Origin of the sequence: Actinokineospora auranticolor (assembly GCF_002934265.1) — a bacterium.
Classification (GTDB): Bacteria; Actinomycetota; Actinomycetes; order Mycobacteriales; family Pseudonocardiaceae; genus Actinokineospora; species Actinokineospora auranticolor.
Window position 1 is genome coordinate 115,060 of sequence record NZ_PTIX01000006.1, and the last position, 54,509, is coordinate 169,568.

General features: G+C 71.2%; 63 protein-coding genes (2 of these 63 only partly in view). 23 read left to right on the forward strand and 40 right to left on the reverse strand.

Annotated features, from left to right (window positions below):
- The 10 genes from CLV40_RS13215 to purD all read right to left on the reverse strand — a co-directional run.
- Positions 1-372 carry the start of a potassium channel family protein gene (locus CLV40_RS13215; protein ID WP_245931263.1) on the reverse strand. The gene continues 402 nt to the left of window position 1, outside the view, so 372 of the gene's 774 nt are visible here — the first part of the coding sequence; the start codon lies at positions 370-372; its stop codon lies off the left edge, out of view.
- A 42-nt stretch (positions 373-414) separates the two neighbouring features.
- Complete coding sequence (locus tag CLV40_RS37970) at positions 415-585, reverse strand: hypothetical protein (RefSeq protein WP_181043478.1); 171 nt, start codon at positions 583-585, stop codon at positions 415-417.
- A gap of 424 nt (positions 586-1,009) precedes the next feature.
- Positions 1,010-2,164: a pyridoxal phosphate-dependent aminotransferase gene (locus CLV40_RS13220; RefSeq protein ID WP_104479177.1), complete on the reverse strand. Its 1,155-nt coding sequence runs from the start codon at positions 2,162-2,164 to the stop codon at positions 1,010-1,012.
- Between the two features lie 59 nt (positions 2,165-2,223).
- Positions 2,224-3,387 (reverse strand): transglycosylase SLT domain-containing protein, encoded by a 1,164-nt coding sequence (locus CLV40_RS13225; RefSeq protein ID WP_104479178.1) that lies wholly within the window; start codon positions 3,385-3,387, stop codon positions 2,224-2,226.
- Between the two features lie 8 nt (positions 3,388-3,395).
- Positions 3,396-3,695: a hypothetical protein gene (locus tag CLV40_RS13230; RefSeq protein ID WP_104479179.1), complete on the reverse strand. Its 300-nt coding sequence runs from the start codon at positions 3,693-3,695 to the stop codon at positions 3,396-3,398.
- 68 nt (positions 3,696-3,763) lie between these two features.
- A complete protein-coding gene (locus tag CLV40_RS13235; RefSeq protein ID WP_245931264.1) occupies positions 3,764-4,525 on the reverse strand; it encodes an ESX secretion-associated protein EspG in 762 nt (253 codons plus the stop codon).
- Position 4,526: 1 nt separating this feature from the next.
- On the reverse strand, positions 4,527-5,807 hold the full coding sequence (locus CLV40_RS13240; protein ID WP_104479180.1) for a PPE domain-containing protein: 1,281 nt from the start codon (positions 5,805-5,807) through the stop codon (positions 4,527-4,529).
- A 10-nt stretch (positions 5,808-5,817) separates the two neighbouring features.
- Positions 5,818-6,447, reverse strand: coding sequence for a DUF3558 domain-containing protein (locus tag CLV40_RS13245; protein ID WP_146108022.1), 630 nt, complete (start codon positions 6,445-6,447; stop codon positions 5,818-5,820).
- Positions 6,440-6,856, reverse strand: a complete 417-nt coding sequence (locus tag CLV40_RS13250; protein ID WP_104479181.1) for a PE domain-containing protein — start codon at positions 6,854-6,856, stop codon at positions 6,440-6,442. The genes CLV40_RS13245 and CLV40_RS13250 overlap by 8 nt, the downstream gene beginning before the upstream one ends.
- Before the next feature lie 88 nt (positions 6,857-6,944).
- Positions 6,945-8,213, reverse strand: coding sequence for a phosphoribosylamine--glycine ligase (gene purD, locus CLV40_RS13255; RefSeq protein ID WP_104479182.1), 1,269 nt, complete (start codon positions 8,211-8,213; stop codon positions 6,945-6,947).
- 1,198 nt (positions 8,214-9,411) lie between these two features.
- On the opposite strand from purD, the gene CLV40_RS13260 reads away from it, so the two are divergent.
- A complete protein-coding gene (locus tag CLV40_RS13260; protein ID WP_104479183.1) occupies positions 9,412-10,536 on the forward strand; it encodes a glycerophosphodiester phosphodiesterase in 1,125 nt (374 codons plus the stop codon).
- Between the two features lie 69 nt (positions 10,537-10,605).
- Here CLV40_RS13260 and CLV40_RS13265 read toward each other — a convergent pair whose 3' ends face one another.
- The gene (locus tag CLV40_RS13265; protein ID WP_104479184.1) at positions 10,606-10,866 is read right to left on the reverse strand and encodes a UBP-type zinc finger domain-containing protein; all 261 of its coding nucleotides are present in this window, start codon (positions 10,864-10,866) and stop codon (positions 10,606-10,608) included.
- 65 nt (positions 10,867-10,931) lie between these two features.
- Between CLV40_RS13265 and CLV40_RS13270 the strand changes: the two genes are divergently transcribed.
- Entirely contained in the window at positions 10,932-12,476 is a 1,545-nt protein-coding gene (locus CLV40_RS13270; protein WP_104479185.1) for a Na+/H+ antiporter, read from the forward strand.
- 10 nt (positions 12,477-12,486) lie between these two features.
- Here CLV40_RS13270 and CLV40_RS40775 read toward each other — a convergent pair whose 3' ends face one another.
- Together CLV40_RS40775 and CLV40_RS13280 are read right to left on the reverse strand one after the other, a co-directional pair.
- Complete coding sequence (locus CLV40_RS40775) at positions 12,487-13,722, reverse strand: RNA polymerase sigma factor (RefSeq protein WP_104479186.1); 1,236 nt, start codon at positions 13,720-13,722, stop codon at positions 12,487-12,489.
- Positions 13,719-14,375, reverse strand: a complete 657-nt coding sequence (locus CLV40_RS13280; protein WP_181043479.1) for an RNA polymerase sigma factor — start codon at positions 14,373-14,375, stop codon at positions 13,719-13,721. Before CLV40_RS13280 ends, CLV40_RS40775 begins: the two co-directional genes overlap by 4 nt.
- Positions 14,376-14,575: 200 nt before the next feature.
- On the opposite strand from CLV40_RS13280, the gene CLV40_RS13285 reads away from it, so the two are divergent.
- Entirely contained in the window at positions 14,576-14,764 is a 189-nt protein-coding gene (locus tag CLV40_RS13285; RefSeq protein WP_104479188.1) for a hypothetical protein, read from the forward strand.
- 47 nt (positions 14,765-14,811) lie between these two features.
- On the opposite strand, the gene CLV40_RS13290 is transcribed toward CLV40_RS13285, so the two are convergent.
- From CLV40_RS13290 to CLV40_RS13310, 5 genes are all read right to left on the reverse strand, one after another.
- Entirely contained in the window at positions 14,812-15,951 is a 1,140-nt protein-coding gene (locus CLV40_RS13290; protein WP_104479189.1) for an LLM class flavin-dependent oxidoreductase, read from the reverse strand.
- On the reverse strand, positions 15,948-17,003 hold the full coding sequence (locus tag CLV40_RS13295) for an ABC transporter substrate-binding protein (protein ID WP_245931265.1): 1,056 nt from the start codon (positions 17,001-17,003) through the stop codon (positions 15,948-15,950). Before CLV40_RS13295 ends, CLV40_RS13290 begins: the two co-directional genes overlap by 4 nt.
- On the reverse strand, positions 16,990-17,688 hold the full coding sequence (locus CLV40_RS13300; RefSeq protein ID WP_104479191.1) for an ABC transporter ATP-binding protein: 699 nt from the start codon (positions 17,686-17,688) through the stop codon (positions 16,990-16,992). Before CLV40_RS13300 ends, CLV40_RS13295 begins: the two co-directional genes overlap by 14 nt.
- Entirely contained in the window at positions 17,676-18,491 is an 816-nt protein-coding gene (locus CLV40_RS13305; protein ID WP_374065131.1) for an ABC transporter permease, read from the reverse strand. The genes CLV40_RS13300 and CLV40_RS13305 overlap by 13 nt, the downstream gene beginning before the upstream one ends.
- A 408-nt stretch (positions 18,492-18,899) precedes the next feature.
- Positions 18,900-20,186: an adenylosuccinate synthase gene (locus CLV40_RS13310; RefSeq protein ID WP_104479192.1), complete on the reverse strand. Its 1,287-nt coding sequence runs from the start codon at positions 20,184-20,186 to the stop codon at positions 18,900-18,902.
- Between the two features lie 101 nt (positions 20,187-20,287).
- Here CLV40_RS13310 and CLV40_RS13315 point away from each other — a divergent pair, with 101 nt between their 5' ends.
- The 5 genes from CLV40_RS13315 (at position 20,288) to CLV40_RS13335 (ending at position 24,880) form a co-directional block, all read left to right on the forward strand.
- Positions 20,288-20,968, forward strand: coding sequence for a hypothetical protein (locus tag CLV40_RS13315; RefSeq protein ID WP_104479193.1), 681 nt, complete (start codon positions 20,288-20,290; stop codon positions 20,966-20,968).
- Between the two features lie 101 nt (positions 20,969-21,069).
- Positions 21,070-21,933, forward strand: a complete 864-nt coding sequence (locus CLV40_RS13320; RefSeq protein ID WP_146108024.1) for a hypothetical protein — start codon at positions 21,070-21,072, stop codon at positions 21,931-21,933.
- A 116-nt stretch (positions 21,934-22,049) separates the two neighbouring features.
- On the forward strand, positions 22,050-22,691 hold the full coding sequence (locus CLV40_RS13325) for an HNH endonuclease family protein (protein ID WP_104479195.1): 642 nt from the start codon (positions 22,050-22,052) through the stop codon (positions 22,689-22,691).
- A gap of 176 nt (positions 22,692-22,867) precedes the next feature.
- Positions 22,868-23,872: a hypothetical protein gene (locus tag CLV40_RS13330; protein WP_104479196.1), complete on the forward strand. Its 1,005-nt coding sequence runs from the start codon at positions 22,868-22,870 to the stop codon at positions 23,870-23,872.
- A gap of 15 nt (positions 23,873-23,887) precedes the next feature.
- Positions 23,888-24,880 carry a hypothetical protein gene (locus CLV40_RS13335; RefSeq protein ID WP_104479197.1) on the forward strand — a complete coding sequence of 331 codons (993 nt, stop codon included), beginning with the start codon at positions 23,888-23,890 and terminating at the stop codon, positions 24,878-24,880.
- On the opposite strand, the gene CLV40_RS13340 is transcribed toward CLV40_RS13335, so the two are convergent.
- Positions 24,877-25,287: a DUF3151 domain-containing protein gene (locus tag CLV40_RS13340; protein WP_104479198.1), complete on the reverse strand. Its 411-nt coding sequence runs from the start codon at positions 25,285-25,287 to the stop codon at positions 24,877-24,879. The two genes, CLV40_RS13335 and CLV40_RS13340, sit on opposite strands and share 4 nt — an antisense overlap.
- A 90-nt stretch (positions 25,288-25,377) precedes the next feature.
- Here CLV40_RS13340 and CLV40_RS13345 point away from each other — a divergent pair, with 90 nt between their 5' ends.
- On the forward strand, positions 25,378-26,544 hold the full coding sequence (locus tag CLV40_RS13345) for a hypothetical protein (RefSeq protein WP_104479199.1): 1,167 nt from the start codon (positions 25,378-25,380) through the stop codon (positions 26,542-26,544).
- A gap of 236 nt (positions 26,545-26,780) precedes the next feature.
- On the opposite strand, the gene fbaA is transcribed toward CLV40_RS13345, so the two are convergent.
- The gene (gene fbaA / locus CLV40_RS13350) at positions 26,781-27,815 is read right to left on the reverse strand and encodes a class II fructose-bisphosphate aldolase (protein ID WP_104479200.1); all 1,035 of its coding nucleotides are present in this window, start codon (positions 27,813-27,815) and stop codon (positions 26,781-26,783) included.
- Positions 27,816-27,920: 105 nt separating this feature from the next.
- Between fbaA and CLV40_RS13355 the strand changes: the two genes are divergently transcribed.
- Positions 27,921-28,205 (forward strand): DUF427 domain-containing protein, encoded by a 285-nt coding sequence (locus CLV40_RS13355; RefSeq protein WP_104479201.1) that lies wholly within the window; start codon positions 27,921-27,923, stop codon positions 28,203-28,205.
- Here CLV40_RS13355 and CLV40_RS13360 read toward each other — a convergent pair.
- Genes CLV40_RS13360 through CLV40_RS38910 form a run of 3 tightly spaced genes read right to left on the reverse strand, consistent with a single transcriptional unit; the run spans position 28,202 to position 30,102 of the window.
- Entirely contained in the window at positions 28,202-29,035 is an 834-nt protein-coding gene (locus tag CLV40_RS13360; RefSeq protein WP_104479202.1) for an LLM class F420-dependent oxidoreductase, read from the reverse strand. The two genes, CLV40_RS13355 and CLV40_RS13360, sit on opposite strands and share 4 nt — an antisense overlap.
- 24 nt (positions 29,036-29,059) lie before the next feature.
- Positions 29,060-29,248 (reverse strand): DUF397 domain-containing protein, encoded by a 189-nt coding sequence (locus CLV40_RS39490; RefSeq protein WP_245931266.1) that lies wholly within the window; start codon positions 29,246-29,248, stop codon positions 29,060-29,062.
- Positions 29,245-30,102, reverse strand: coding sequence for a helix-turn-helix domain-containing protein (locus CLV40_RS38910; protein ID WP_146108025.1), 858 nt, complete (start codon positions 30,100-30,102; stop codon positions 29,245-29,247). The genes CLV40_RS39490 and CLV40_RS38910 overlap by 4 nt, the downstream gene beginning before the upstream one ends.
- Positions 30,103-30,219: 117 nt before the next feature.
- Here CLV40_RS38910 and CLV40_RS13375 point away from each other — a divergent pair, with 117 nt between their 5' ends.
- The 5 genes from CLV40_RS13375 (at position 30,220) to CLV40_RS13395 (ending at position 33,842) form a co-directional block, all read left to right on the forward strand.
- Entirely contained in the window at positions 30,220-30,438 is a 219-nt protein-coding gene (locus CLV40_RS13375) for a hypothetical protein (RefSeq protein WP_104479205.1), read from the forward strand.
- Between the two features lie 66 nt (positions 30,439-30,504).
- Positions 30,505-30,993 carry a glycine-rich domain-containing protein gene (locus CLV40_RS37975; RefSeq protein WP_181043480.1) on the forward strand — a complete coding sequence of 163 codons (489 nt, stop codon included), beginning with the start codon at positions 30,505-30,507 and terminating at the stop codon, positions 30,991-30,993.
- A 416-nt stretch (positions 30,994-31,409) separates the two neighbouring features.
- A complete protein-coding gene (locus tag CLV40_RS39495) occupies positions 31,410-31,859 on the forward strand; it encodes a phosphotransferase (protein ID WP_245931267.1) in 450 nt (149 codons plus the stop codon).
- Between the two features lie 39 nt (positions 31,860-31,898).
- Positions 31,899-32,837 carry an aldo/keto reductase gene (locus CLV40_RS13390; protein WP_104479207.1) on the forward strand — a complete coding sequence of 313 codons (939 nt, stop codon included), beginning with the start codon at positions 31,899-31,901 and terminating at the stop codon, positions 32,835-32,837.
- 78 nt (positions 32,838-32,915) lie between these two features.
- Positions 32,916-33,842, forward strand: coding sequence for a short-chain dehydrogenase/reductase (locus CLV40_RS13395; protein ID WP_104479208.1), 927 nt, complete (start codon positions 32,916-32,918; stop codon positions 33,840-33,842).
- Here the strand turns inward: CLV40_RS13395 and CLV40_RS13400 are convergent.
- Entirely contained in the window at positions 33,839-34,117 is a 279-nt protein-coding gene (locus tag CLV40_RS13400; protein ID WP_104479209.1) for a YciI family protein, read from the reverse strand. The genes CLV40_RS13395 and CLV40_RS13400 overlap by 4 nt on opposite strands.
- Before the next feature lie 212 nt (positions 34,118-34,329).
- On the opposite strand from CLV40_RS13400, the gene CLV40_RS13405 reads away from it, so the two are divergent.
- The 4 genes from CLV40_RS13405 (at position 34,330) to CLV40_RS13420 (ending at position 37,147) form a co-directional block, all read left to right on the forward strand.
- A complete protein-coding gene (locus CLV40_RS13405) occupies positions 34,330-34,866 on the forward strand; it encodes a SigE family RNA polymerase sigma factor (protein WP_104479434.1) in 537 nt (178 codons plus the stop codon).
- Between the two features lie 102 nt (positions 34,867-34,968).
- Entirely contained in the window at positions 34,969-36,108 is a 1,140-nt protein-coding gene (nagA, locus tag CLV40_RS13410; RefSeq protein ID WP_104479210.1) for an N-acetylglucosamine-6-phosphate deacetylase, read from the forward strand.
- 9 nt (positions 36,109-36,117) lie between these two features.
- Entirely contained in the window at positions 36,118-36,414 is a 297-nt protein-coding gene (locus CLV40_RS13415; RefSeq protein ID WP_104479211.1) for a hypothetical protein, read from the forward strand.
- Positions 36,415-36,475: 61 nt separating this feature from the next.
- Positions 36,476-37,147, forward strand: coding sequence for a DedA family protein (locus CLV40_RS13420; RefSeq protein WP_104479212.1), 672 nt, complete (start codon positions 36,476-36,478; stop codon positions 37,145-37,147).
- 18 nt (positions 37,148-37,165) lie between these two features.
- On the opposite strand, the gene CLV40_RS13425 is transcribed toward CLV40_RS13420, so the two are convergent.
- Positions 37,166-37,879: a hypothetical protein gene (locus CLV40_RS13425; protein WP_245931268.1), complete on the reverse strand. Its 714-nt coding sequence runs from the start codon at positions 37,877-37,879 to the stop codon at positions 37,166-37,168.
- Positions 37,880-37,923: 44 nt separating this feature from the next.
- Entirely contained in the window at positions 37,924-39,324 is a 1,401-nt protein-coding gene (locus CLV40_RS13430; protein WP_245931269.1) for an FAD-binding oxidoreductase, read from the reverse strand.
- A 95-nt stretch (positions 39,325-39,419) separates the two neighbouring features.
- Here CLV40_RS13430 and CLV40_RS13435 point away from each other — a divergent pair, with 95 nt between their 5' ends.
- Together CLV40_RS13435 and CLV40_RS13440 are read left to right on the forward strand one after the other, a co-directional pair.
- Positions 39,420-40,373, forward strand: a complete 954-nt coding sequence (locus tag CLV40_RS13435; protein WP_104479214.1) for an alpha/beta hydrolase — start codon at positions 39,420-39,422, stop codon at positions 40,371-40,373.
- A 133-nt stretch (positions 40,374-40,506) separates the two neighbouring features.
- Positions 40,507-43,104: an MFS transporter gene (locus tag CLV40_RS13440; protein ID WP_104479215.1), complete on the forward strand. Its 2,598-nt coding sequence runs from the start codon at positions 40,507-40,509 to the stop codon at positions 43,102-43,104.
- On the opposite strand, the gene CLV40_RS13445 is transcribed toward CLV40_RS13440, so the two are convergent.
- Both CLV40_RS13445 and CLV40_RS13450 read right to left on the reverse strand, forming a co-directional pair.
- A complete protein-coding gene (locus CLV40_RS13445) occupies positions 43,086-44,306 on the reverse strand; it encodes a DUF6297 family protein (protein ID WP_104479216.1) in 1,221 nt (406 codons plus the stop codon). The two genes, CLV40_RS13440 and CLV40_RS13445, sit on opposite strands and share 19 nt — an antisense overlap.
- Positions 44,303-44,875 (reverse strand): ABC transporter ATP-binding protein, encoded by a 573-nt coding sequence (locus tag CLV40_RS13450; RefSeq protein ID WP_104479436.1) that lies wholly within the window; start codon positions 44,873-44,875, stop codon positions 44,303-44,305. Before CLV40_RS13450 ends, CLV40_RS13445 begins: the two co-directional genes overlap by 4 nt.
- Positions 44,876-45,098: 223 nt before the next feature.
- Here CLV40_RS13450 and CLV40_RS13455 point away from each other — a divergent pair, with 223 nt between their 5' ends.
- Positions 45,099-45,770, forward strand: coding sequence for a DedA family protein (locus CLV40_RS13455; RefSeq protein ID WP_104479217.1), 672 nt, complete (start codon positions 45,099-45,101; stop codon positions 45,768-45,770).
- A 4-nt stretch (positions 45,771-45,774) separates the two neighbouring features.
- Here CLV40_RS13455 and CLV40_RS13460 read toward each other — a convergent pair whose 3' ends face one another.
- Positions 45,775-46,182, reverse strand: a complete 408-nt coding sequence (locus CLV40_RS13460) for a VOC family protein (protein ID WP_104479218.1) — start codon at positions 46,180-46,182, stop codon at positions 45,775-45,777.
- Between the two features lie 82 nt (positions 46,183-46,264).
- Complete coding sequence (locus CLV40_RS13465; protein WP_281261661.1) at positions 46,265-46,882, reverse strand: nucleoside/nucleotide kinase family protein; 618 nt, start codon at positions 46,880-46,882, stop codon at positions 46,265-46,267.
- A 78-nt stretch (positions 46,883-46,960) separates the two neighbouring features.
- On the opposite strand from CLV40_RS13465, the gene CLV40_RS13470 reads away from it, so the two are divergent.
- A complete protein-coding gene (locus CLV40_RS13470; protein ID WP_104479219.1) occupies positions 46,961-47,953 on the forward strand; it encodes a LacI family DNA-binding transcriptional regulator in 993 nt (330 codons plus the stop codon).
- A 61-nt stretch (positions 47,954-48,014) separates the two neighbouring features.
- On the opposite strand, the gene CLV40_RS13475 is transcribed toward CLV40_RS13470, so the two are convergent.
- The 10 genes from CLV40_RS13475 to CLV40_RS13520 all read right to left on the reverse strand — a co-directional run.
- A complete protein-coding gene (locus tag CLV40_RS13475; protein ID WP_104479438.1) occupies positions 48,015-48,491 on the reverse strand; it encodes an SRPBCC family protein in 477 nt (158 codons plus the stop codon).
- A 69-nt stretch (positions 48,492-48,560) separates the two neighbouring features.
- On the reverse strand, positions 48,561-48,743 hold the full coding sequence (locus tag CLV40_RS13480) for a hypothetical protein (protein ID WP_104479220.1): 183 nt from the start codon (positions 48,741-48,743) through the stop codon (positions 48,561-48,563).
- A 121-nt stretch (positions 48,744-48,864) separates the two neighbouring features.
- A complete protein-coding gene (locus tag CLV40_RS13485) occupies positions 48,865-49,608 on the reverse strand; it encodes an SDR family oxidoreductase (protein ID WP_104479221.1) in 744 nt (247 codons plus the stop codon).
- Positions 49,605-50,666, reverse strand: coding sequence for a glycoside hydrolase family 76 protein (locus CLV40_RS13490; RefSeq protein WP_245931270.1), 1,062 nt, complete (start codon positions 50,664-50,666; stop codon positions 49,605-49,607). The genes CLV40_RS13485 and CLV40_RS13490 overlap by 4 nt, the downstream gene beginning before the upstream one ends.
- A gap of 18 nt (positions 50,667-50,684) precedes the next feature.
- Positions 50,685-51,326, reverse strand: coding sequence for a TrmH family RNA methyltransferase (locus CLV40_RS13495; RefSeq protein ID WP_181043481.1), 642 nt, complete (start codon positions 51,324-51,326; stop codon positions 50,685-50,687).
- Positions 51,327-51,343: 17 nt separating this feature from the next.
- Positions 51,344-51,724, reverse strand: a complete 381-nt coding sequence (locus tag CLV40_RS13500) for a DUF2784 domain-containing protein (RefSeq protein WP_104479224.1) — start codon at positions 51,722-51,724, stop codon at positions 51,344-51,346.
- Positions 51,725-51,863: 139 nt separating this feature from the next.
- Positions 51,864-52,457 (reverse strand): orotate phosphoribosyltransferase, encoded by a 594-nt coding sequence (gene pyrE, locus CLV40_RS13505; protein WP_104479225.1) that lies wholly within the window; start codon positions 52,455-52,457, stop codon positions 51,864-51,866.
- Positions 52,458-52,467: 10 nt separating this feature from the next.
- Positions 52,468-53,313: an LURP-one-related family protein gene (locus CLV40_RS13510; RefSeq protein WP_104479439.1), complete on the reverse strand. Its 846-nt coding sequence runs from the start codon at positions 53,311-53,313 to the stop codon at positions 52,468-52,470.
- Between the two features lie 10 nt (positions 53,314-53,323).
- On the reverse strand, positions 53,324-54,112 hold the full coding sequence (locus tag CLV40_RS13515) for an SDR family NAD(P)-dependent oxidoreductase (protein WP_104479226.1): 789 nt from the start codon (positions 54,110-54,112) through the stop codon (positions 53,324-53,326).
- A gap of 235 nt (positions 54,113-54,347) precedes the next feature.
- Positions 54,348-54,509 carry the 3' end of a type III secretion system chaperone family protein gene (locus CLV40_RS13520; protein WP_104479227.1) on the reverse strand. 549 nt of this gene lie beyond the right edge of the window, so only the last 162 of its 711 coding nucleotides appear in the window; its start codon lies off the right edge, out of view; it ends in the stop codon at positions 54,348-54,350.

The following is a 54,509-nucleotide window of genomic DNA, read 5'->3' on the forward strand; positions in this document are numbered from 1 at the left end:
GCTGCTGCCGACCCGGCGGTTGATGACCCGGAAGACGGTGATCAGCCGGAGGGCGCGCAGCTGGCGGACCATGGGCAGGGCGACCACGACGAGGTCGAACAGGTGCCTGCGGACGAACCGCCACTTGCGCCGGGCCAGGACCAGCCGGACGACGTAGTCCACGGCGAAGACGGCCCAGACCAGCCAGAGCCAGATCTCAAGCCAGATGTGCACGGTCGGCCAGCGGCCCGCGCTGAGCACCTGCCAGGCGTAGGCCGCGAGGAACCCCACGGCCAGCCAGGTCAGCGGCCACTCGGCGCGCGCCTCCCAGGCCGCCAGCCGCGGCTCCAGCGGGTCGTCTTGGCGCACCCCGGGGGCAAACTTGTCGGACACGCCGACATCCTCACCCCTGGGGTGCTACCTGACCAGCGCTGTTTACCTGATCTGCCGGTTGGACGCCCGGCCCTTGATCGCCCCGTAGGCCCCCACCGCGACCGTCGCCACGGCGGCGATGATCAGCAGGGTGCCCACGGCCTTGAAGATGAACCCGATCAGGCTGAACGCCACCCAGATGACGATGATCGCACCGATGATCTTGAGCACCATGTCCGCCGCCTCCCCGAAGAACGCTCGTGTCCAGTCAACGGGGGATCATGCCGCAATGTTCCCCGGACCCGGGTGCCACTTCGAGTGACTTCGGGGTGTTTGGGGGTCACTTTCCGCGATCACCCGAACGGCACCGCGGTCCGGTTCGGCCTTTCGGCGCGGTTTGGCCTTGCGGTTTGGCCTTGGGCGCGTCTCCGGCCCCGGAATCCATTCTACGGGCGGGGTCCGACGGTTTCGGGAGAAGCTGATAAGCCTGTGGATAACTCATCCGACCTGCCCTCAGGCCCAGGTCAGGCCCGCCTCGACGCCGGTTGTCCACAGGCTTGATCGTCTTCTCCCGAAACTGTCGGACCCCGCCACCAGAATTGGTTCCGGGCGGGCCGGAGGCGAGCCGGGTCGGCTTTTCGGGGGTCACCCGGGTTTGCTAGAGCCAGGTGCGGAGGCGGGTAAGGGCTTCCGAGATGTCCGCAGTGGACCCGGCGAAGGAGAAGCGGACGAACTTGCCGCCCTCTTCCGGGTCGAAGTCGATGCCGGGGACGATGGCCACGCCGGTTTCAGCCAGGAGGCGCTGGCAGAAGCTCAGCGAGTCGTGGGTCAGGTGGGAGACGTCGGCGTAGGCGTAGAAGGCGCCGTCGGCCGGGGCGACGCGGGTGATGCCGAGGTCGTTGAGGCCGGTCAGGAGCAGGTCGCGGTTCTGCGCGTAGCGGGCGACGTGGCCGTCGAGTTCGGCGTAGACCTCGTCGTCGATCGCGGCGACGCCCGCGTACTGGGAGATCGCGGGTGGGCAGATGGTGAAGTTGCCCGTCAGGCAGTCGATCGCGCGGTGCAGGCGCTGGGGGACCAGGAGCCAACCGAGGCGCCAGCCGGTCATCGCGAAGTACTTGGAGAACGAGTTCACCACCAGCGCTTCCCGGGAGAACTGCCAGGCCGACGCGGTCTCGGCGCCGTAGGAGATGCCGTGGTAGATCTCGTCGCTGATGAGCTGGACGCCGCGCTCGGCGCACCAGCCCGCGATCGCCGCCAGCTCCGCCGCCGGGAGCACGGTGCCCGTGGGGTTGGCCGGGCTGGCCACGATCAGACCGCTGATCGGCCCGACCTCCTCCAGCATCTCGACCGTCGGCTGGAAGCGGGTCGACTCGTCGCAGGGCAGTTCGACGACCTCGCAGCCGAGGGCCGTGAGGATGTTGCGGTACGCGGGGTAGCCGGGGCGGGCCAGGGCCACCCGGTCGCCCGCGTCGAAGGCGGACAGGAAGGCCAGCAGGAAGCCGCCGGAGGAACCCGTGGTGATGATGACGTCCTGGGGTGTGACGTCGAGGGAGTAGCGGGTCGCGTAGTGGCGGACCAGGGCCTCGCGCAGCTCCGGGATGCCGAGCTGCTCGGTGTAGCCGAGCGGCTGGGAGCCCAGGGCCTCGGCGGCCGCGAGGCGGACGGCCTGGGGCGCGCCGGTGGACGGCTGCCCCGCGGCCAGCGACACCAGGTCGCCGTGGGTGCGCTGCCGGGCGGCGGCCGCCGAGATGACGTCCATGACGTGGAACGGGGGGACCGCGGCGCGGGCGGCCACCGTGAGCAGATCGTGCATGGGCCCAAGGCTAGGCCGCAGCGCGAAGACTCGCGTTCACGGTCACAACGGGAGGGGTTTCAGTAGCCGACGTACCCGCCACCGCCGTGGGTGGCTTTGATGCCGGGCACGTTCGACAGCGAGCCGTAGCGGGAGATCGCGTAGTTCACGCCTGCGCAGATGTTGTCGACCGGGTTCCAGATGTTGTCGTGACCTGCGATCTTGTACGACTGGAAGGTCGGGTCGATGCACTGCATCAGGCCCTTGGACGGGGTGCCCTTGGCCGCGTTGGAGTCCCAGTTGTTGATCGCGTTGGGGTTGCCGCCGGACTCGTGCTGGATGATCTCCCAGATCAGCTGGGCGTCGGCCTCGGTGACGTTGATGCCGCGGGCCCGCAGCTCCGCGATGGCCTGCTTGATCCACTCCTGCACGTTGCCGGGCGGCGGTCCGGCGGGCGGGCCGCCGCTGGACCCGAGTCCGCCGGAGAAGCCACCACCACCTCCGCCCCCACCGCCGCCGCCGGAGTGTCCACCGCCGGAACCGCCGCTGTGGCCGTTGCCGGTCGGGGCGGCCGAGGTCTGGGGGCTCTGCCGGGCCTCCGCGGTGCTCGCCTGGGTGGTGGAGTCGGGCTGGGACGTCGGGGTCCAGTCGATGCGCTTGCCCGGGGCAGGCGCGAAGGCCTGGGTGTTGGGGTCGGGGATGGCGGAGAACTTGGGGTCGACGTGGCGGCCGCTCAGCGCGGAGGCCGCTGTGGACACCACCTGCTCCGCCGCGTTCACCTGCTCGGCGACGCGCCCTTGGTAGCCGGAGGCGATGCCGTCGACGTGCGAGCGCTTCTCCTCCTCCGGGGCGTCTTTGTTGGCGTTGAGCCAGGAGGTGGCGTTGTAGTGCAGGTCGCCGAAGATGCCTTCTAACGTGTCCCGGGCGTTTTGCAGTCCTGTGGCCGCTGTGCGCAAATCGCCCGCTGCGCCGTTGAGAACGTCGGTTAGCGCGGTCGACGCTTTGGTGTAATTGGCCATGTACGCGACAAACCCGTCAGCGGACTTGCCTTGCCAAGCATCATCGAGCTGCTTGACTGAATTGTCCACTTTGGAACCGGAGTCGGAGTTGGCAGTTGCCGCCGTAGTGAACTTCGTGCCCAAATCGCCGATAACGGCTGGCTGAGCCAGGTAGACCTTGTTCGCTGTCGCGGCCAGTTGCGCCGCGGTACCGCCGAGCGCGGCGGCGTCGTCCTTCGCGGTCACGGATCCCCCTACACCGTCAGCGACTGCTTGGCCGCCTCTTCGTTGTTCGCGACCGTCTGCCCGATGGCGTCCAAGGCGCGGTCGACGTTCCCCAGTAGCGCACCGGCGCGGTCGAGTTCGTCACCGGCCGTGGAAGCCAGCGCCCGCACGGCGTTGGCCAGCGCCGCCGAGGCGCTCAGCTCGCCGAAGACGGCGCCGTCGGCGTCCTTCGGCAGGTCGTCGCCCGCCGCGGCCACCGGGCCCGCCTGGCCGGACACCGCGGCCCGGCACTGTTCGATGGCCTGGAAGTTGTAATTCGCGCCGGACACGGATCAGCCCCCTCAGCAGTCGGTGCGCACGCGTTGGACGGGGTTGCCCGCCCCGTGGTTCCCGTGGCTCACGTCTCGTTGAGCAGTTCCCAGACGCAGCCCGCGATGCGCGCGTTGTCGGCGGGGGCGAGCGTGCTCCATCGGCGGCCGTCGTTGCTGGGGCGGGACAGGTAGACGTACCGGCCCTGGTTGGTGTCGTGGAAGGACACCACGCGCCCACCGCGCTGCCTGCGCTGGTCCCGGCCCACCCGTTCGACGCCGAACTGCCCGCGCACGCCCATGCCGCCGAGCATCGCGGCCACGGTCTGGGCCTCGTAGAGGGGCACGCCGTCCTGGTGCAGGGGGGTGATCAGGTTCTGCGGGTCGCTGCCCGCCTGCTTGGCGGCGGCGTCGAGCGCGTCGGTGGGGAGGCTGACCGAGCGGCCCGGACCGGCGGGGGCGTCCCCGGCTATCGAGACGGCGGCCTCGGCGAGCGCGGTCGCCCGGGCCGCGATGAGCCAGACTTGGCCGTTGTCGACCACGGCCAAGCCCGCTTGGTCTCCGGAGGCGACGGCGAGCGCCTTGACCTCGCGGTCGGTCCACACCCAGGCGTCGACGCTGACCTGGGCGTGCGCGAGCAGGCTGAGCCGGTCGGCCACCTCGGGGGCGGCGCGGCCGTTCTCCGCCAGCCCCCGCTGCTCCAACGCGGCGAAGGCCTCCGCGACCAGCTCGGCGCGCTCGGTGTGGGTCGTGCCGGGGCTGGGCACGTCGATCGCCACGTGCCGCAGCGGCAGCCGCTCGGACTCCCAGAGGACGTCGAACTCGAGCGCGGAGAGGACCAGGGTGGACAACTCAGTCGTCTTCGCCGAGCACGGACGGGATCACCAGGCGGTCGTCGCCGAAGACGTCGTCGGAGTCGACGCCGTACTTGCGCACGTGCTCGTCGTCGTCCTCGCCGCGGGAACCGCTGCCCGTCGCGGGCTGCATGAGCGACGAGGACGGCCTACCGGACCGCCCACCAAGACGCTCCGCATTGCGCGCAGCCCGCGCCTCCTCCTCCGGCAGAGCAGCGGCACTAAGCGCCCTCTTGGCGGCGTCGGCACCACCCGGGGAGCCCTTGCCGCCACGGACGACCTGGTCCTTCTCGGCGGTGGCACCGGCCGCGGCACCGGCACCGCCCGCACCCGCGATCCCTGCGGCGGTGGCGATCTCGCCCATGAGGGGGCCGGGGAAACCGGGCCGGAGGCCAGGGCCGAAGGGACCGGAAGAGGGCATGCCGTTGATGCCGGGGACGATCGGGCCGACACCCGAGACGCGGCCGGAGCCTGGTGAGAGCGGGTTGCCGGGGTTGCCCGGGTTGCCTCCCGGCGGGAAGCCCTCTCCGGGGGCGCCTGGATTGAAGCCGGGGGTGCCGGGGTTGAGGCCGGTGAACGGGCCCGCCTGGCCGCCGGGGCCGGTGGTGACGGGGGCGGAGCCGTTGAAGCCGCCCGGGGCGCCGCCGGGGGTGTAGGCGGCCTGGCTGGAGGTGACGCCCTGGGGGGAGGTCATGCCGGAGCCGCCCGCGACGCCTTGGGAGAGGTTCAGCTTGGGCGGGACGGGGAGGGATTGGACGCCGGTGACGAGGCTGCCGCTGTTGCGGGCGTAGTCGTTCATGGCGGCGACAGCGCGCTGGTGCGCTTCGCGGGTCCGCTCGACCTCGGCTGCGTGGTCCGTGGTGTGGCCCAGGAAGCCCATGCCCTGGTCCCAGACGGTCTTCTGGGTGGCCCCGCGCAACTCACTGCCCTGCGGCGCACTACCGCTGGTACCGGAGTAGATCTCACCTTGTGCGGTTGCGCTGTTGGACGAGTCGGTGACCGTGGGTGCGGCGTCGGCGGCATAGACACCTGCCTGCTTCGTCGCCTCCTGACCGCCCTCGGACGCCTCGCCTTCCCAGTAGACGCCGATGGCGGCGAGTTGCTGGCGCAGGGTTCGGTCGGTGTTGGCGAGTTCTTCGGCGATCCGTTGGAGGGCCGTAGCCGCGAGGTGCAGGCTTTCCGACCCCGGCCCTTCGCGCAACCTGTCCAACTGGTCGGCCAGCGCCGGGTAGCCGTAGCCCGCGAAGCGCAGGTTGCCCAGACCGTTGTCCCCTGCCATCTCCAGCCCCTTACTTCGCCAATGCAGTGATCGCCAGGTCCGCCACGTGCTCGTTCATCTGGCACATCTGGTCCAGGGTGAATCCGCCCCGCGTGTTGACCACCATGCTGAACCAGATGTGTTGGCCGGACGCGACGTCGACGGCGACCGAGCAGTCCACGGCCGTCGTCTGCTTCGCGCCCTTCAGGTAGAAGCGCGCGGCGGCGTAGCCCGCCACCGTCGCCTGCTCGGCATCGACATTGCGTTTACCGCTGAGCCAGGGCTCGATGCCCTCATTGGTTATCAGCCTGGCCAGGTATCGGTAGCCGCCCGCATCGCTCACCAGGTACGCGCATTCCTTGGCACCCTTGTAAACGCTGACATCGGAGGTGCGAGGTTCGGCCTTATTGATTTCGAGTTGGGCCATCTGAGCCGCGGTGAGCAGTTTGCACGGATCGACGGCGTCGATCTTGATCTCCTTCGGCCGGGGAGGCAACTCCACTCCACTCGGCCGCGACGCCTTGGACGTCGATTCCGGAGAGCCGGTCGGCGGAGTGTTCTCCACCGGTACGGCAACGCCCCCGGATGTGGAGGTGCACGCGGCACAAGCCATCGCGAGCACCACCGCCGACGCCACCGCGGCGCCCAGCTTGTTAGGCACGCGCGCCTCTCCCCAGGGCCGCGGTGATGCTTTCCTCGCTGTGGCCGTAGCTCTTGGCCGTGTTGGCCAACTGCTCGACCAGCGACTCCAACCCCGTGATGTACTCGCCGATCCGACCGCGGTAGGAGTCCAAGTCGAAAACGAGGCGGTTGTTCCATGCCTCCGCCACGCGGACGCTGACCTCGTCCTCCCCGGGAGGGGCTACCTGCAATCCGTCGCTCGCCGAGTCGACCGTTCTCCGGAGCGATTCCGCCTGGGTGTCGATGATCTTCGCGGCGGCGAGGACGTTGTCCTTGTTGACGACGAAGCGGCCGCCGCTGGGGGCGGTGGCGTGCAGGAGGGTCTCGCTGAGCCTGTTCATGGTGTCGACCAGGCCAAACATGCCGCCAGGCGACTGGTCAGCGGTCATGGCTCGCACCCCCGGGTACGCATCGTGACGGTGTGGTCTCGTTCGAGGCTACCAATGGGGTGGGGGCGCGAGCCCCGACTTCGGGGAACTACCGGGTGGCGGGCACGCCGATCTCACCGTTCAGGGCACGCAGGGCGATGTCCGTGCGGTGGTGGGAGCCGGGCAGGTGGATGGCGTCGACCTTGCGGTACGCCTCGACGCGGGCGGCGGCGAGGTCGTCGCCGGTGCCGACCACCGCGAGGACGCGACCACCCGCGGAGACCAGGGCGCCGTCGTCGCGGCGGCGGGTACCCGCGTGCAGGACGCCGTCGGCCTCGGCGCCGGTGATGACGTCGCCCGTGCGCGGCCTGCCGGGGTAGTTGTCGGCCGCGACGATGACGGTGACCGCCGCCCCCTCCGCCCACTCCAGCGGCGGGTGCGCGGCCAGCTCGCCCTTCGCCGCGGACAGCAGCAGCCGGGACAGGGGGCTGCGCAGCAGGGCCAGCACCGACTCGGTCTCCGGGTCGCCGAAGCGGCAGTTGAACTCGATGACCTCGGGGCCGTTGGACGTCAGCGCGAGGCCCGCGTAGAGCAGGCCGGAGAACGGGTTGCCGCGGCGCGCCATCTCGTCGACCACCGGGCGGATGATGTCCCGGACCACGTCGTCGACCAGGCCGTCGGGCGCCCAGTCCAGCGGGGCGTAGGCACCCATGCCGCCGGTGTTGGGGCCCGCGTCGCCGTCGCCGACGCGCTTGGAGTCCTGGGCGGGCAGCAGGGGCACGACCGCGCCCTCGGCGTCGACCACGCAGAACAGGGACACCTCGGGGCCGTCGAGGAAGCTCTCCAGCAGCACGGGGTGGCCGCCCTCGAGCAGCGTCATGGCGTGCGCGCGGGCCGTGGGCAGGTCGGGGGTGACCACGACGCCCTTGCCCGCGGCGAGCCCGTCGTCCTTGACCACCCAGGTCGGCCCGAACCGGGCCAGCGCCGCGTCCAACCGCGCCGGGTTGTCCACGATCTCGCTCTGCGCGGTCCGCACCCCGGCGGCGTTCATCACATCCTTGGCGTACGCCTTGGACCCCTCGATCCGCGCGGCGTCGGCGCCGGGGCCGAAGCAGGCGATCCCGGCCGCCCGCACGGCGTCCGCCACGCCCGCGACCAGGGGACCTTCGGGGCCGATGACGACGAGGTCGGCCTGCCACTTGGCGGCCAGCTCGGCCACGGCGGTGGGGTCGGCGGGCTCGACGCCGTAGGACTCGGCCAGCGCCGCCGTCCCCGCGTTGCCCGGCGCGCACGCCAACGCGACGACCTCGGGATCCTTCGACAAAGCCAGGACCAGGGCATGTTCGCGGGCGCCAGACCCGACAACCAGGACACGCACGGTGGACGAGCCTAGATGCTCGTCTCCGGCGGTCCGCACCCGGCTCGGCATGCGGTGCGGGTCGGCGGGCGGTGGATTTCACTCGGTTGAGGGACGAGAGTTATCCACAGGCAAGATCGACTGGGCCCATTTCCGCAGGTCAGCCCGGTAGAATTGGCGGCGGGGGAGGCCCCCGGGGTGGGTGGGCCATGCCGTTGGGGCGGTTGGGCGTGAGCAGGGTGTTTGCGGTGTTGGGTGCTGCGAGGTCGCTGGGTTCGAGGCGCGGTTCTTGTGGTGAGGCCGGTTCGGATCTTGGAGGACGACCGCCGGGGCTTGGGGGTTCACGCGGCGGGGAAATGCAGGAGAGGTGGCGGCCTCGCGGCTGCGGCGTGTCTCGCGCGGCGGAGTGAGTGGTGAGGCGGGTTCTGCGTTTAGGAGGGCGGCGGCGATTGCACCCGTGTGGGGTACAGAAGTTATCCACAGGCAAGATCGACTCTGCCTATTTTGCCTGGTCAAGCCGGTAGAATGGGCTTGGGGGACGCCCCCTGGGTGGGTGGGCCATGTGTTGAGGGGCGGCGGGCCGAACAGGTGGCTGGGCCGGGTGGGCGGAGTGGGGGCTCGGTCGTGGGTGGAAGGTGCTGGAACGAGCGCGGTGAGTGGGTGAGGCGCGCGCTGGGAACGTGCTGGCGCGTTGGGCGGGAGGAAGCGGCGTCTTGGGTGGGACCGAGGGAGGCGCTGAGGCCGGGCAACGAGTTGGGTGGCGCGTGAGGTGGCGTGGGCGGAACGGCGAGTCGGGTGGCGCATGAGCCGGTGTGGGCAGGCCAGGGAGATTGGTGGCGCATGAGCCGGTGTGGGCAGGCCAGCGAGTCGGGTGGCGCGTGCGGTGGCGTGGGCGGGACGGCGAGTCGGGTGGCGCGTGAGGTGGTGCGGGCAGGCCAGCGAGTCGAGTCGCGCATGAGCCGGTGTGGGCAGGCCAGCGAGTCGGGTGGCGCATGAGCCGGTGTGGGTGGGGCAGGGAGATTGGTGGCGCGTGAGGTGGTGCGGGCGGGGCAGGGAGTTGGGCGGCTGGATGGTGTGGTGTCGCTGGACGGGTGGGTTTGGGGCGAAGGTGGGGCTGGAGGGCGTTCATCCGTACGTTGGCGGGGTTTTGGGTGGGGGTGGGGTGGATTTTCCTGTTGGGGGTGAGGGTTGCGCGGTCACCTGGAGGTAGGAGGAATCCATGGCCGCTGTCCGGACCATCGGCGTTGCCGTGTCGGCGTTGGCGTTGTTGGGGGTTGCCACGATGACGAGCGCTAGCGCCTCGCCCGATCAGGGAGGTGAACGGCACGGGCAGCAAGCAGTTCCCCTGGTGCTCGGGCACCGGGGCGCCTCGGGCTACCGGCCGGAGCACACGCTGGCCAGCTACGAGTTGGCGGCCCGCATGGGGGCCGACTACATCGAGCCCGACCTGGTCTCCACCAAGGACGGCGTCCTGGTCGCCCGCCACGAGCCGGAGATCGGGGGCACGACCGACGTCGCCAAGCACACCGAGTTCGCCGACCGCAAGAAGACGAAGGTGCTTGACGGGGTCACGCTCACCGGGTGGTGGACGGAGGACTTCACCCTGGCCGAGCTGAAGACGCTGCGGGCGGTGGAGCGGATCCCGGAGCTGCGGCAGGAGAACACGATCTTCAACGGGCGGTACCAGGTGCCGACCTTCCAGGAGGTCATCGACCTGCGCAAGCGGCTGTCGCGGGAGTTGGGGCGGGAGATCGGGATCTACCCCGAGACCAAGCACCCCACTTACTTCCGGTCGATCGGGCTCGAGTTGGAGCCGAAGCTGGTTGCCACGTTGGAGCGCAACGGGCTGAACCGGCGGGACGCGAAGGTGTTCGTCCAGTCTTTCGAGGTTGGCAACTTGAGGTCCCTCAGCCGGAAGCTGCGGGTGCCGCTGATCCAGCTGACGTCCGCCTCGGGCGCGCCGTACGACTTCGTCGCGGCCGGTGACAAGCGCACCTACGCCGACCTGGTCACCCCGGCCGGGCTGCGCGAGGTGGCCGGGTACGCGTACGGCATCGGGCCGGACAAGAACCAGGTGATCCCCCGGGACGCGGCGGGCAACCTGGCGCAGCCGACCGCGCTGGTGGGCAACGCGCACGCGGCCGGGCTGAAGGTGCACCCGTACACCTTCCGAGCGGAGAACAACTTCCTGCCCGTGAACTTCCGGTCATCCGCGGTGCCGTCGGAGTACGGCGACCTGTTCGGTGAGCTGGCCGCCTTCTGGAAGGCGGGCGTGGACGGTGTGTTCACCGACAACACCGACATCGCCGTCGCCTCCCGCGCGGAGACCTTCCCGCGCCGGTGACCTCAGCATCGGGGCCCGCCACCGGTTCGGTGGCGGGCCCCATCGCTTTTGTCCTGAGTTGACGCAGTGTCAGACGATGCGGTCGTCGACGAAGCACCAGCGCCAGGTTTCACCCGGTTCGTACGATCGCATGACCGGGTGATCCGTCTCACGGTAGTGCCCGGACGCGTGCTTGCCCGGACTGGAGTCGCAGCACCCGACATGCCCGCAGGTGAGGCATAGTCGCAGGTGGACCCAGTGGCGGTTGCCCGCGGCCACGCACTCCGCGCATTCGTCGGCGGCGTCGTCGCGGACGTCGGCGGGCAGGGTCTCGGTGTGTTCGCAGGCCATCGCCCGCTCCTTTCCGGCTGGCGGTCGCGTGGGTAATCCTTGCGTACGACGACGAGGAGGTACGGGTGGATCTGCTCCTGCTGCTGGCGGGATCGCTCGCGGTGGCCGCGTTGGCGCGCAAGTTCGACTGGCCCGCGCCGCTGCTGCTGGTCGCCGTGGGGCTCGTGGTGTCCTTCATCCCGGGGATACCCGATTTCCACCTCGACCCCGAGTTCGTGCTCCTGCTCGTCCTACCCCCTCTGTTGTACTCCGCCGCGCTGGACAGCTCCTACCTGGACATCAAAGCCAGTATCCGTCCGATCGGCCTCTTGGCGATCGGGCTGGTGTTGGCCACTACGGCCGTGGTGGGGCTTGTGGCGCACATGGTCGTGCCCGGTCTCCCGTTGGCGTCCGCGCTGGTTCTCGGCGCCGTAGTGGCGCCGCCGGACGCGGTGGCGGCGGTGGCCATCGGGCGGCGGTTGGGCCTACCGCGTCGGGCGATGACGTTGTTGACCGGTGAAAGCCTGGGGAACGACGCGACCGCGCTTACCGCGTTTCGGGTGGCGGTGGCCGCAGCGACCGGGGTGGCGGCGTTCTCCTGGTGGGACAGTGCGCTGACGCTGCTGATCACGTCCGTCGGCGGTATCGCGTTCGGCCTGGTGCTGGGCATCGTGGTGCACGCGATCCGGTTGCGGCTGGGAGACGGCATCCTGGAAAGCGCGCTGGGGATGTTGGTGCCGTTCGGTGCGTACTTGCTCGCCGAAGAGGTGCACACGTCGGGTGTGTTGGCCGTAGTGGTGGCTGGGCTCTACTTGGGCCACAACGCGCCCGCGGCGGGTTATTCGACGCGGTTGCAGGAGACCGCGGTGTGGCAGTCGGTGGACGTACTGCTGGAGTCGCTGGTCTTCGCGCTGATCGGCCTGCAACTGCGGAACGTCGTGTCCGAGGCCAAGCCGGGCTGGGAACTGCTGGTCGCGTCCGGGATCGTGCTGGTGGCGGTGATCCTGGTGCGGTTCCTGTGGGTGTTCCCCGCCGCGCACCTGCCGCGGTGGCTGTTCCCGGGCATCCGCAAGCGCGAGCCGAAGCCGAACTGGCGGCACCTGACGGTGATCTCGTGGGCGGGTATGCGGGGTGTGGTGTCGCTGGCGGCGGCGGCCGCGATCCCGCTGGACATGCCCGGTCGGGACGTGGTGATCCTGCTGACCTTCGTGGTCACCGTGGGGACGCTGCTGATCCAGGGCATGACCCTGCCCGCGCTGATCCGCAGGCTGGACGTGCGCGCCACGGACGGGCAGGACCGGGCGCTGGCCGAGGCGCAGGTGCAGAACTCCGCCGCCCGCGCCGCCGTCGACCGGCTCGACGAACTGATCAACGACGACGACGTGCCCCCGCACCTCGCCGACCGGCTGCGGGCCCTGGCCGAGCACCGGGGCAACGCCGCGTGGGAGCGGCTGGGCAGGCAGGAGACGGAGAGCCCGGCCGCCACGTTCCGCAGGCTGCGCAGGCAGATGCTGGAGGCGGAGCGGGCGGTGTTCGTCCAGGCGCGCGACCGCGGCGAGATCGACGACGAGATCTTGCGGAGGGTGCAGCGGGAGCTGGACCTGGAGGAGGCCGTGCTGGCCCGGGAGTGAGCTGGGCGGCTCAGTCCGGGTCGCCTTCGTAGTAGAGGACGCGCAGGGCGTTGAGGCAGCGGCCCCGGGTCGGGCCGATGCTGCCCGGGGGCAGGTGGAGGCGCTCCGCGAGGAGCCGGTGCTCGGCGCGGCCCGCCAGCACCGCGAGGCGGAGGAGTTCCTGGCAGCGAGGATCCAGGCGGTGGAAGGCACGCCACAGGGTGCGGTCACGCTCGGCACGCACGGCTTCGCTCTCCGGAACCGGTTCGGGGCCGGGGACGTCGGCGGACAGGGCGCCATCGCGTTGGTGGGCGCGGCGGGACTCGCGCCTGGTGGTGGTGATGAGCCAGCCGAGCAGGGCCCCTGGTTCGTTGATGCTCTCGACGTGCCTCAGCAGGGCCAGCCAGACCGTTTGCACCACGTCCTCGGCGGTGGAGCGGTCGAGTCCCTGCCCGCGGGCGACGTGCCACAGGACCGGGGACAGTTCTACGACCAAGGCGTCCAGGGCCCGCCGGTCTCCATCGCGAGCCGCGACGACGCAGGCGGTGTGGCGAGCGGTACCGGTGAGGGCCGCCCACGGCGGGCCGTCGACCTCGCCGCCGACCGCGATGGCGAGGCCGCCGGGGCGCCGGTCGTGGCGGCTGGGTTCCCGAACGGGGACGGCGGTGAGCAGGGTGGTGCGGGCGCGCAACAGGGCGTCCGCGACCTCGCCGACAGTGCTCTCCAGGGCCTCGGCGGTTTGCCGGTCTGTCAGGCCCAGGAGAACCCGCAGGACGACGATCTCGCGCAGTCGGGGATGGAGGTCCGCCAGCGCGGTGTCGATCTCCGAGCGGGGCGGTGAGGGGGCCTGTCGGGCGGCGTGCCGGACGCGGGTGGTGGTGACGCCCAGGACCAACGGCAGCAGGGGCTTGTGGCCAAGCAGGGTGATCACTCCCGAAACCGCCGACTCGACGACGTCAGGGACATCCTCGACCACCTTCACCTCGCAGTAAGCGCGGATCAGCGGGAGCACGCCTGCCCGGACTCGTTCCGGGTCGGTTTCGTTGTCGAGGCGGGGGTCCCACAGCGCCGATGTCGAGAGGCGGCCGTGGACGAAGGCGGTGAGGCGGTCGATCTCGGCGGGCAGCAGGGGGCGTGGTGGTTCCGGCTCGCGGACGGGCACGTCACCCGCGACGATCGAGTGCGTGGCCGGGGCGCGGTCCCGCAACTCGACGGCGGCCGGGTCCCCCAGCGAGGACGCGGCGAGCAGGTCGTCGAACTCGGTCATGGCTGCCGCCCCTCTCCCCGGGCTCGGTGTCGTTGGCGGTGCAGCAGACCCTCCACGGCGCGGGGCGTGGTGTCGATCAGGTCGGCGATCTCGGCGTGCGTGTACCCCTGGGCGTGCAGGACGACGGCTCGGCGGGTCCGCTCGTCGGGGATGTCGTCGAGGGCTTCGCGCGCGGTCAGGGCGGTGACCGCGAGGTCTGCCGGGTCGACCGCGTGCCGGTCGCCGTTGACCTCGGTCAGCGGCGCGTGCCGCTCCTGCTCACCCAGCCACCGGCGGTAGTGGTTGGGGAAGGACAGCACGCAGTTGCCCATGAAGTAGGTGCGGATGCTCGCGCCGCCGTCCGGGTTCCACCCGGTGCCTTCGCCCGCTCGCCTGCGGAAGTCGTTGAGCGCCGTGGTGACGGTGAGGTTGGCCAGTTCGGCGCGGTCGTCGTCGGTCCAGTACCACGGCGGTGCGGGCAGGGCGCGGTTCTGGTTGGCGCAGAACGCGAACATCTCCCCGCAGCGCAGCCAGGCCATCACGGTGGCGTACCCGTACCTGGCGAGGTCGTCGGCGAACCGGTCCCAGTTGCGACCACGGAATCCCTCCAGGGCGAGGACGTCGTACACGGCGATGTCGTGTCGCCGCCGCTCGGCCTGTTCGTCGGCTGGCATCGGGCCGTCCGTCACCTCCTCGACCGCAGGGGTTGTACCGGCGTGCGGGACCTCGTCCGGCTTGTAGGTCGCGCCGGGCCCGGTACCCCACGGCCATTGTGCGGTTTTCTCCCGACCGGGAAGACGCGTGGGTACCGGTGGGGGTGCCGACCTACAAGTCACCGTTCGCCAAGCACCGACCTCGACGAAGGGTGCGCCCCATGCCCGCATCTGGTCCGCCGCCGCTGCTCACCGTCCGCACCGCGGTCATCCTCACCCTTGGCCTGCTGTTCGGGGCCTTGGTCGGCGGGTTGACCTTCCTCGGCGGCGGCGCGGTCGCCGTCGCCGTGTTGAGTGGGATCACCGGTACCGGTGGCTCGATCGCCTTCCTGCACAAGGTCGTCCACTGACACGAAGAGGGGCCTCGCCACCGCGAGGCCCCTCTTACGTGAGTCACCTATGAAGCGGCCACGGGCAACGTCCCTGCCGCGGTCGGGTTCGAGCCGACCAGGAGGCCTCGGCGAGCCAGTTCGGGGCGGACGCCTTCGCCGAACCAGTAGGCCTCTTCGAGGTGGGGGTAGCCGGAGAGGACGAACTCGGTGATGCCGATCGAGTGGTACTCCTCGATCAGGTCGGCCACCTCCGCGTGGCTGCCGACCAGTGCCGTACCCGCGCCGCCGCGGACCAGGCCGATGCCCGCCCACAATCCCGGGTGCACCTCCAGGCCGCGCACCCCACGGTCCAAGCCGCCCTTGTGCAGCTCCAGCATGCGCTGTTGGCCGACGGATTGGCTGGCGGACAGTTGGGTTTGGGCGGCAGCGACGGTGGACGGGTCCAGGGCGTCCAGCAGGCGTTGGGCTTCGGACCAGGCTTCGGTGGAGGTGTCGCGGCTGATGGTGTGCAGGCGGATGCCGAAGCGGAGGGGGCGGTCGGGGGCCAGGGCCCGGACGCGGTTGATCTTCTCGGCGACCTGGGCCGGTGGTTCGCCCCAGGTCAGGTACACGTCGGCGTGGCGGGCGGCGACGGGGAGCGCCGCGTCGGAAGAGCCGCCGAAGTAGATCTCGGGGAGTGGGGTTGGTGGGCGCAGGGCGGTGGCGCCGACGACGCGGTAGTGGTCGCCGTCGAAGTCGTGGGGTCGGCCGGTCCAGATGCCCCGCACGATCGACAGGAACTCGTCGGTGCGGGCGTAGCGGGTGTCGTGGTCGAGGAAGTCGCCGAAGCGTTCCTGCTCGACGGCGTCGCCGCCGGTGACGACGTTGAGCAGCAGCCTGCCCCGGGAGATCCGCTGGTAGGTGGCGGCCATCTGGGCGGCCAGGGTCGGGGTGACGGCACCCGGGCGGAAGGCGACGAGGAACTTGAGCCTGCTGGTCTCGCGGATGAGCGCGGCGGTGACCAGCCAGGCGTCTTCGCAGAAGGTGCCGGTCGGGGTGAGCACGCCGGTGAACCCCAACTGCTCGGCAGCGCGCGCCACTTGGGCCAGGTAGTCGATGTCGGGCTCGCGGCGCGCGGAGTGCTCGGCGCGGTTGGCGTGGAAGCGTTCGACGACCGTGCGACCGTCGCCCGAGGTGGGGAGGAACCAGTGGGTGGTGACGCTCATTTCTGCGCTCCGGACTTGGCGACCCCGGCGACGTCCGCGGTGAAGCGGCGGTCGACGAAGTCGGCGAAGGTGAACTTGGTGGGCAGGACACCGGCGTCGACGAACGCGTCGGCGAGCTTCTGCTCACCGGCGATCACCGCGTCGTCCAGGCCGATCGGGCGGTCGAGCCCGCGCCGCGCCGCCTCCAGGGCGACCTCCGGCTTCAGGCCCGTCTCCTTGGCCCACACCGCTGCGCGCTCGTCGGTGTGGCTCTTGGCGTAGTTGAGGGCCTTGGCGTACCGGACGACGTAGTCGCGCAGCGCGGTGTTCTTACCCGGATCTCCCAGCGCGGCACGACCGGCGACCAGGAACCCGTAGCCGTTGGTCAGCGAGTCCGGTCCGGCCTCGGTCTGCCCCTTGCCGCCGCCGGGGGTGCCGGTGCCGTCGATGAGCACCCGCGCGTTCGCGTCCCGCAGGGCCTGGGTGGTGTACGGGTCCCAGACCGCCCAGGCGTCGACCTGCTTCTGGGTGAACGCGGCGTACCCCTCGGACGGCTGGAGGAAGCTCAGCTGCACGTCGGAGACCTTCAGCTTGGCCCGCAGCAGCAGGTTGAGCACGACGCCGTGCGCGGAACTGCCCTTGGCCACGCCGATCCGCTTGCCCTTCAGCTCCTCGATCGAGCGCAGCGGCGAGTCGCCTGGCACGAGCACGGTGTCGCTGGAGACGTCACCGGTCTGCGCCGAGACCACGGCGATCTTGGCCTTGGCCGCGGCGGCGAACAGCGGCGGCGTGTTGCCGACGACCCCGACGTCGATCGCGCCCGCCGACGCGGCCTCCAGCAGCGGCGGCCCCGAGGTGAAGGTCGCCCACTCCACCTTGTACGGCAGGTCTTTGAGCAGGCCCGCGGCCTCCAGGTACGACTTCTGGCCACCCTTCTGGTCGCCGATCTTGAGCGTCACCCCGGCCAGGTCGGCCGCGCCGACGGTGTCCGGCACCGCCGCCGGGGTGGTCGGACTCCCACAGCCCGCCAGCACCAGCAGGGCGGCGAGGGGCACGAGCTTAAGCAGTCGCACGGTCGGTCACTCCCAGGTCCGCGAGCACCGCGGCGCGGATGTCGATGTGGTCGGCGGCGCGGCGCGGCCGCGGGTGGTCGAGCGGGTACTCGGCGGCGATGCGGCCGTCGTCGAGCACGAGGACGCGGTCGGCGAGCAGCAGCGCCTCGTCGACGTCGTGGGTCACGAGCAGCACCGCGGGCCGGTGCCGCTGCCACAGGCCCTCCACCAGCCGGTGCATGGCCAGCCGGGTCAGCGCGTCGAGGGCGCCGAAGGGTTCGTCGAGCAGCAGCAGGTCGGGTTCGCGGACCAGCGCGCGGGCCAGCGACACCCGCTGCGCCTCGCCGCCGGAGAGGGTGCGCGGCCAGGCGTCGGCGTGGTCGGCGAGCCGCACCTCCTCCAGCGCGCGCACCGCCACGTCCCGCCCGACCGGGGGATGCAGCCCCAGCACGACGTTGCGCCACACGCGCCGCCACGGCAGCAGGCGCGGCTGCTGGAACGCCACCGACACCCCACCGTCCACTGTGGCCGCTCCCTCGACGTCGGTGTCCAGCCCCGCCAACACCTTCAGCAACGTCGACTTGCCGGACCCGCTGCGCCCCAGCAGCGCGACGAACTCGCCGGGCGCGATCTCCAGGTCCACCCCGCGCAGGACCGCGCGCTCACCGAACCGCTTGGTCAGCCCGCGCACCGTCACACCCGCCACCGCAGTGCCCTCCTCTCGACCAGGCGCACGATCGCGTCGGTGGCCAGCCCCAGGGCCGCGTAGACCACCAGGCCGACCACGATGACGTCGGTGCGCAGGAACTCCCGGGCGTTGTTGATCAGGTAGCCGAGCCCGCTGCTGGCGTTGACCTGCTCGCCGACGATCAGCGACAACCACGCCACCCCCAGGGACTGGCGCAGCCCGACCAGCGTGTTGGGCAGCGCCGACGGCAGCACGACGTGCACCAGCCGCTCGGTGCGCGTGTAGCCCAGGGCCGTGGTGGCCTCGATCAGGTGGCTGTCGACGCCGCGGATCCCCGAGTGCACGTTGAGGTACAGCGGGAACGCGACCCCCAGCGCGACCAGCGCGATCTTGGGTTCCTCACCGATGCCGAACCACAGGATGAACAGCGGGATCAGGCCGAGGAACGGCAGCGTGCGCAGCATCTGCACGGGTGGGTCGACCAGGAACTCGCCCCAGCGGGACAGGCCCGAGACCACACCGAGCCCGAGCCCGATCACCGCGCCGACGGCGAAGCCGATGCCGACGCGGGTGGTGGACACGACGAACGCGTCGCCGAGTTCACCGGTACCCGCGAGTTCGACGCCGGTCCGCAGCACGGTCCACGGCGAGCTGAGCTTGTCCGGCGGTAGAAGACCGGTCTCACAAGCGATCTGCCACAGCGCAACTATCGCAAGTGGACTTATCCAGCGGCGCAGGTCGGGCAGCCGCCTTCTTCGCCCGGTCGGCAGATCTGTCGTGGTGTCGACGCGCGCGGGCGCGCTCAAGGTCGAGACGGACACGGATTCCCCCGTCACTGTGAGATGGGGCGGCGAGAGTTGCGACATGGCGTCGGTTCTCTCGAGGCGATCGCGGGTGCGAGATCGCGCCGGTTTCTGGACTGAGCGGGTTGGGGCGGCCCTAGGCCGCCCCAACCCGCGAGGGAAGAAATCGGCCTAAAAGCGATCTCGCCGCCTCGGCGGAGCCGAGGCCATGTCACAGCCGCCGTTCATGTCATCGAGTCTCGAATGCCGGGCAGCGCAAGTCAACGACCGGACGCGGCGTTCTCGGATCATGGAAATCCGCACGCCGCGCGGACCGCCGGTTCTGTTGCGCACCAGGCAATAGCCGGTGTCAAGCCCTGGACTTTCTTTCAGCGCAAAAGAAAACACCCCCGGAACGGGTTCCGGGGGTGTCTCGTCGATCGAGGGTCAGGCCAGCTCGTGGCGCACGATGGTCTGGTCGCGGCCCGGGCCGACGCCGACGGCGGACACGCGGGCGCCGGACAGCTCCTCCAGCCGCTCCACGTACGCGCGGGCGTTGGCGGGCAGCTCGTCGAAGGAGCGGCACTGGCTGATGTCCTCCCACCAGCCGGGCAGCTCCTCGTAGACCGGGACGGCGTGGTGCACGTCGGTCTGGGTCATCGGCATGTCGTCGACCCGCTTCCCGTCCACCTGGTAGCCGACGCAGACCGGCACCTTCTCCAGGCCGGAGAGCACGTCGAGCTTGGTGAGGAAGAAGTCGGTGATGCCGTTGACCCGGGTCGCGTAGCGGGCGATCACGGCGTCGAACCAGCCGGTGCGGCGCAGCCGCTTGGTGGTGACGCCGACCTCGCCGCCGATCTTGCGCAGCCGCTCGCCCATCTCGTCGTTGAGCTCGGTCGGGAACGGACCGGAGCCGACGCGGGTGGTGTAGGCCTTGAGGATGCCGATCACCGTGGTGATCCGGGTGGGGCCGATGCCCGAGCCCGCGCACGCGCCGCCGGAGGTCGGGTTCGACGACGTGACGAACGGGTAGGTGCCGTGGTCGACGTCGAGCAGGGTGCCCTGCGAGCCCTCCAGCAGCACGGTCTCGCCGCGCTCCAGCGCCTGGTTGAGCAGCAGCCGGGTGTCGGCGATGCGGTGGCCGAACCGCTCGCGCGCGGCCAGCACCTCGTCCACGACCTGGTTGGCGTCCAGCGCCTTGCGGTTGTAGATCTTGACCAGCATCTGGTTCTTGACGTCGAGCGCGGCCTCGACCTTCTGCCGCAGGATCTTCTCGTCGAGCAGGTCCTGCACGCGGACGCCGACCCTGGCGACCTTGTCCTGGTAGGCCGGGCCGATGCCGCGGCCGGTGGTACCGATCTTGGCCTTGCCCAGGTAGCGCTCGGTGACCTTATCGATGGCCACGTGGTAGGGCATGATCAGGTGCGCGTCCGAGGAGAGCAGCAGCCGCGAGGTGTCCACCCCGCGCTCCTCCAGCCCCGCCAGCTCCTTGAGCAGCACGCCCGGGTCGACCACGACACCGTTGCCGATGACGTTGGTGACCCCGGGGGTCAGGATGCCGGACGGGATCAGGTGCAACGCGAAGTTCTGGCCGTCGGGGAGCACGACGGTGTGGCCCGCGTTGTTGCCGCCCTGGTACCGCACGACCCACTGGACGCGGTCGCCGAGCAGGTCGGTCGCCTTGCCCTTGCCCTCGTCGCCCCACTGGGCGCCGATCAGCACAATTGCCGGCATGTGAAACTCCAGGTGTTTCGGTGTGGAGATACCTGTGACACCCGTACCCGCTGCTGCCCTCGGGCGAATGCCGGTGACTGAGACTAGACCAGGAGACTGTGGTGAGCGCACTCGTGCTGGCCTGCGGAAACGCGACCGACACCGGCCGCCCGGCGACGCTCACCGAGCGTGACGGGCTGGACTGGCGGGAACTGCCCGCCACCCCGGGCCGCGCGGACGTGGACCCGCTGCTCAAGGCCGCGAACGGTGCCCGGATCGTCGTGTTCGGGACCGATGCCGACCTGGCCGCAGTTGTGCTCCGCGTGATGCGCCTGGAGCTGCTCGCCGAGGTCGCCGTCGGCTTCGTGCCCACCGACCCGACGGCGTCGGCGGTCCCCGTGCTCTGGGGTCTGCCCCGCGACCGGGAGCGGCTGGCGGCGGTCGCGGTGGCGGGTGAGATCGACGCCTTCCCCCTGATCCGCGACGACGCCGGGGGCGTGCTGGTCGGTCTCGGCGTGATCGACCAGCCGCAGGGTGTCGCCTACTGCGACGACACCACGGCCCTGCGCGGCCGGGCCCGGCGGATCGAGGTGACCCCGGACCCGGACGGCGGCGCGGGCCTGGTGGTCCGGGTCGTGCGCGGCGGCCTGTTCGGCAGGCGGGTCACGACGGTCGCGGGCCGGGCCTTCCAGATCGGCTGCGTCCGCACCCACCTGATCCGCGACGGCGTGGTCAAGGACGCGGCCAAGTGGACCTGGTACCGGCACACCGAGGACCTCCGCATCGCGCGCGGGGTGGTCTGACCCGCTGTGCACGGTCGTTGACCGGTTGCGCACCGCGCGTTCCGGAAAACGACCCGACAAGGGCTACTTGAGGTGTTGCACCGAACACCGGAGGTAGTCACGTGCGCAATAGCAGAACCGGTTGGCTGATCGGCGTCGTTTTGGCGGCGGGATTGACGACCTCGGTCATCTCGCCCGCCGAGGCCGCGAGTTCGGACACGATCTCCGCGGACCGCGCGACCGTCCGCGAATACCCGGGCAGGCTCGTGCTCGCCAATGCCGCGAAAGGCGACCGCGCGGAGGTCACCGCTCAGTGCGGCCAGTGGGTGCGGATCCGGGTCACGACCGCCCACGCCATGGCCACCCCGGTCGGCTGGGTGCTGCGCGGCAACCTGACGCGCGCGGCGAAGGCGGGCGGCCTCGACGGCGTCCCCGAGCGCTGCGGCACCGACGCCGACCGCTGGCGGGACTGGGTGGGCGCGATCAACGCCCCGTTCCACTCGCTGCGCAAGACCACGGTGGACGGCAAGACCGGCTGGCGGCGGATCACCTTCGGCACCGGCGTGTCCCTCGCGGCGGGTGCGGACTGCACCCCGTCGCTGAACTACACCCGCCGCGACGGCGCCCCGGACGTCGTCGACCCGGCCCAGCGAGTGGCCGGTCTCGATCTCGATCGGGTGGCGTATCGGTACGTCACCCAGGACGGTTCCGTCGCCTTGATCAGCGCCCCCAGGCCGGGTGGGACCTACGGCGTCTGGGGCTTCGTCCCGGCCACCTGCCTGCGCCCCAAGGGCCGCGCGACGGTCTACTTCGACGAGCCGGTCGTGCAGGTCACGAGCCTGTCCGGGCTCGACACCGGGGTCGGCTACCCCGACGGCTCGGTGCGTTCGCGCGGCTGCTCGGCGGCCGTGAAGAGCCCCTCCAACCCCGCGTTCGGCTACTGGCCCGACCCCGAACCGGCGCACCGCCCGGCCTGCCCGGTGTGATCCAGAGCTTTGACGGGCCGTCGTCGCGTCGTCACCCACAGGAGTGACGAACGCCATGTCGGCCCACCACGGTGAGAAATCCACGTGCGAGGTCCCGGTTCCGCGAGAGGAGCACGATGTCCCACAGGTTCCGCAGGTTCGGCGCGGCGTTGCTGTCCACTTTGGCCGCCGCCACCCTCACCACCGTGTCGGCTGGGGTGGCCGCCGCCACACCGCCCGGCATCCCCAGCGAGGCGACCGCCCGGTCCGAGCTGTCCGGTCTGACCGTCCGCGCGGACGGCTCGATGACGGGTTACTCCCGTGACAAGTTCCCGCACTGGATCACCATCTCCGGCGCCTGCGACACCCGCGAGACGGTGCTCAAGCGGGACGGGTCCGGCGTGGTCACCAACTCGTCCTGCTCGGCCACCTCGGGCACCTGGTACAGCCCGTACGACGGCGGCAGTTGGACGCTGGCCTCCGATGTGGACATCGACCACGTGGTCCCGCTGGCCGCCGCCTGGCGCTCGGGCGCGTCGAGCTGGACGACGAGCCAGCGCCAGCAGTTCGCCAACGACCTGGCGCACCCGCAGTTGATCGCGGTGACCGACAACGTCAACCAGGCCAAGGGCGACAAGGGCCCGGAGAGCTGGAAGCCGCCGCTGACCGGCTACTGGTGCACCTACGCGAAGATGTGGACGCACGTGAAGTACACCTACAGCCTGAGTGTTAACTCGGCGGAGAAGTCGGCGCTGACGGGCATGCTCGACCGCTGCTGATCGAATGGGCCGTGTTCGGGTGGAATGCCGCTCGAACACGGCCCGTTTCGAATCAGTAACAGGAGACGAACAGCCTATCGCTGTTCTCCCAGTCACTATCCGGAACGAGCCTGGCTCGGTTACCCTTCCCCTTCTCGCGCGAGAGCGCTATTCGGTATTCACCACTGGGGAATGGCATGGCTGACGCCACTGGGGGCGCGCCGACTTCGGGGAAGGACCCGGGAGACGACGCGTTCGGCACCATCTTCGACCACCCGGACCTGCGGGACGAGACCTGGCTCGCGCAGGCGGGCAAGCAGGCGACCCGGGACGCGAAACGTGCCAGGCGGCGAGGCGCCATCCGGGTGCGGTGGAAGCGGGCGGGCCGGACCGGACTCGGTCACAGGTCGTTGACCGTCGTGGCGCTCGCGGGCGTCGGCCTGCTCGCCGCAGGCCTGCTGATGCTGCGCGAGTCGGTCGAGGACGAGACCGGACAGCCGCTGTCCCCGGGCACCGCCGTGGACCTGGGCCACCCCTTCGCGGGCACCCCGGCCGCGCACTGGGCCGATGGCGAGGCCGGGCTGGTCGCGCCCGAGGCCGAGGCCGTGGGCGCGTACACCGCCGAGAAGGTCGCCGACGCCTACGCGTGGGCCCGGCGGTTCCTCATCACCGCCCGGCTGGACCCGGCGGTCATCGTGGGCCACGACGTCGAACGGCCCCTGCGGCTGCTCGGCCGGGCCGACGCCATGGCGCAACGCACAGGCACCCGCGCCCAGATGTCGAACTGGCTGACGTGGATCGCCGACGGCAACCGCCTGCTGCCCGCCCCGCCCAAAGTGTCCGGGCGGATGTGGGCCGCGGTCGACGACCACGGCGTGCTGGAGATCCACACCGACTACGTCTTCGCCTACGCGTTCGACCCGGAGCGACCCGAGACCATCACCAGCGCCTACGACGTGGTCGCCATCGACCGGGCCGCGGTCACCTTCGTCCACTCCCGCGGGGGACCGCCGGAGGACCTGGACATGAAGATCGGCGAGACCGCGGGCTACTTCTACTCGATGTCCTGCTCGGAAGCCGAGAACGGCGAACTGGCCCCGGCGTACCGGGACCGGCAGGTCGGTCCCGGTGGCGGCTTCGAGCCGCCAAGCCGGTTCTTCGACCCGAACTCCTCATTGACCACAGACGACAAGTGCGACTGACCTTGGGACATTGGCATGGCTGACGTCATTGGGGGCGCGCCGGGGCAGGACCCCGACGACGACGCGTTCGGCGACATCTTCGAGCACCCGGACCTGCGGGACGAGGTCTGGCTGGCGCAGGCGCGCAAGCGGGCGGCCCGGGACGCGAAGCGGGCGCGGCTGCGGGGTGCCGTCCGGTTCCGACGGCGACGGCGCGGGTGGGCGGGTCGGACCGGGCTCAACCGCCGGTCGCTGGCCATCGTCACGGTCACGGGCCTCGCCCTCCTCGTCGTCGGGCTCGTGGTGGTGCGCGACGCGATCCGCGACGAGCGGACGAGCGCGCTGTACCCGGACGCCGTGGACCTGACCCGGCCCTACGCGGGTACCCCGGCCGCGGACTGGGCCGACGGCGAGGCCGGGCTGGTCCCACCCCAGGCCCATGTCGTGGGCACCCACTCCGCCGACGAGGTGGCGGACGCCTACGAGAGCGTCCGCCGGTTCCTCGTCGCGTCCCGGCTCGACCCCGCGGTCCTCGAAGGGCACGACACCGACCGGGTCCTGCGGTTGCTGACCCCGGCGGGCGCCGAGTGGGCGCGGTCGCGGACCGGCGACGGGCGGCAGAGCTGGGTGTCCTGGATCGCCGACGGCAACCACCTGCTGCCCGCCCCGCCGAAGGTGTCCGGGCAGATGCAGGCGGGGGTCGGCGACCACGGCCAGCTGGTGATCTACACCGACTACATGGTCACCTACGCGTTCGCCACCTCGAACCCGGAGAAGCTCTCCAGCCCCTACGACATCCTGGTCCTCAAGCGCACCTCGGAGACCTTCGAGCACTCGGCCGCGGGGCTGACGATCACCGAGGCCGAGGGGTTCACCTCGCTGATGTCCTGCTCGGACATCCAGTACGGCGCCTTGGCCCCGGAGTACGAGGCACGGGACTCGTCCCGTGACGCGGTGGACCCGCCTGCCAACTACTTCGACCTGCGGATGTCGGTGGACGTGGCCAACGACTGCGCCCGACGCGGTTAGACCAGGCCCAGTTCGCCGGGGGCGCTCGGGTCGGACTCGGCGAGGAAGCTGGAGCAGCGCTCGTACTCCTCGGTGTCGCCGATCTCCTTGGCGGCCTTGGCCAGGGCCGCGAGCGCGCGCAGGAAGCCCTGGTTGGGGCGGTGCGACCACGGAACCGGGCCGAAGCCCTTCCAGCCGGAGCGGCGGAGCTGGTCCAGGCCGCGGTGGTAGCCGGTGCGGGCGTAGGCGTACGCGGCGACCGGCTCGCCACCGGCCAGCGCGCCCTCGGCCAGCGCGGCCCACGCCTCGCTGAAGTCCGGCCACGCCTTGGCGACCGCGACGGGGTCGTCACCGCGCTCCAGGGCGGCCTGCGGCTCGGCGCGGTCGGGGAGCAGGGTCGGCTCGGGGCCGAGCAGGTTTCCTTGCATGCCCCCATCCTGCCGCACGAGGGTCCGCACGCTCGGTGACCGGGCGCCCCGGGGTCGGGGCGGCGGGGTGGGCGCGGGGATGATGGCCGCGTGGATGAGGGTGTGGGTACCGAGGTCCGGGGTCCGGTCGCGCAGTTCAAGGCGTTCTTCCGGCTGCACTGGACCCGGGGTGCGGTGGGTCGTGAGACCCCGGAGTGGGTGTGGCGCTTCGCGTACCACACCTGGTTGATCGCGCTGCTGTTCAAGCTGCTCGGCTCGTCGTGGGACGAGTCGTGGCACTTCAAGTTCCTGCGCGACGACCTGGCGCCGCCGCACCTGCTCAACAGCATCGGCACCGGGGTCGCGGTGGTGCTGGTGGTGATCCACACCTACACCGGCATGGCCGCCACCCGCCGCTCGCAGCGGCTGTTGCAGACCGGTCTCGCCGTGTTCCTCATCGCCGCGCCGCTGGACGTGATCAACCACCGGATCAGCGGGCTGGACCTGACCGCGTGGAGCGCCACGCACGGGCTGCTCTACCTGGGGACCGCGCTGATGCTCGCGGGCCTGATCGACGGCTGGTTGGCGGCGGGCCCGCGCGGGACGCTGGTGCTGGGCGCGCTGTGGGTGTTCTTCCTGGAGAACACCGTGTTCCCGAACGGCCAGCAGGAGTACGGGACGCTGGAGATGACCTCCTGCATGCCGCACGGGGTGCTGGACGTGTCCAGCTGCTACGCCGAGCGGGAGCTGCTGGAGTTCGCCGCGAACCAGATCGGTCGACCGGTGGACTACGCGGCCATCGAGCACTTCGCGCTGCCGATCCCGTCGTGGGTGTACCCGCTGTGGGGGATCGGGGTGGCGGCGCTGGTGCTGGCGGTGGCGGCGCGCACGATGAAGCTGACCTGGGCGGCGACGATCGTCGCGGGGGCGTACGTGGCGTACCGGGCGGTGATCTGGCCGCTGCTGGTCGCCGCCGACTTCCCGCCGTCGACCGTGCCGTTCTACCTGGTGTTCGTCGGCTTGGCGGTCGACCTGGCGCGGCGAGCGCGGCAGCCGCACCTGGTGGAGGCCGTGCTGGGTGGCGTGCTGGTCACGGCGCTGGGCTACGGCGCCCTGTACGCGCAGGACGTGCTGCTCGACGCGCCGCCGGTGGCCTGGTGGTCGGCGCCGATCGCGCTGGTCGGGGTGGCGGGTTTGTGGGCGCTGGCGCGGGGACGGCGGTGGCTGCCGGACCGGGCGAAGACCTCGCGGCCCGTTTCTGGCGGTGCCGACGCCTGATCGGTTTCCGCAGTAGGCAGGCGCTGACGCGGGTCCGCTCACGCTGTCCACCGCGGTCGGCTGCGTTGGTCTGCGTCGCACCGACTCATCGCGCCGCGCGGCCTGGTTGGGTGTGGCGAGGCTGTGGCGCGAGCGAGGCCGGAGCAACGCGGCTGGGCGCGGGTTGGCTGGAAATGGCGAAGGCCCCCTCCCGGCGGTAGAGGGGGCCTTCGGTGCTTCGACTTCCGCGGCGGGGGTCAGCCCGCGATCATGCGCCCGGCGGACTTGAGGTGGTCGCACGCCTCGGTGATGCGGGCGGCCATGGCCTGCTCGGCTGCCTTGAGGTAGCTGCGCGGGTCGTAGACCTTCTTGTTGCCGACCTCGCCGTCGATCTTGAGCACACCGTCGTAGTTGCTGAACATGTGCGCGGCGATCGGGCGGGTGAAGGCATACTGGGTGTCGGTGTCGATGTTCATCTTGATGACGCCGTAGGACACCGCCTCCTGGATCTCCTCCAGCAGCGAGCCGGACCCGCCGTGGAAGACCAGGTCGAAGGGCTTCGAGCCGTCGGCCAGGCCCAGCTTCTGCGCGACGACCTCCTGGCCCTGCTTGAGGATCTCCGGGCGGAGCTTGACGTTGCCCGGCTTGTAGACGCCGTGCACGTTGCCGAAGGTGGCGGCCAGCAGGTAGCGCCCCTTCTCGCCGGTGCCCAGCGCGTCGACGGTCTTGAGGTAGTCCTCGGCGGAGGTGTACAGCTTGTCGTTGATCTCGTTGGCGACGCCGTCCTCCTCACCGCCGACGACCCCGACCTCGATCTCCAGCACGATCCGCGCGGCGGCGGCCTTCTCCAGCAGGTCGGCGGCGATGACCAGGTTCTCGTCCAGCGGCACCGCGGAGCCGTCCCACATGTGCGACTGGAACAGCGGGTTGCCGCCCGCGTTGACCCGCTCCTGGCTGATCGCGATCAGCGGCCGGACGAAGCCGTCGAGCTTGTCCTTGGGGCAGTGGTCGGTGTGCAGGGCGATGTTGACCGGGTACTTCTGGGCCACGACGTGCGCGAACTCGGCGAGCGAGACCGCGCCGGTGACCATGTCCTTGACCTTGGTGCCGGAGGCGAACTCCGCGCCGCCCGTCGAGACCTGGATGATCCCGTCGCTCTCGGCCTCGGCGAACCCGCGCAGCGCGGCGTTCAAGGTCTCCGACGAGGTCACGTTGATGGCCGGGTAAGCGAACTCGTTCGCCTTGGCCCGGTCCAGCATCTCCGCGTAGACCTCGGGTGTGGCGATGGGCATCGGTGCTCCTCCTCGGGGTGGCCTGCGCCGTTCCGCCGCATCCTACGAGCAGCCCGTGGACACCGTGTCGAGCAGACCAGGTACAAACCGGGGCAGACTGGCGGCATGGCCACCGCTACCTGGAACGGCGAGGTAATCGCCGAGAGCGACGACACCGTGATTGTCGAAGGTAACCACTACTTCCCCGTCGAGTCGGTGCACCAGCACTTCCTCCGACCCTCCGAAACGACGAGCGTCTGCCCGTGGAAGGGCACGGCGAACTACTACACGCTGCACGTCAACGGCTCGGAGAACCCCGACGCCGTGTGGTACTACGCCGAGCCCAAGCCGGAAGCGGCGGAGATCAAGGACCGGGTGGCGTTCTGGAAGGGCGTCGACGTCGTCGGTTAGAGCAGGGCGGCGGCGAGTCGCCGGTACTGGTCGAAGTCCAGCCCGCCGTCGGGGGTGACCACCTGGATCGCCACGTGGTCGGCCCCGGCGGCGAGGTGTTCTTCGACCCTGGTTTTGATGGTGTCTTCGTCGCCCCAGGCGATGAGGGAGTCGACGAGGTGGTCGCTGCCGCGGACGTCGTCGTCGGTGAAGCCGAGCCTGCGCCAGTTGCGGACGTAGTTGGGCAGGCCGAGGTAGAGGCCGAGGGCTTGGCGGGCGAGCTCGCGGGCCCGGGTGGGGTCGGTTTCGAGGAGGACGTGCTGCTCGGGGGCGAGCAGGGGGCCTTGGCCGAGGGTTTCTCTCGCTTGCGCGGTGTGCTCGGGGGTGACCAGGTAGGGGAGGGCGCCGCGGGTGGTGGTTGCCAGCTTGAGTGCCTTGGGGCCGAGGGCGGCGATGGCGACGTCGTGTTTGGGGACGTCGAGCTGGTCCAGGTAGTCGGCGAGCTTGGAGTACGGGCGCTCGTAGGTCTGGCCGGTGGTGGGCTCGATGATCTCCTTGTGGCCCGCGCCGACGCCGAGCACGAAGCGGTCGGGGAACTTGTCGACGATCCGGTGCTGGGCCGCGGCGGCGGTGGCCGGGGTGTCGGTCCAGATGTTGAGGATGCTGGTGCCGACGGTGAGGGCGCGGGTGTTGGCGAGGATGTCGTCGACCTGGGTGAGGTCGCCGCCGGGGGAGCCGCCGAGCCAGAGGGTGCCGAAGCCGAGTTCCTCCAGCTCGGCGGCGCGCTCGTGGTTGTCGTCCCAGAGGTGCTTGAGGCTCCACACCCCGACCCGGCCCAACTCGGCTGCCATGGCTTCCTCCCGCTTGTTCGTCGCTTAACGAACAGTAGCGCGCTTCGCCACCTCCAGCAGTGCCGCGAAGGAAGACGGGGAGAACGTCAGCTCACCTGCGGCCCTGAACTTGCTGTCCCGAACCCGAGCAACGCCCGGGGTGACGCTCAACTCAACGCAAGCATTGGCGTTGGTGCCGCTGTAGCTGCTGATACGCCACTCGGTCCCACTCAACGTGCCTCCAACAGATCGACCTGAGCCCTGATCAGCGCGGCCGACTCCACAGCGGACAACGCCCGGGTGGACGCCGCCTCGAATATGGCGGCGAACTTGCCGGTGTCGGTCGCGTCCTCGACCCATTGTCCTCCGCCCGGATACTCCAGATACACCGAGTCCTGGTCGGATCCATCGAACCCAAAGATGATCAAGGGACCTGACATGCAGCCATACGCCCCTGCGTCATAGTCGATCACCTGGAGGTGAATGTTGTCCCGCTGCCCAAGCTCCAGCAGACGGCGGAGTTGTTCGGTCATCACTTCCACGCCGCCGACCACGCGGCGGATAACTCCAACGTCCACCACCGCGCGCATGTCCAGCGCCCGAGGCCCGTCCAGCAACTTCTGTCGAGCCATCTTGGCCGAGACGAACCCGCTGGCTTGCCAGTCCGGAGTCGTCAGCCACGGGGATGACTGCTCAAGCGCTCGCGCGTAGGCCTCGGTCTGGAGCAGCCCTGGCACACATGCGTGTTGCAACTCCCGAACCGATGTGGCATCAGCCTCGGTTCGAAGGAACACTCGGAACCGTGTCGGCACCGCCGACGAGTGCTCGATCCGCACCGGGTCGAGCTTCGCGTCGTCCCAGAGACTGACCGCTTCCGCGATCTCCTCTTCCTTCGCGTCATACAGGCCCAGCATCGTGGTCAGCTCGGCGTACGCGCACAGGTAGTACCCGTTCTCCACCTTCGAGATCTGGCTCGCGCGCTTGCGCAGCCGTTCCGCGACGTACTCGGCCGTGACGCCCTTCCGCTCCCGGAGCCCCTGGATGTACTGGCCGAACCGACGCTTCCGCCGCGTCTGCGTGCTGGGCATGGCGCACACCCTAGGTCACCCGATCAACCAAGAACATTCCACTTTCGAGTCTAGCGGGGAGAACATTCCCCCGCGTAGCATCTCCCGCATCGAAGTCTCCCACAGGAAGAAGGCAGCGTGAACACGCTCTACAGCAACGGAATCGGCATCAACGTCGCGGTCGCGGCGAGCTTCGCCAAGATCGACTACACGGTCCAGCCGGACGGGGTCGAGCTGGAGATCGGCGAAGACCTCTCGATCCTGCTGTCCGAGGAGGCCCTGGACCGCCTCATCGCCCGCGCCTCGAACGCCCGCGAGGAACTGAAGCAGAACGGCGAGCCGGTCGCCGCCAACTGACGCCGCGCGCGACTCCCCCGCAGCGGTGGGGGAGTCGCGCGGCGCACCGAACCGAAGGGAAAACTGATGACCGCCGTTGTCCCTGCGATCCGGGATGGTCGCGACCTGCTCGACCACGACACCGCCTTGTTCGACCGGCTGGCCCAGGCGGTCGCCCGGGAGCACAACGTCTCCATTGACTACGCCGAGCGCGTCGTGGACCAGGCGCTGGCGTTCCTCGCCACCGCCGCCACGACGCCGGGCGACCCACTCGGCCCCTCGGCCGTCGTGGACTGGGGGTGGCACGCCTTCATCCTCGAAACCCACGCCTACGCGGACTTCTGCGAACGCATCGCGACGCGATTCCTGCACCACGTCCCCGACGGCGCGGGTGGCGCGTCGGCGGAGCCGGGCGAGAGGACGCGCCGTACTGTGGCGGCGATCACCGCAGCCGGGTACCGCGTGGACCACGAGCTGTGGATGGAGACCGGGGACTGCGGGCCTTGCCACGAAGAGGGCAATTGCCACGCCTCCGGCGCGGACGGCAACGAGAACACCGAAACCCGCAGGAAGTAGCAGTGGCGAAAACAGCTTGGGGCGATGTGCCCAGCGAAGTGGGCACGGCCGTGACGAACAAGCTCGGGCCGATCGTCCGCGTCGAGGATGTCCCGGAAGGACAGTCCGCCGACGTCACCGCTGTTCTGGGTGTCGCGAGTGGGGATCGGGCGTTCGTGAAGGCCGTGGTTGGTGTTTCGCCGCGGATGCGGTGGTTGCGGAACGAGGCCGCGGCAGCCACCAAAGCGGTAGGGATCGCGCCTGCCGTGCGGTTCTCCGAGGACGTCATCGACGGCGAGGGTCGGAGGTGGTTCGTCGTGGGGTTCGACCACGTTCCGGGGCGACCGGCCGACCTCTCGCCTGGGTCGCCGGATCTGGCGGTTGCGGCGCGTGTGGTGGAACGGATCGCGGTGGTGCCCGCGCCTGGGGTTCGGCCGTTGAGTGACAGGTGGGCGGAGACGGCGTGGTGGACGCACGCAGGCACTCCCGAGTTGGCTGGACATGATTCGGCCGCCCTGGACGAGTTGGCGGCGCGGGTACCGGACCTGGTGCGAGGTGACCGGCTTGTCCACACGGATCTCCACGGTCTCCAGTTCCTCATCGACGGCGACCGGGTGGCCGTCATCGACTGGGGTCTGCCTGGGCAAGGCGCGCCGTGGGTGGACACCGCGTTCATGGTGTTGCGGCTGTTCGAGGCCGGGCACACCCCGTCGGCCGCCGAGGCGTGGGCGCGAGAACGCTCGACGTGGTCGGGCGACGCCGAGGGGGCGCTCACGCCGTGGGCCGTGTTCATCGCCGGGCTGTGGTCACACTGGGCCACGGTCGGGCGGAGTCCTCAGCACCGCGCGGACCTCGCTCGTGGCTTCGCGGAGTACCGGCTCCGATAGTTCGATGCGAGACGAACGTCTGCGGGGTACGTTCGCGCCATGACGACCATCGGCTCATCCGACCTCGAAGTCTTCCCGCTTAACCTCGGCACCAACGTCTTCGGCTGGACTGCCGGCCAGGACGACTCCTTCGCGGTGCTTGATGCCTACTCCGCCGCGGGTGGGAACTTCGTGGACACCGCCGACATGTACTCGCAGTGGGCGCCCGGGAACTCCGGTGGCGAGTCCGAGACGATCATCGGGGCCTGGTTGGCGGCGCGGGGAAAGCGGGACGAGTTCGTGGTCGCCACGAAGCTGTCCGCGCTCAACGGGTTCAAGGGGCTGTCGGCTTCCAACATCAAGGCGGCGGCCGAGGGGTCGTTGCGGCGGCTGGGCACGGACCGGATCGACCTCTACTACGCGCACTACGACGATGAGTCGACGCCGATCGAGGAGACGTTGACGGCGTTCGACGCGCTGGTCAAGGAGGGGAAGGTTCGCTACATCGCGGCCTCCAACCTCGCGCCGGAGCGGATCGCGGAGTCGCTGGCGATCTCCGACCGGGAGGGGCTCGCGCGGTATGTCGCGATCCAGCCCCACTACAGCCTGGTCGAGCGCCGCGAGTACGAGGCGGACTACGCGGCGCTGGCGGCGAAGGAGAACCTGGGGGTCCTGCCCTACTGGTCGCTGGCCAAGGGCTTCCTGACCGGCAAGTACCGCGACGCGGCCACCCCCGGCGACAGCCCGCGCGCGGCGGGCGCGCTGGCCTATCTCGACGACCGGGGCCACCGGGTGCTGGCGGCCCTCGACGACGTGGCCGCGGCGCACGCGACGACCGTGGCCGCTGTGGCGCTGGCCTGGTTGACGGCCCAGCCGAACGTCGTCGCCCCAATCGCCAGCGCCCGCACGCCGGAGCAGCTCGCTGACCTGCTCCCGTCGGTCGACCTCAAGCTCACCGACGCCGAGATCGCCGCGTTGACCAGCGCGTCCGAGCTCTAGAATTACCTGTTACTCGCGGTAGCTTACTCCCAGTAGGTTGCGGTACGGTCCAAAGCACCGAACCCGCTGGAGGTAGCGATGGGCGTGACGAACCTGCTGGCCCGCGAACGCGACGTGCGGGGCAAGGTCGTGCTGATCACCGGCGCGGCCCGGGGCTTCGGCGCCGGGTTGGCCCGCCGGTTCGCCGCCCGGGGCGCCAAGGTCGCGCTGGTCGGGCTGGAACCCGAGGAGATGGCCGCGGTCGCCGCCGAGTGCGGGCCGGACGCGGCCGTCTTCGAGGCCGACGTCACCGACTGGGCCGCGCTGGAGGCCGCGACCGCGCAGACGATCGCGCGGTTCGGCCGGATCGACGTCGTCATCGCCAACGCGGGCATCGCGGCCGCCGGGTTCGTCCGCTCGATCGACCCGGCGGCCTTCGAGCGCACGATCGAGGTCGACCTGCTCGGCGTCTGGCGCACGGTCCGGGTGACGTTGCCGCACGTCATCGAGGCCAAGGGCTACGTGCTGGTGGTCTCGTCGCTCGCCGCGATCACGCACGCCCCCGCGATGGCCGCCTACGCCGCCGCGAAGGCCGGGGTGGAGGCGTTCACCAACAGCCTCCGCGCCGAGGTGCGGCACCTGGGCGTCGGCGTCGGGGTCGCGCACCCGTCCTGGATCGCGACCGACCTGGTCAACGGCGCCGACGAGCACCCCGTCTTCGGCCCGCTGCGCGCGGCGATGCCCGGCCCGCTCGGCCGGACCCACCCGGTCCCGCTGGCGCTCGACGCCCTGGAGAAGGGCGTGCTGCGCCGCGACCGCACCATCCACGTGCCGGGCTGGGTCGGCCTGCTCAAGCTCTTCCGCGCCTTCCTCCCGCCGATCATCGAGATCGGCGGGAGGGTGCGCGGCAACATGGTCGCCAAGGCGGACCGGGCGGCGCTGGCCGACATCGCCGACCGCGGCGCCGCCACCTCGTCGCGCCCGGTCGGCGCGGGTGGCGCCGCCGCGATGGCGAAGACGCGCTAGGCCCCGTTGCCCAGGACGATGTTCCACTCGCGGACCACGCGGGCCGCCGCGACGCCCCCGGTGGTGTACGGGTCGGCGGCGAGGATCCGGTCGAGCTCGGCGCGGTCCTCGACGCGGACGACGAAGAACCCGCCGAGGCCGTCGGCCCAGGGACCGGCGGCCAGGACCTGGCCGGAGTCCACCATGGCCCGCAGGAAGTCGCGGTGCGCGGGGCGGGCGGCCTGCAGGAGGGCGTCGTCGTCGGTGTAGCGGGTGTCCACGGTGAACCAGGTCATGGGCCACATGATCCCAGCCAGGTGGCCGGGTGTATCTGGCCGGTCGGACGGTATCCCCCGTTCAGGGCGGCGGGTAAGGTTTGCCCGTGGCAGGGGATGGCATCAACCCAGGTGAGTACCCGCAGGCGCAGCAGGCCGAGCCCGGCGCCGCGGGACAGCAACAGGCGGCCCAACCGGCGCCGGGGCAGCAGACGGGCACGGTCGAGCAGACGCTGACGCGACTGCGCGCGATCGACCTCAAGAGCGCGCCCGCGGCCAAACCGGAGGCCCCGCTCACGCTGGAGGACCTCTACCGCACCCACCGGATGCGGCTCATCCGGCTGGCGCTGCTGCTGGTCGACGAGCCCGCCACCGCGGAGGACGTGGTGCAGGAGGCGTTCACCGGCCTGCACCGCAACTGGGGCGGCCTGCGCGACTCCGCCGCGGCCGTCGGCTACCTGCGCACCGCTGTGGTCAACGGCTCCCGCAGCGTGCTGCGCAGGCGCAAGACGGCGCGGGAGTACACCCCGCCGCACGCGGTCAACGCGCGGTCCGCCGAGAGTTTGGCCATGCTGACCGCAGAACACCAGAGCGTGGTCAGGGCGTTGTCGCAGCTGCCGCCGCGCCAGCGCGAGGTGCTGGTGCTGCGCTACTACGGCAACCTGACCGAGGCCGAGATCGCCGAGGCGGCGGGCATCTCCAAAGGCACGGTCAAGTCCACCGCCAGCCGAGCCCTGGAGGCGCTGCAGAAGATCATGAACACCGCGTAGGCGTACTCCTTACCGGGCGAAGTTGGTTTAGACCATTGCGGTATAGACCAATACACTGCCACTGTGCACTGTCGCGTGCACGGACGCTCGGAGGACCAACAAATGGCAGGACGGCTCATCGCAGGGGGCACACTCGTCACCGCGGACGGCGTGGTTGACGACGGCTGGCTGCTCGTCGAAGACGGCTACATCTCGGCTCTCGGCACCGGTGAGCGTCCCCGTGCCGACGAGACCGTGGACGCCACGGGCCAGTGGGTCGTACCGGGCTTCGTCGACATCCACTGCCACGGCGGCGGCGGCGAGCCGTTCATGACGACCGACCCGGCGCGGGCCCGGGTCGCCGCGCACACCCACGCCCTGCGCGGCACCACGACCATGCTGGCCAGCCTGGTCTCCCGCCCGGTGCCGGAGCTGGCCGACCAGATCTCCGCGCTGCGCGAGCTGGTCGACGACGGCATCCTCGCCGGTGTCCACCTGGAAGGCCCGTTCCTCTCCGCCGCCCGCTGCGGCGCCCACGACCCGGCCATCCTGCGCGCCCCCGACCGCGACTCGGTCGAGACGCTGCTGCGCGCGGGCCGCGGCGCGGTCCGGATGGTCACCCTGGCACCGGAGCTGGAGCACTCGGTCGACGCCGTGCGCAGGCTCGTCGACGGCGGGTCGATCGCCGCGATCGGCCACACCGACGCCACCGAGGCCCAGGTCATGCCCGCGGTCGACGCGGGGGCCACGGTCGCCACCCACCTGTTCAACGGCATGCGCCCGCTGCACCACCGCGAGCCCGGCCCGATCGGCGCGCTGCTCGGTGACGAGCGGATCACCGTCGAGCTGATCTGCGACCTGGTGCACCTGAGCCCCACCATCGTCCGGCTCGCCGCCAAGCACGCGGGCCTGGGCCGGACCGTGCTGGTCACCGACGCCATCGCGGCGGCGGGCGCGGGCGACGGCGCCTACGACATCGGCGGCCTGGAGGTCGAGGTGCGCGACGGCGTGCCGACCCTGGCCGACGGCGGCGCGCTCGCGGGCAGCTCGCTGACCATGGACACCGCCTTCCGCAACCTGGTGCACGGCTGCGGGCTGTCGGTGTCCGAGGCGGTCGCCGCCACCTCGACCAGACCGGCCGCGCTGCTCGGCCTCGCGGAGACCACCGGCAAGCTGGCCAAGGGCCTGGCCGCCGACCTCGTGCTGCTCGACTCGGGCCTGCAGGTCGGCGCGGTCATGCGCCGGGGTGCCTGGGTGGGCTAACGTCCCCGCATGACCGCGGCCGACCCGGAGCGCCTGCTCGCCGACGCACTGCGAGCGCAGGCCGCCCGGACGCCGCTGCCCTCGACCCGCGACGTGGTCGGCGAGCCGCCGACCACCCGGACCCCGGCGGCGCCGAGCCCCGGCTCGGGCAGCGGCCCCAACGCCACGGTGCACACCACGGACCCCGACGACGCCGCGACCGCGGACCAGGACCTGCCGCCCCGGGTGTGGTGGGTGCTGGTCCTGGCGCTGATGCTCGGCCTCGCCGCCGGGTCGCTGGTCGGATTCCTCACGTTGATCCGGTGAGCCCCGGTACTGGGCAAACCCGGCACAGGAGGGTCACAGCAGGCACCTGTACCTTGACCGGGTGCGCGCCGACCTCCCCGTGAACCTGGCACTGCTGCCGGAGTGGCTCTCGCCCGAGTACATCCTGAGCAACCTCGGGCCGTACCTGCTGCCGATCCTCTGCCTGATCATCTTCGCGGAGTGCGGCCTGCTGCTCGGCTTCTTCCTGCCGGGCGACTCGCTGCTGTTCACGGCGGGCCTGTTCGTGGCCACCGACAAGATCTCGACGCCGCTGTGGCTGATGTGCGCGCTGCTCACAGTCTGCGCGTTCGTCGGCAACATCGTCGGCTACTACATCGGGAACAAGGTCGGTCCGGCGCTGTTCAACAAGCCGAACTCGAAGCTGTTCAAGCAGGAGCACGTGGTCAAGACGCACGCGTTCTTCGAGAAGTACGGCCCCCGGGCGATCGTGCTGGCCCGGTTCGTGCCGATCGTGCGGACCTTCATCACCGCGGTCGCGGGCGTCGGCGCGATGGACAAGCGCAAGTTCTTCACCTACTCGGCCATCGGCGCCGTGTTGTGGGCCAGCGGCGTGACCGTGCTGGGCTACTTCCTCGGCCAGGTCAAGTTCATCCACGACAACCTCGACGCCATGCTGGTCCTCATCGTGCTGATCTCGGTGGTGCCGATCATCTTCGAGGTGCTCAAGGCCCGCCGCGAGCGCAAGCGCGAAGCGGGCGCGGCGGGCCACTGAGGCTGGTCGTAGCCGGTTCTAGGCCGCCCACACCTGGTGGGCGGCGGTGGCCGCGGCGGCCTGGTACGGGGGCAGCGGCGCCCCCTCGACCAGGACCTCCACCGGCCACTTCTCCTGTCGGCGCACCCACAGCTGCGCGCTGATCGCGCTGTGCGCGCGCAGCTCGTCGGCCCCCGGCAGCACCTGCACGAGGTAGACCCAGGTCGCCGGGTTGACCGCGGCCGGGTTCGGGGTGATCGGTTCCCGCCAGGCGCGGCGCACCCGGCGGCCACCGAGGCGGGCGGCCTCCACGGCGATGGCCTGGTCGGCGCCCGCCGGGTCGGGGGCGTCGGCGGGGGCGGTGGCGCTGAACCGGTAGGCCGGGGCGGGTGGCGCCGCCAGCACCGGTACCTCGGCCAGTTCGGCGTCGAGCGGGTCGTCGAGCAGGACGCGGATGAGGTCGGCTTCCTCGGCGGTGATCGCCACGCCCTCGTACTGCAGGTTGAGCAGCAGCGACGAGCGGGCGATCTCCAGCTCGCCCGCGAAGACCTGGGACTGCACGACGCTGAGCACGTCGTCGGAGAGCCTGCCCGCGAGCCTGCGGCAGACCTCGGTGGCGGTCGAGTGGTGGCGCGGCCGGTGCGCGCCGCCCGCGGGTCGGGGCAGGTCGCGGCGCGGCGGGAAGTCGGGGCGCCGGGCGCGGTCGTCGGGTGGCGGGAAAGTCGGCGGGGGGAAGTCGTGCGGCGGTGTCATGAGGTCGTTCCGTCACCTCCAGTGGTCGTCACTGCGGTCACGGCTCACTCTAGAGCGAACATCGACCCCGGATTGAACAGATTGGTGGGGTCCAGCGCGGTCTTGATGGCACGGTGCGTGCGCAGACCGACCGGTCCGAGCTCACGGACGAGCCATTCCCGCTTGACCTTGCCGACCGCGTGCTCGCCGGTGATCGTGCCGCCCAGCGCCAACCCCAGTCCCAGGACGTCGTCGAACGCGCGGCGGGCCCGGGCCAGCTCGTCGGTGGAGTCGCGGTCGTAGACGATCGTGGGGTGCATGTTGCCGTCGCCCGCGTGCCCGCAGACCACGATGCGCAGGCCGACCTCGTCGCCGATCCGGGCGCACCCGGCGATCAGCTCGGCGATGCGGGTGCGCGGTACGCAGACGTCGTCGGTGAGCCAGGCGCCGTACAGCTCCAGCGCGGGCAGCACGGCCCGGCGCGCGGCCAGCAGCAGCCGTCCCTCGGCCGGGTCGTCGGTGGTGTAGGCGAGGTCGGCGCCGGAGTCCAGGCAGACCTGCTCGATCGCGGCCAGCTCCCGCCGGGCCGCCTCGCCGCCGGAGTCGGACTGGCAGATCAGCAGCGCCGCCGCGCCCCGGCCCGCGCCCAGCTCGGTCTTGAGGTAGGTCTCCACGGCCTCGACCGCGGCCGCGTCCATGATCTCCATGAGCGACGGCACGATGCCCTCGCGCACGATCCGGGTGACCGCCGTGCCCGCGTCGGCGGTGGTGCCGAAGGCGGCGACGGTGGTGGCGGGTGCCTGCGGCAGCGGGCGCAGCGCGAGGGTGGCCTGGGTGATCACCCCGAGGGTGCCCTCGCTGCCCACGAAGAGCTTGGTGAGGTCGTAGCCCGCGACGCCCTTGACGGTCCGGCGACCGGTCTTGAGCAGTTCGCCGTCGGCCAGCACCACGTGCAGGCCGAGCACCGAGTCCGAGGTGACGCCGTACTTCACGCAGCAGAGCCCGCCCGCGTTGGTGGACAGGTTGCCGCCGATGGTGCACCAGTCGTAGCTCGACGGGTCCGGTGGGTAGAACAGCCCGTGCTTCTCCACGGCGCCGCGCAGGTCGAGGTTGACCACCCCGGGCTCGACCACCGCCAACCGGTTGTCCGCGTCGATCTCAAGGATCGCGTTCATCCGGGTGGTCACCAGCACCACGCAGCCCTCGGTGGCGTTGGCCGCGCCGGAGAGCCCGCTGCCCGCGCCGCGCGGCACGATCGGCACGCCGTGCGCCGCGCACGTGCGCACGACCTCCTGCACTTCCTCGGTGTTGCGCGGGAACACGACGGCCTGGGGCGCGCCGTCGGGGGCCAGCGGCATCATGTCGCGCCGGTAGCCGTCGGTGACGTCGGGGTCGACGAGCACGGAGTCCGCGCCGAGCGCCGCGCGGAGCCGGTCGAGCAGCGGTTGTGACACGGGTGTCGACACAGTTGTCACCGTAGGCGATCCGGCGATCTCTGACCTACAGTTGATGTGTCGGGGGTCACTTGGAGGACCCGTGGGTGGACCAGGTCGGGTGTGCCATGGCTGAGCTGCCGGAACCCAGCGTGCAGGCCCGCGCGCTGGCGCGGTTCCTGCTCACCGGCGTGCGCCCGCTGGCCGACCGGTTGGTCCTCGGCGGCACCCGGCTGCGCGCGGTGCGCGAGCTGTACGACTCGGTCGGGTTCACCCCGCTGCCGCGCGGCACGCGGATCCGCGCGGTGTCGCAGTCGCACGGCTACGGCGAGGTCACCGGCCTGTGGATCACCGCACGGGAGGCCGACGAGCGCGCCGGGGCCCTGCTCTACCTGCACGGCGGCGGGTTCGTGCTGGGCTCGCTGCGCACCCACCGGCACCTCGCCGCCGCGTTGTCGCAGGCCACCGGGCTGCCGGTGCTGCTGCTGGACTACCGCCGCGCGCCGGAGCACCCGTACCCGGCGGCGGCCGACGACACCCTCGCCGCGTACCACTGGCTGCTCGACCAGGGCCACGCCCCGGGCCGCGTGGTCGTGGCGGGTGACTCGGCCGGTGGGCACCTGGTAGCCGGTCTGCTCGCGGAGCTGACCAAGGCGCGCGCGCCGATGCCGGGCGCGGCCGTGCTGTTCTCCCCGTTCCTGGACCTGACCTGCGCGGACCTCGACGCGCGCGACAGCGCCCGGCGCGACCCGTACATCCCGCCCGCGCGGGCCCGCGAGGTGGCCGCGCTGTACGCGGGCGCGCTCGGCGTGGACCACCCCCGGTTGGCGGTGCTGCGCGGGTCGAAGCGGCGCTGGCCGCCGACCCTGGTGCAGGTGGGGGACACGGAGTGCCTCTTAGGCGACGCGGAGCGCCTGGCCGCGGCCATGGTGGCGGCCGGTGCGCACTGCGAGCTGGAGGTGTGGCCGGGGCAGGTGCACGCGTTCCCGGTCTTCTTCCCGATCGTCCCGGAGGGGCGGTTGGCGATCCAGCGGGTCGGGGTATTCGTCCGCGAGGCCACCGCGACGGAGTTGGCTGCCTGATTTATCCGGCTTGCATGGTGGTGGGCGGGCGGAACATGCTTGCCCCAGACAACCAGTTGGCTTACGCAACTGTTGTCCGCCAGCCGCAGAGGGACGCGAACCCACAGGTCAACCACCGGCAAGGGGAACACGCATGACCGCCACCGCCGAGCAAACCCAGGCGCAGCCCGCCGGGCCACCACGGCCGAAGCTGACCCACCGGCAGATCCTGGTGATCATGTCCGGGCTGATGCTGGGCATGTTCCTGGCCGCGCTCGACCAGACGATCGTCGGCACCTCGATCCGGACCATCGCCGACGACCTCAACGGGCTGAGCCTGCAGGCCTGGGCCACCACGGCCTACCTGATCACCTCGACGGTCTCCACGCCGCTCTACGGCAAGCTCTCCGACATCTACGGCCGCAAGCCGTTCTTCATCACCGCGATCTCGCTGTTCATCATCGGCTCACTGGCCTGCACCCTGGCCACCACGATGTACGAACTGGCCGCCTACCGGGCCTTCCAGGGCCTCGGCGCGGGCGGGTTGATGTCGCTGGCGCTGACGATCATCGCCGACATCGTGCCGCCCCGGGAGCGGGCCAAGTACCAGGGCTACTTCCTGGCCGTGTTCGGCACCTCCAGCGTGCTCGGCCCGGTCATCGGCGGCTGGTTCGCCGGTCAGGCGGAGATCTTCGGCATCACCGGCTGGCGCTGGGTGTTCCTGGTGAACGTCCCGATCGGGATCATCGCGCTGATCGTGGTGTCCAAGGTGCTCAACGTGCCGCACGTGCGCCACGACCACCGCATCGACTACTTCGGCGCGGTCTTCCTGTCGGTCACCGTGGTGCCGCTGCTGATCGTCGCCGAGCAGGGCCGCGAGTGGGGCTGGGACTCGCAGCGGTCGATCATCTGCTACGCCATCGGGTTCGTGGGGTTGATCGGGTTCCTGCTCGTCGAGAAGGCGATGAAGGACGAGGCGCTGATCCCGCTGCGGCTGTTCCGCACGTCCACCTTCGCGATGACCATCGTGGCGGGCACGATCCTCGGTGTCGGGATGTTCGGCGGCATCACGATGGTGCCGCAGTATCTCCAGCTGGTGCGCGGGTTCACCCCGACCGAGGCCGGTCTGATGATGGTGCCGATGATGCTCGGCATCATGATCGCCTCGATCTCGTCCGGGCAGATCACCTCCAAGACCGGTCGCTACAAGATCTTCCCGATCCTGGGCTCGGCGCTGCTGGTCACCGGGCTGCTGCTGTTCCACGGCGTCGACATCGACACGCCGATCTGGCAGCCCATCGTCTTCATGGTCGTGTTCGGACTCGGCCTGGGCAACTGCATGCAGACGCTGACCGTGGCGGCGCAGAACGCGGTGCCGTTCCGGGACATGGGCGTGGCGACCGCGTCGGTGACGTTCTTCCGCCAGCTCGGTGGCACCATCGGTGTCGCGGTGTTCCTGTCGCTGATGTTCAGCACGGTCGCCGACAACATCGGCTCGGCGTTCCGCGACGCGATGCGCTCCCCGCAGTTCCAGGCCGCGCTGGCCGACCCGGCGGTGCGCGAGAACCCCGTGAACCAGCCGGTGTTCGCCGCCATCCAGAACGGTGGGGGCGGCGGCGCGGGCAGCGTGCTGCAGGACTCCTCGTTCCTCCAGCGGATCGACCCGCGCCTGGCCGTGCCGTTCCAGCAGGGTTTCGTCGAGTCGATCCAGCTGGTGTTCCTGGTCGGCGCGGGCGTGATGGTGCTGGCGCTGCTGGTGTCGATCTTCATCAAGGAGATCCCGCTGCGCACCGGCACCTCGGCGGCGACGGTCATGGAGGGCGGTGAGGCGCTGCTCTCCGACGACGCCAAGGCGAGCATGGCGGGCGAGACCCCGGAGACCGCCGAGACCGCCGGCGAGACCACTGTGGACGACAAGCCGGGCGGGGACCCGGCCACCAACGGCAACGGCCACCGCGCGGTGGAGCCGCACGCGCTGCGCGGCGACCTCAGCGGACTGCGCGGCCAGGTGCGCCGCCGGGACGGCGCCGCGGTGCCGGGTGCCGCGCTGACCCTGATCGACGCGGACGGCAGGCAGGTCGGCCGGGTCGGCTCGGACAGCTCCGGCGAGTTCCTGCTCGACGCGCCCGCGCCCGGCGCGTACGTGCTGCTCGCCTCCGCCCCCGAGCACCAGCCCCGGGCCACCAACGTCAAGGTCCGCCCCGGAGAGTCCACCGTGGACGTCGTACTGGCCGGCGCGACGGTCGTGCACGGGTTCGTGATGACCGCCGACGGCCACACCGCGCTCGGCGCCGCGCAGGTGACGCTCACCGACGCGCGCGGCGAGGTGGTGGAGTCGCAGGCGACCGCCTCCGACGGCAGCTACCGGTTCGTCGGCACCCGGACGGGCGAGTACACCCTGGTCGCCCGCGCCCAGGACTTCCAGCCCACGGCCGTGCAGGTGCGGGTGCCCGAGAGCGGCCCGCTGCGCCAGGACGTCGAACTGCTCGGCGGCGCCGCGCTCAGCGGTATCGCGCGCACCGCGGCGGGCACGGCGGTGGCCGACGCGCGGATCACCGTGCTCAACGGCGCGGGCGAGGTGGTGGCCGTGACCACCACCGACGCGGCGGGCCGCTACAGCGTCGACGACCTCGCCGAGGGCAACTACACGGTGATCGCCAGCGGGTACTCGCCGTCGGCCCACCAGGTGCGGTTGGGCCGCGGCGAGGACGGCGTGCGCGACGTGCAGCTCGGCTACGACGAGTGGAAGTAGGCCGCCAGCACGACCGAGCCGACGACCAGCAGGTCCGGCCCGCGCAGCACCTGCGTGAGCAAGCCGACCGGTAGGTACACCCCGCCCGCGTCCACCGACGCCGGCGGGGTGTAGTCGATCTGGGGCCTGGTCACCGTGCGCACCGCCGACCAGGCGGCCAGCAGCGCGGCCAGGGGTGTCGCGGGTCTGACCGGCAGTCCGAAGAGGACAGTGGCGCCGATCCAGACCAGCGCGACCACCAGCAGCACGGCGATGGCGGTGTACTTGAGCTCCCGGTCGTCGGCGGGCAACCACCGGCGCAGACCCGAGCCCGTGGTGATCTCGGCCAGCCCGCCGATCAGCGGCACCAGCACGAAGTACGCGCCCGCCGCCGTCCACCACACCGGGTCGACCACCGGGAAGATCGTGTGCAGCACCGGGATCGCCAGCACCAGCAGCCCGGCCAGCGGCAGCGCGGCCCGGCGCGCGGCGATCCCCGCGACCACGAACCGCGGCACCCCGCGCAGCCGCATCGGCACCGGGCGCGCGGTGGGCAACAACGCCAGCGCGTCGCCGAAAGCCGCCGACACCGACCGCAGCACCCGCGCGTGCCACCCGCGCACCAGTTCCTCGCGCCGCACCGCCTCGCGGCGCGGCACCAGACCGGCCACCACCAGCACCCCGACGACCACCCACAGCGCGGTCGTCCCGGTCAGCGCCTGACCCGCCAGCAGGACACCGGCCAGCGCCAGCAGGAACGGGCCAGCCAACGCGACCCACACGCTCGAGCGCGACGCCCAGCGCACCGCGTAGAACCCGGCCGCGACGGTCAGCGCCCCGGAGAGCGGCAGGTCCGGCCAGCCGAGCACCACCCCGCTCGCGACGAACAGGTAGCCCACCACGGCGAAGCGGCTCAGCAGCCCCAGGTGCAGCCGCCGCCGCACCTCTCGGTCCCGGTCGCCCGCGTAGTCCCAGGTCAGCCGGGCCGGGTTCACCCAGACGTGGTGGCGGCGCAGCAGCGAGAAGGTGGCGATGGCCAGCGCTAGCAGCAACAGCGCCAACGCGGGTTCCGGGGGCAGCGGGTGGTCGCCGACGAACTTGGCCCGCACCTCGCCCGGCTTCACGAACGGCATGGTCAGCAGGCCCGCCACCACGAAGATCCCGATGAGCCAGTCGCCGAGCCGCGACAGCGCGGGCTTCACCCGCTCCGTCCACACGGTCACGGGACCAACTCCACGACGTAGTCGGCGACCGCGTCGACCAGCGGCGAGAAGTGGCTCGCGAGCACGACCGTCGAACCGCGGCCCTTGGTGTCGTTGATCAGCCCGGCCAGCCACTCGCGGCCCGCCGCGTCGACCGCGCGCTCCGGCTCGTCCAGCAGCAGCACCCGGTGCTCGCGGGTGAAGGCGCCGAGCAGCAGCAACCGGCGGCGCTGCCCGGCGGACAGGCCGCGCGCGGGCACCTCCGGCAGACCGTGCTCCGGTTCCTCGACGCCCAGCATCTCGAAGTGCTGGCGCGGGGTGTACTCGTCGAACAGGGCGGAGTCGTCCATCAGCACCGACACCGACCGCCGGAACGGCGCCGACCGCTCGTCCGGCTTCTGACCGTCGACCCGGAGCGTGCCCTCGGTCGCGTCCTGGGTGCCGTAAAGGCAACGCAGCAAAGTGGACTTGCCCGCGCCGTTCGGTCCGACCAGCGCCAGGCAACTGCCCGCGGGTACCGCCAAGTCCAGCTCGCGGAACAACCACCGCTCGGCGTCGAGCAGGACACCCAGCCCCTCCGCACTCAGCATCACACCCTTGCGAACGGCGCCCCACCGCACCGAGTTCCCGCAGTCCACAAGTACCCACCTTCGGGGGAACCCCCGCGAGATCGCGCCGGTTTCTGGACTGAGCGATTCGCTCGGCCCCTCGGGCCGAGTGGATCGGGAGGGAAGAAATCGGCTGAAAGGCGACCTCGCCGCCGAGGCGAAGCCTCGGCCATGTTCCAGTGAACAGGGTGTGGTTCGTCTGCGCATGACCACGCGCGGCACGTACCCTACGGCCGTGACCACCGCTCTCGGCGTGCTCGAATCCGCTGGTCCACTCCTGGTGTGGGCCATCACGCTCGGTTTCGTGTTCGCCGAGTGCGCGTTCATCGTGGGCTTGTTCCTGCCCGGTGATTCGCTGCTGTTCGCCGCGGGCGTGGTGCTGGCCCAACACGGGCACGAGCACCAGGCGTGGTGGCTGTCGCTGTCCGCGACGGTGGTGGCGGTGGCGGGCAACCAGCTGGGCTACTACATCGGCGCCAAGACCGGCCACGCGATCATCACCAGGGTCGGCGGGCGGGTGCTCAGCCAGCAGAACCTGGACAAGGCCAGGGACTTCCTGGACCGGCGGGGCTTCTTCGCGATCGTGGTGGCCCGCTGGATCCCGTGGATCCGCACGCTGGCGCCGCTGGTCGCGGGGGCGGCGAAGATGGACGCCCGCCGGTTCGCGCTGGCCACCACGGTCGGCGGGCTTGCCTGGGTGCCCACGCTGGTGCTGCTGGGCTACTACGCGGCGGGCCTGCTCGACTCGCTGCCGTGGCTGCAGACGGCCGCCGTGATCGGCAGCATCGCGTTCTTCGTGGGTGGCACCGCGTGGGGGATCTGGCGCTACCGGCAGGAGATGCGCAAGCCGGTCGACACCGTCTCGGTCACCGAGTAGCCGGTCACCTGGCCGGGGGCGCCCACAGCACGAGCTGGATGCCGTCCGGGTCGCGCAGCACCACCACGGCCGTGCCGGGGGCGGAGATCTCCTCGCTGATCGGCGAGAACGTGACGCCGTGCTCGGTGAGCCGGTCGGTCCAGGTGCGCAGGGTGGCCTCGTCCGGCACGGAGAAGGTCAGGTGGTCCAGCCCGGGTCTGCACTCGTCGAACGCGGAGCGGGCGGCGCCGGGGTGCTGGACCAGGGTGAGGGTGATGCCGAACCCGCGCAGGAACACCTTGCGCAGGCCGTGCTCGCCCTCATCGGCGCGACCCGCCACGGTGAACCCGAGCACGCGCTCGTACCAGGGCACGCTGCGGTCGACATCGGTCACGGTCAGGGCGACGTGGTGGACGCCGGTCAACGCGGGCATCTGCGGAACCGTCCTTCCTTGGCCCGTTCGGGGGCGGGCCGTCCGCCATAGTGCCCCAGCCCGGAGACGGGTGTGGCGGCGGTCATTCGATCTTCCGGAGCACGAGGTCCGCCGTTGCCGCGGTCGTCGCCACCAGTTCGGCGTTGCGCTCGTCCGAGCCGCCGGTGCGCTCGGCGGCCTGCTCCCGGGTCCGCCCGTAGGCCATATGGCGAGCTAGGAGCCGCGCGCGGCGGAGCTCGTCGCCGGGGTCGAGGAACCAGACCTCGTCGAGCAGCGGCCGGACCCGCGGCCAGAGCAGGAGGTAGTTGCCCTCGGTGACCACGAGGGGAACGTCACACCCGACGGCGACGGCGCCCGCGATGGGCTCCTCGACCTCGCGGCGGAACTCCGGGGCGTAGACGACCGGGTCGGTGTTGGCGCGCAGCCGGTGCAGGAGGTTGGCGTAGCCGTCAGCGTCGAAGGTGTCCGGCGCGCCCTTGCGGTCGACCCGGCCGAGGCGCGCCAGCTCGGCGTGCGCGAGGTGGAAGCCGTCCATGCCGACGAGCCGCGCGCGCTCACCGAGCGCGTCCACCAGTCGGGCCGCTAAGGTCGTCTTCCCGACGCCCGGCGCCCCGCAGATTCCGAGGATCCGGCGCCCACCCGCCGCGGCCATGGTCACGGCTCGATCACGCAGGTCAGCGAAGGTGACCGCCCGGTTCAAGGGGTGCCTCCCGGGGTATGTAGGGTCTGGCGCAAGCGTTTGCCAGACGAGGTGGAGCGGAACACGTCAGTGGCCACTATGGAGGACGTCGCCCGGCTGGCCGGGGTGTCGATCAGCACCGTCTCGCACGTGGTGAACGAGACCAGACCGGTGGCCGCGGCGACCCGCGACCGGGTGCAGGCGGCGATCGAGTCGACCGGATACACCGGCAACGCCATCGCGCGCTCCCTGGTCACCGGCGGCACCAAGTCCATCGGCGTGGCCATGTCGCTGCTGGCCAACCCGCACCTGGCGCAGCTCATCCACGCGATCGAGGCCGAGGCCAGCGCCGCCGGGTACACCGTGCTGCTCGGCGACACCCTCGACACCGAGGACGGCGAGCGCGCGGCCGTGCGCAAGCTGCAGGCCCGCCGGGTGGACGGCATGCTGCTGACCCCGGCCCCCGGCGACGCCGCGACGCTGGAGCAGCTGGCCCGCACCGGCGTCCCCGCGGTGCTGGTGGACCGGGTCTCGCACAAGATCAAGCTGGACCAGGTGGGGCCGGAGAACATCCAGTCGACCTCCGCGCTGGTGCAGCACCTGGCCGCCGCCGGGCACCGCAGGATCGGGTTCATCAGCGGCGTCGAGTGGATGAGCGCCAGCGAGGAGCGCACCCTCGGTTACCGGCTCGGCCTGGGCCGCGCGGGACTGCGCTGGGACTCGAACCTGGTCGCGGGCGGCGGGGCGACGCACGAGGACGGCGTGCTGGCGATGCGCAGGCTGCTGACCGTCCCGGAACGGCCCACCGCCGTGATCACCGGCAACGGCGCGATGACCGCGGGCGCCTACCGCGAGGCCCGCGCGCACGGTCTGGAGATCGGCAAGGACCCCGGAATGTCCATCGCCGGGCACGACGAGGTGGACTGGGCGGAACTGGTGACCCCGGGCATCACCACGATGGCCCACCCGGTCGACGAGATCGGCCGCACGGCGATCCGGCTGCTGCTGGCCCGACTGTCCGATCGGGACCGCGCACCCGAGACCGTGCTGCTCGCCCCGACCCTCGTCCACCGCGGTTCCTGCGGCTGCTGAAGGGTTTCCCCACGACACGGCCCCCGGCGGGGTGCGCCGGGGGCCGTGGTTCTGACCGGGGTCAGGTGGGGGGAACCTGCCCCGGGGCACTGACTTCACCGCGCCAGGCGCCGGTCTCCTGACCGCCGCGCCGCTCGATGAACTCCTTGAAGCGCTTCATGTCGCCCTTGACCCGGCGGTCGATGATGCCGAGCTTGTCGGCGACGTTCTCCGCGAAACCCTCCGGATCGATCTCCATCTGGGCGGTCACCCGGGTCTCCCGCTCGTTGAGGCGGTGGAAGGTGATCACCCCCGCGTGGTCCGGGCCGGAATCCGACCGCCAGGCCACCCGCTCGTCGGGGATCTGCTCGGTGATGGTGGCGTCGAACTCCCGCGTGCTGCCACCGATCTTCGTCACCCAGTGCGTGTGCCGGTCGTCGGTCTGGCTGATCCGCTCGACGCCCTCCATGAAGTGCGGGAAGGACTCGAACTGCGTCCACTGGTTGTACGCGGTGGACACCGGGACGGCCACGTCGACGGACTCGGTGATCGTGCTCAACGCGATCATGCTCCCTTCGTGGACGTTGTCTGTCCCCCATCGACTACCCGGTAAGTCCGCCGCTACACATCAGGCCGCGCGGGAATGCTGCTTGCGGAGACCGACTTCCGGTGTGAGGCCGAGCATCGCGAGCAATTCCGCGCACTCACCCGCGTCGGCTGCGGTGGCCGCCACCACCCGGGCCGCGCGGGCCCGCTGGTCCTCCGTGACGGCGACGTCGAGGTTGCTGGTCATGCCGAGGTCGTCGGGCATCGCCGACACTCCTTTCCCCGTGGGGACTCAGGCGGTTCGCGGTTCAGTGGCCGCGAGGTACCCACGATCGTGGGGAATCACACGCCCCCGGCCCGACCTGCGGCCAACTGGGCGACCCCGCTCAGAAGCCGCCGGAGATGGGGAGGATGGCGCCGGTGACGAAGGAGGCGGCGGGGGAGAGGAGCCAGGCGACGCCTTCGGCGATCTCCTCGGGTTCGCCGGGGCGGCCGAGGGGGATGCGGGCGGCGACGCGCTGGGGGCGGTCCGGGGCGCCCGCGGCGGCGTGCAGGTCGGAGTTGGTGGTGCCGGGGGCGACGGCGTTGACGCGGATGCCTTCGCCGCCGACCTCCAGGGCCAGGCCGCGGACCATGGTCTCCACGGCGGCCTTGCTGGCCGCGTAGTGCACCCATTCGCCGGGGGAGCCGCGGTGGGCGGCGGTGCTGGAGATCGCGACGATCGAGCCGCCTGCGCCGCCGTGGGTGGTGGAGAGGCGGTGGACGGCTTCGCGCATGCACAGGAAGACACCCGTGACGTTGACGTCCATGACGCGGCGGACGGTGGCGGCGGTCTGCTGGTCGAGCCTGCCGAGCACGTCGCCGGTGACGCCCGCGTTGGCCACCACGGCACCCAGCGGGCCCATCTCGTCTGCGCGCGCGAACAGGGCCGCCACCTCGTCCTCGGCGGCCACGTCGGCGCGCACCGCCACCGCGCGCCTGCCCTGGGCCTCGACGTCGGCCACCACCGCTTCGGCGGCGGCGCGGTCCCGGTGGTAGTTGACCACCACGTCGAACCCGTCCCGGGCGGCGCGGCGGCTGATGGCGGCTCCGATGCCGCGGGCGGCGCCGGTCACGATGAGCACAGTCATACGGTCATGCTGGCACGTTCCAGGAGAGCCGCCGCCTCGATCACCATCCAGCCGGACAACTGGACCGACAGATCGCCGTTGAGCCGTGGATCCTGCGGTGACCGGTGGGTCCAATCCGCGCCGAAGACGGGGCCCGCTGCGGTCGCCGTCCGGTGCTGCCAGGCCGCTTCGGCGGAGTCGAACACCAGGGCGCGGGCCCGCTCGCCCTCCGCGTCCGGCAGCCGCAGCGCGGACTGGGCGAGGTAGCGGGCGAGAATGCCCGCGAACAGCCCGCCGTCACCGCCGCCCTGCCCCGGCAGCACCCCGCCGACCGCGACGTACTCGTCCACCGCGCGAATGGTCCGGGCCGCCAAGTCCGATGTGGACAGTTCGACGCAGGCGCCGAGGAACACGCCTTGGCAGTACGTGTAAACGATCTCGACGCGCTCCCGCACCGAGCCGTCGGGACGCAGGTGCACGCCGTCCCACAGCAACCCGGTGCGCGCGTCGAGCAGCGTCCGGTCCATCCACTCCAGAGCGGCGGCCGCGCGGTCCGCCGCGCCGGTGCGGGCGAACAGGATCGCGGCGGGTCCGTTCGCGGGGACGTTCTTGAACAGGTCGCCGCGCCGCCACCAGATGCCGCCGCCCGCGTGTTCGGTCCAGCCCGACCGCAGCCGCGCGAGGATCGCCGCCACCGGCCGCCGCACCGGCAGACCGGTCGCGGCACCGGCCCGCAGCAGCGCCAGGCCGAGCCAGGCGATGTCGTCGTAGTACGCGTTGGTCCACGCGCCGAGGTTGCGCAGCCGGATCCCGCGCACGAGCCGGGCGATCACCCGCGCCCGCGCGTGCTCCGGCGCGCGCAGCTGCGCGTCCACCAGGCAATCCAGCAGGTGCGCCTGCCACCAGTAGTTCCACCGCAGCCGCGCGTGGTCGGCCGGGGTCGCCGGGTGGCGCGGTAAGCCCAACAACGCGCCGGGGACGCCGAACACCGACGTCAGGTAGTGCTCGCGCACCGCGCGCTCGGCGATCTCCGCGCGCGCCGCCCAGCGCCCGTCCACCCCGCGATCAGACCCGGCCACCCCTCCAGGATGCCGTCGTCACCAGGCGCGGTCGAGGTCCGCGTGTTCCCGCACCCACGCGTGCATGACGATGCCCGCCGCCACCCCCGCGTTGATCGACCGGGTGGAGCCGAACTGGGCGATCGACACCAGCAGGTCGGCGCTGCCGCGCGCGGCCTCGGTCAACCCCGGCCCCTCTTGGCCGAACACCAGCACGCAGCGCGCGGGCAGGCTGACCGTCTCAAGTGGAACGGAGCCGGGGGTGTTGTCGACCCCCACCACCGCCAGCCCACCGGTGACCGCGTAGTCCACAAGGGACTCCACGGTGGGGTGGTGGTCCACGTGCTGGTAGCGGTCGGTGACCATGGCACCGCGCCGGTTCCACCGCTTGCGGCCCACGATGTGCACCGCGCGGGCGGCGAAGGCGTTGGCCGTGCGGACCACGGTGCCGATGTTGTGGTCGTGCTGGAAGTTCTCGATCGCGACGTGGAAACCGTGCCTGCGCCGGTCGAGGTCGGCGACCACCGCGTCGCGCCGCCAGTACCGGTAGGCGTCGACGACGTTGCGGCGGTCGCCGCCCGCGAGCAGCTCCGGGTCGTACTGGTCGCCGTCGGGCCACTCGCCGGGCCACGGCCCGACGCCGACCGGTTCGCCGAACACCCACTCCGTCGGGCCGAGCACGGCCTCGTCGAGCGGGACTACTTCACCAGGACCATCAGGTCCGTTCTTTTCCGGTTCCGCCACAGGACGTACGCACCCACGTAGGAGGAGGTCAGCACCGCCAGCGCCCCGACGGCGACGACGTCGACCATGTCGTCCGGCACGATCGTGCCGAAGATGTAGTACTCGTTGAAACCGCCGGGCAGCGGGCCCAAGCCCTCCTGCACCCGGAAGTAGTTCTCCAGCGCGGTCAACGGGCAGGCCACGGGCGCGAGGTTGACGATCACGCCCCAGACCGCGAAGAACACGTGCAGGAGAATCGATCTGGGCCACTTCCACGCCAGGAAGCCCCCCAGACCGATGTACAGCAGCGCCGCGAAGTGCGCGACCACGGTCGCGCCTGCGAGCAGACCGAACACCGGGCCACCTCCCCAACACCGAGAACTCGGCGAGCACTTTCCAAGGTACCCGGAGTTGGGGGGTGACCACCGTGTCAGCGCAGGTCAGGATGCGGACCGGAGACCGGTCGCCCATCACCCGCGATAGGTGGGAACTCGCTTACGCCCGTTCGGCGAGCCCGAGATCGGCCAAGTCGAGCAGGTACCGGTACGGCAACCCGCGCCCCCCGATGGCCTCCTTGGCGCCGGTGCCGCGGTCCACCACGGTCACCACGCCGATCACCTGGGCACCGGCCTCGACCAGGGCGTCCACCGCGGTCAGCACGCTGCTCCCGGTGGTGGAGGTGTCCTCCACCGCGAGCACCCGCTGACCGGCGACCTCGATGCCCTCGATCCGCCGCTGCATGCCGTGCGCCTTGGTGTCCTTGCGGACGACGAAGGCGTCGAGCACCTCACCGGCCGCGGCGGCGGCGTGCATCATGGCCAGGGCGACCGGGTCGGCGCCGAGCGTGAGCCCGCCCGCCGCGACGTAGTCCCAGTCCGCGGTCAACTGCCGCAGCAGGACGCCGATCCGGGGACCGGCGGCGTGGTGCAGGGTGGCCCGGCGCAGGTCGACGTAGTAGTCGGCCTCCTTGCCCGAGGCGAGGGTGACCTTGCCGTGCACGACGGCAAGCTCCGTCACCAAGCGGGCGAGTTCGCCTTTGGTGGACGGGTCGACGAAGGGAGCGGTTCGCACGGGGAGCAAGCCTCTCATGCCGGGCGGATCAGCCGAAGCCCCGGCTGTCCTGCTTGAGCGCGGTGTCGACGGTCAGCGCGGAGGCGACCACCATGCTGACCAGCGGGTCCGACAGCGGGCGGTGCACCTGGAGCACGTAGTTGTCCGCCGTGGTGAACAGCGTCTTGGCGATGCCCTCGAAGGTCTTGGTGATCCGCGCGACCTCGGTGCCGGTGTGGTCGAGGATCGCGAAGTTCCACGCCCGCCAGTTCTCCGCCTGGATGCCGCCGATCTCCTGGCCGCCGACCACGAAGCTGAACCGGATCTTGCCGAACACGTTCTGCTGGACGATCTCGCCGACCGGCGCGCCGTCGCCGCGCTCGACGACCATCCGGGACTTGAACACCTTCGCGGGCCGGGTCAGCCGCAGCACGACCTGGTGGTTGAGGTCGCGGACCTCGAGCTTGTGCGTGAAGAACTGGTCGTAGCTGCCGAGGAAGCGCACGACCTTCTTCAGCGCGCTCTGCCCGACCTGGGCCACCGAGCCGATCTGCCGACCCTGCTGGTCGAAGACCGAGTACTCGTTGCTCATCTCGATGAGCTTGACCTTCTGGTTGACCACCAGGACCGGCTCGGTGAACAGCGTGCCGCCACCCTGGCCGACCTGGCCGACGCCCGCGCGGCGCTGCTGCTCGCGGATCTTGTTCGGGTCCTGCGCCCCGCCGAGCGGGATCTCCCAGCCGCTGGCGTCGCTGCGCGGCGGCTGCGGTCCGGCGGCGCGCTGCTGCCCCGGTTGTCCCTGCTGGGTCTGGTTCGTCCAGTTCTGGCCGTCCCACCAGCGCAGGACCGATGAGCCGGGGTTCTCGGGGTACCACCCGGGCTGCGGTGTCGTCATGGCCGGCAGCCTAGCCCCGGTCGCGGTCACCCGAGGCCCGCTGCTGAAGGAATCTCAGCAGTCCGCGCGGCAGGAGCTTGGTCACACCCAGCAGCGCCTTGTACTGGAGGCCGGGGACGGAGCGGTCGCGGTTGTGCCGGAGGTCGGCCAGCGCGTCGGCGACGACCCGGTCGGCTTCGAGCCATAAGAAGTCGGGCAGCTGCGCGAGGCCCTTCGGGTCGTCGCCCGCGCGCTGGTGGAACTCGGTGTGGGTGAAGCCGGGGCACAGCGCCACGACCCGCACGCCGGTGCCCGCGAGGTTGGCGCTCAGGCCCTCGGACAACGCGGTCACGTAGGCCTTGGTCGCGGAGTAGGAGGCGCCGGTGGCCGGGAAGAAGCCCGCCACGCTGGACACGTTGATCACCCCGCCGTGGCCGCGGGCGAGCATGCCGGGCAGCGCGGCGCGGGTCAGCCGCAGCACCGAGGTGACGTTGACGTCGAGCTGGTTCTGCAGCCAGTCCGGGTCGGCCTCGGCGAACGCGCCGCGGGTGCCGAACCCGGCGTTGTTGACCAACAGGTCCACCGGCCGCTCGGGGTCGGCCAACCGCGCCTCGACCCGCTTGCGGGCGCGCGTGGTGGACAGGTCCGCGGTCAGGGTCTGCACCTGCACGCCGTGCGCGGCGGTCAGCTCACCCGCGACCTCCTTGAGCCGCTCGGTGGTGCGGGCGACGATGACGAGGTCGTACCCGTCGGCGGCCAGCCGCCGGGCGAATGCCGCGCCGATTCCCGCGGTGGCCCCGGTGATGAGCGCTGTTGGCATGGCGCCAACCTACTAAGCGGTATCCACCACGGGAACCGGCACGACGATGTTGGGCCTCACCGCGGGCACCCCCCACCCGCGGTGAGCAGGGAAATCCTGACAAACCACGAGCGCGGTGCGCCAATGTTTCGGCGGGGTTCGAATGGTCGACCTTGTGGGGTGGACAGGCCCGGACCCCGGTGGTCGGCTGTCAGTGGTGTTCGGCTGTCAGTCGTCGGTGCCGAGCGGTGGGCTATCAGTCGTCGGTGCCGGTGCGCTCGTCGGCCGCGTCCTCGGCCTGGGACGGCACGACGCGCAGCGGGCGCTCGTCGGTGTCGAAGGGGTCGACCACGTCGGCGATCTCGCCGATGCCGCGCAGCAGCCGCTCCAGCCGCGACGGGCTCGACCCGGGCGCGGC

What these genes read in the sequence shown, in the direction of transcription:
- CLV40_RS37970 (WP_181043478.1), bottom strand. Translation starts at nt 585, where the DNA reads ATGGTGCTCAAGATCATCGGTGCGATCATCGTCATCTGGGTGGCGTTC.
- CLV40_RS13220 (WP_104479177.1), bottom strand. Translation starts at nt 2,164, where the DNA reads ATGCACGATCTGCTCACGGTGGCCGCCCGCGCCGCGGTCCCCCCGTTC.
- CLV40_RS13240 (WP_104479180.1), bottom strand. Translation starts at nt 5,807, where the DNA reads ATGGCAGGGGACAACGGTCTGGGCAACCTGCGCTTCGCGGGCTACGGC.
- CLV40_RS13250 (WP_104479181.1), bottom strand. Translation starts at nt 6,856, where the DNA reads ATGACCGCTGACCAGTCGCCTGGCGGCATGTTTGGCCTGGTCGACACC.
- CLV40_RS13260 (WP_104479183.1), top strand. Translation starts at nt 9,412, where the DNA reads ATGGCCGCTGTCCGGACCATCGGCGTTGCCGTGTCGGCGTTGGCGTTG.
- CLV40_RS13265 (WP_104479184.1), bottom strand. Translation starts at nt 10,866, where the DNA reads ATGGCCTGCGAACACACCGAGACCCTGCCCGCCGACGTCCGCGACGAC.
- CLV40_RS40775 (WP_104479186.1), bottom strand. Translation starts at nt 13,722, where the DNA reads ATGACCGAGTTCGACGACCTGCTCGCCGCGTCCTCGCTGGGGGACCCG.
- CLV40_RS13280 (WP_181043479.1), bottom strand. Translation starts at nt 14,375, where the DNA reads ATGCCAGCCGACGAACAGGCCGAGCGGCGGCGACACGACATCGCCGTG.
- CLV40_RS13285 (WP_104479188.1), top strand. Translation starts at nt 14,576, where the DNA reads ATGCCCGCATCTGGTCCGCCGCCGCTGCTCACCGTCCGCACCGCGGTC.
- CLV40_RS13290 (WP_104479189.1), bottom strand. Translation starts at nt 15,951, where the DNA reads ATGAGCGTCACCACCCACTGGTTCCTCCCCACCTCGGGCGACGGTCGC.
- CLV40_RS13310 (WP_104479192.1), bottom strand. Translation starts at nt 20,186, where the DNA reads ATGCCGGCAATTGTGCTGATCGGCGCCCAGTGGGGCGACGAGGGCAAG.
- CLV40_RS13325 (WP_104479195.1), top strand. Translation starts at nt 22,050, where the DNA reads ATGTCCCACAGGTTCCGCAGGTTCGGCGCGGCGTTGCTGTCCACTTTG.
- CLV40_RS13330 (WP_104479196.1), top strand. Translation starts at nt 22,868, where the DNA reads ATGGCTGACGCCACTGGGGGCGCGCCGACTTCGGGGAAGGACCCGGGA.
- CLV40_RS13335 (WP_104479197.1), top strand. Translation starts at nt 23,888, where the DNA reads ATGGCTGACGTCATTGGGGGCGCGCCGGGGCAGGACCCCGACGACGAC.
- CLV40_RS13340 (WP_104479198.1), bottom strand. Translation starts at nt 25,287, where the DNA reads ATGCAAGGAAACCTGCTCGGCCCCGAGCCGACCCTGCTCCCCGACCGC.
- fbaA (WP_104479200.1), bottom strand. Translation starts at nt 27,815, where the DNA reads ATGCCCATCGCCACACCCGAGGTCTACGCGGAGATGCTGGACCGGGCC.
- CLV40_RS13355 (WP_104479201.1), top strand. Translation starts at nt 27,921, where the DNA reads ATGGCCACCGCTACCTGGAACGGCGAGGTAATCGCCGAGAGCGACGAC.
- CLV40_RS13360 (WP_104479202.1), bottom strand. Translation starts at nt 29,035, where the DNA reads ATGGCAGCCGAGTTGGGCCGGGTCGGGGTGTGGAGCCTCAAGCACCTC.
- CLV40_RS38910 (WP_146108025.1), bottom strand. Translation starts at nt 30,102, where the DNA reads ATGCCCAGCACGCAGACGCGGCGGAAGCGTCGGTTCGGCCAGTACATC.
- CLV40_RS37975 (WP_181043480.1), top strand. Translation starts at nt 30,505, where the DNA reads ATGACCGCCGTTGTCCCTGCGATCCGGGATGGTCGCGACCTGCTCGAC.
- CLV40_RS13390 (WP_104479207.1), top strand. Translation starts at nt 31,899, where the DNA reads ATGACGACCATCGGCTCATCCGACCTCGAAGTCTTCCCGCTTAACCTC.
- CLV40_RS13395 (WP_104479208.1), top strand. Translation starts at nt 32,916, where the DNA reads ATGGGCGTGACGAACCTGCTGGCCCGCGAACGCGACGTGCGGGGCAAG.
- CLV40_RS13400 (WP_104479209.1), bottom strand. Translation starts at nt 34,117, where the DNA reads ATGACCTGGTTCACCGTGGACACCCGCTACACCGACGACGACGCCCTC.
- nagA (WP_104479210.1), top strand. Translation starts at nt 34,969, where the DNA reads ATGGCAGGACGGCTCATCGCAGGGGGCACACTCGTCACCGCGGACGGC.
- CLV40_RS13415 (WP_104479211.1), top strand. Translation starts at nt 36,118, where the DNA reads ATGACCGCGGCCGACCCGGAGCGCCTGCTCGCCGACGCACTGCGAGCG.
- CLV40_RS13425 (WP_245931268.1), bottom strand. Translation starts at nt 37,879, where the DNA reads ATGACACCGCCGCACGACTTCCCCCCGCCGACTTTCCCGCCACCCGAC.
- CLV40_RS13435 (WP_104479214.1), top strand. Translation starts at nt 39,420, where the DNA reads ATGGCTGAGCTGCCGGAACCCAGCGTGCAGGCCCGCGCGCTGGCGCGG.
- CLV40_RS13440 (WP_104479215.1), top strand. Translation starts at nt 40,507, where the DNA reads ATGACCGCCACCGCCGAGCAAACCCAGGCGCAGCCCGCCGGGCCACCA.
- CLV40_RS13450 (WP_104479436.1), bottom strand. Translation starts at nt 44,875, where the DNA reads ATGCTGAGTGCGGAGGGGCTGGGTGTCCTGCTCGACGCCGAGCGGTGG.
- CLV40_RS13455 (WP_104479217.1), top strand. Translation starts at nt 45,099, where the DNA reads ATGACCACGCGCGGCACGTACCCTACGGCCGTGACCACCGCTCTCGGC.
- CLV40_RS13460 (WP_104479218.1), bottom strand. Translation starts at nt 46,182, where the DNA reads ATGCCCGCGTTGACCGGCGTCCACCACGTCGCCCTGACCGTGACCGAT.
- CLV40_RS13470 (WP_104479219.1), top strand. Translation starts at nt 46,961, where the DNA reads ATGGAGGACGTCGCCCGGCTGGCCGGGGTGTCGATCAGCACCGTCTCG.
- CLV40_RS13480 (WP_104479220.1), bottom strand. Translation starts at nt 48,743, where the DNA reads ATGCCCGACGACCTCGGCATGACCAGCAACCTCGACGTCGCCGTCACG.
- CLV40_RS13485 (WP_104479221.1), bottom strand. Translation starts at nt 49,608, where the DNA reads ATGACTGTGCTCATCGTGACCGGCGCCGCCCGCGGCATCGGAGCCGCC.
- pyrE (WP_104479225.1), bottom strand. Translation starts at nt 52,457, where the DNA reads ATGAGAGGCTTGCTCCCCGTGCGAACCGCTCCCTTCGTCGACCCGTCC.
- CLV40_RS13510 (WP_104479439.1), bottom strand. Translation starts at nt 53,313, where the DNA reads ATGACGACACCGCAGCCCGGGTGGTACCCCGAGAACCCCGGCTCATCG.
- CLV40_RS13515 (WP_104479226.1), bottom strand. Translation starts at nt 54,112, where the DNA reads ATGCCAACAGCGCTCATCACCGGGGCCACCGCGGGAATCGGCGCGGCA.